We start from the raw sequence: 55,680 nt of genomic DNA, 5'->3' as shown, positions 1-55,680 counted from the left end.
CCCGAGTGGGTCGAGACGGCGCTGCGCAGCGAGCACGCGATCGCGCACGCGGTGGTCTTCGGCGACGGCGAACCCGCATTGAGCGCCGTGCTGTGGCCGGTGCTTCCGGGCGCGACCGACGATGCACTTCAGGCCGCCGTCGAAACCGCCAACGCCACCTTGCCCGACTACGCGCGCATCGCACGCTGGACGCGCGGCCAGGCGGACTTCAGCGTCGCCTCGGGTCTGGCGACAGCCAACGGGCGACCGCAGCGCGCAGCCATCCTCGCCCTGCATGCCGACGCACTGGGCACCACGGCACCTTCCCTTTCCTGACAACCGAGACTCCCATGAGCTTCTACAAAAGACTGGTCGCCGAGACCACCGACGCCCGCATGCGCTTGCTGGCCACGCCGATCATCCAGGGCTGCCTGCGCGGCGAGGTTTCGCTGTCGAGCTACCAGGCCTTCCTGCGCGAGGCCTATCACCACGTGCGTCACACGGTGCCCCTGCTGCATGCGTGCCAGGCCGCGTTGCCGAAGTCCAACCTCTGGCTGCGCGAACCGCTGGACGAGTACATCGAAGAAGAACAGGGCCACGACGAATGGATCCTGAACGACATCCGTGCCACGGGAGGCGACGAGGAAGCCGTGCGCAACGGGCCGCCCGGCCATGCGACCGAAGTGATGGTCGCGTATGCCTACGACACCATCGCGCGGCGCAATCCGCTGGGCTTCTTCGGCATGGTGCATGTGCTCGAAGGCACCAGCGTGTCGCTGGCCCTGCTCGCGGCAGACCAGATCCAGAAGCCCCTGCAGTTGCCCGACGCGGCTTTCAGCTACCTGCGCTCGCACGGCACGCTCGACCAGGAACACACCGCCCACTTCGAACTGCTGATGGACCAGGTCGACGATGCACAGGACCAGGCCGACATTGTCCACGCGGCGCGCGCCTTCTACTGGCTCTACAGCGACGTGTTCCGGGGCCTGCCCTTGCCGCAGACCGCAGTGACGCAAAGCGCGGTGGCGGCATGAAGGCGGCCGGCGCGCGCGTCCTGCTCACCGGTGCCAGCGGCGGCATCGGGCAGGCTGCTGCCGAAGCGCTGGTGGGCGCGAGTGCCTCGGTGATGCTGGTCGGCCGCTCACCGGCGCGGCTGGCCGCGCAGGCCCGTGCGTTGCTGCGCGAATGCAAGGACCCGATGAAGCCCCAGGTGGAGTGGTATGCAGCGGACCTCACGCGAACAGCCAGCATCACCGGGCTGGCCGAAGTGGCCGCCGGTTGGGGCGCCAACGTCGTGGTGCACAACGCCGGGTTGCCCGGCTTCGGGAGGCTCGAAGCGCTCAGCGCCACCGAAATGGCACAGGTGCTGCACCTGAATCTTTTCGTGCCGATGCTCCTCACGCAGACGCTGCTGCCGCATTTGCGCGCGCTGCCCGAAGCCCGCATCCTCTTCGTCGGCTCGGTGCTCGGGCGCCTCGGCCTGCCTGGCTACAGCGTGTACAGCGCGAGCAAATTCGGCTTGCGCGGCTTCGCGGAGTCGTTGCGCCGCGAACTCGGTGACACGCGCATCGGCGTGCAATACCTCGGGCCGCGCAGCACGCGCACTGCGTTCAACAGCGAGGCCGTCAGCCACTACAACGCTGCAACCGCGACCGCCATGGACGATCCGCAGTCGGTGGCGCGTGCGTTGGTGGACCTGCTGGAGAGCGGCGCTGTCGAGCGGTTTCTCGGCTTCCCCGAAAAGCTCGCCGTGCGACTCAACGGACTGGTCCCGGCATGGCTCGACGGCGCGTTCACCAAACACCGGGCCAGCCTGCCGGCCCTTTCGCAACCCGCCACCCTGTCGCTCGACTGCCCGCCAGAAGGCCCGACCGATGCCGACACCCATTCGCTGATGCACAGCTCCCCCTGAACCAAGGAAAAAAATGAAAGACAAGCACACCTCCGCCCCCATGCGACGACGCGTCATCACCGCGCTGGCCGCCGCCGCCAGCCTTGCGACACTCGCCTTCGTGGCCCTGCCCGTGCAGGCGGCTCCGGTGGACGACGCCGTGGTCGAACTCCAGCACGACTGGGAAGTCATCCGCTACCAGAGCCCGCCGGCCGAGCGCGAAAAACGCTTCGAGGCGCTCGCCGCCAAGGCACACAAGATCAGCGAGAACCATGCGGGCCGTGCAGAGCCGCTGGTCTGGGAAGGCATCGTCGTGAGCTCGTGGGCCGGCGAGAAGGGCGGGCTGGGCGCGCTCGGCCTCGTCAAGCAGGCCAAGTCGCTCTACGAATCGGCCATTGCCATCGACGGCAACGCGCTCGACGGCTCGGCCTACAACAGCCTGGGCGTCCTCTACTACAAAGTGCCCGGGTGGCCCGTGGGTTTCGGCGACAAGGCCAAGGCGAAAGACCTCCTGCAGAAAGCGCTGGCGCTCAATCCCAAGGGCATCGATCCGAACTTCTTCTACGGCGAGTACCTGGTCGAGACCAAGCAGCCGGAACAGGCGGTGCCCTACCTCGAGCGGGCGATCGGTGCGCCGGCACGGCCCGGCCGCCTGGTGGCCGACACCGGACGCCGCGAAGAAGCCCGCGCCCTGCTCGAAAAGACCAGGGCAAAGTAGCAGGCCGCAGCGCGGCGCGGCGCGGGGCTCAGCGGTGCGCTGCGTCGAAGCGCAGCTGCACACTGACACCCTGTCCGCCTCTGGCCGTGCCGAACACGACTTCCAGGCCGTGCATTTCGGCAATGCGTCGCACGATCGACACGCCGAGGCCGCTGCCGCCCTCCTCCTGGCCGTCCGGCCGGTAAAAACGTTCGCCAAGCCGACGCAACTGCGCGTCGCTGAGCGGCGGGCCGTCGTTGGCGACCTCGACCGTGTCCTGCGTGAAACGCAGGACAACGCCGGTGCCGACCGGCGCATAACGGATGGCGTTGTCCAGCAGGTTGCGCAGCAGGACAGTCAGCAGGTTCTCGTCGCCCATCAGCGGGAAGGGGTACTGGCCAACCGGCGGCCATTCGCACGACAATTCGATGCCGCGACGTTCGGCCAGCAACAGACAGTCGCTCATCGCCTGCTCGACGACGGGCGTCCAGGCCACTTCGACGAGCGCGGGCAGCGCGCCGGACTCCACGCGCGACAGCGCCAGCATCTGCGTCACGAGCCGCCCCATTCGATCGAGGCCCGCATCGAGCTTGCGTTCAGCCTGCGTGCGCTCGTCCGGACTGCCCGAGCGGCGCACCACGTCCCACTGGGCGCGCAGCACGGCCAGCGGTGTGCGCAGTTCATGGGCCGCATCGGCGGTGAACCGGCGCTCCCGCACGAGCAACGCGTCGATGCGCGCGAAAAGGCCGTTCATCGCGCCGATCATCGGTTTGAGCTCGGCGGGCGTGGGGCCTTCGGGAATGGGTTGGAGGTCGTCTGCCTGGCGATTCGCCAGCTCGGTGGTGAGATCGGCAATCGGTGCCAGCGCGCGCCGCACCGCCCACGCCATCAACGCGAGCAAGAAGGGCAACACCAGCAACCAGGGCGCAACCTGGCTGGTCATCAGCCCGAAGATCAGCTCGTCGCGCTCGTAGGTGCCCTGCCCTGCCGCCACCTGCCAGCGACCGTCCAGCGATTGCAGGTAGTACACGCGCCAGGGGCGACCCGCGACATCCTCGTTGAAGAAGCCGCTGCGGTTCGGCAAGTTGGGCAGCTGCACGCCTTCACGGTCCGCCAGCATGAGTTGCCCGTGCTGGTCCCACACCGCCACCGCGAGGTCGCGCACGTCGGATTCGCCCGCGTCCGGCGCACCTTCCTGCGGCGCAGGCGGCAACGGACCTTCCGCCCGGCCAATGTCGGGACCCAGCGTGGACTGCAGCTGCCGCGCGAGCCGGATCAGTTCGGTGTCGAAAAGCTCGTTGATCTGGTGCCGCGCCTGGTCGATCGAAAAGTACAGCGCGACGCCCCACACCAGGGGAGCACACACCAGCAGATACAGCAGCAGGCGGCGTTGCAGGCTCATGGGCCGGCCTCGCCGGAACCGATGGCATAACCGACGCCGCGCACCGTGCGCACGATGTTCGGATCGATCTTGCGACGCAGATGGTGGATGTGCACCTCCAGCGCATTGCTTTCCGGCTCGACCCCGCTCCAGTCGTACAGTTTTTCCAGCAGGTGCGCCTTCGACAGCACCCGCTGCGACTGGCCCAGCAAGGCTTCGAGCACCGCCAGTTCGCGGCCCGTGAGGTCGACCTTTGCGCCCTTCCACAACACGACCTTGGTGGCCGGGTCATAGTGGAGCTGGCCGTGCTGCCATGCCGCCTGCGCCTGCCCGGCGGCACGCCGCACCAACGCGCGCAGGCGGGCTGCCAGTTCATCGATGGTGAGCGGCTTGACGAGGTAGTCGTCGGCACCGGCGTCGAGCCCGGCGATGCGCTCTTCGACGCCGTCACGCGCGGTGAGGATCAACAGCGGCACCTTGAGACCCCGTTCGCGCCAGCGCCGGAGCCACACCATGCCGTCGCCACGCGGCAGGCCCAGGTCCAGCACCACGGCGTCGAACGCCGCGCCGGCCAACGCCGCATCGGCCTTGGCACCGTCGCCGAACCAGTCGACCGCGTGCCCCAGCTGCCGCAAGCCGACGGCGAGCGCCTCGCCCAGCAGGACGTCATCTTCAACCACCAGCAAACGCATGTCAGTTCACTCCCGGCCACGTGGATCGGTGCCGCAGGTCATTATCAGGACCGGTTCTCACGCCGGAAAAGAACGAGTCGGTCGCCCGGGCGTCCTTCATTTCGGCCCGGCCCCCGGCGAAGGCGCAAGCCCCAGTGCCGAAAGCACGGGCTGCACAACGGCCGCCCGAAAGTCGAAGCCGCTCTCGTCGAACGCGTCGTAGGTGGTCCAGACGACGGCCGCCAGCGCCACCGCCGCGCCGATGGCGGCGAGCACCGCGGGCAGACAGGCCGGCTCGGGGTCGCGCGCGGGCGCGCGCGCTTTCAGCGCAGTGCGGTCGGCGTCGGTTTGCATCGTCATCTCCTCGATCGTGTGGGCCGCAAGAGCGCCGCCTGCCGGGCGATGATGGTTCGCCGACCTTTTCTTTTCGTTAAGGCCGTCGCGCGCACGGGCCGGCGCACCAATGCGGTGACGAATGCTGTTCTCCGGACGAACCGGCTCGATCGCAGTGCGGAAAACCGAAAATCGGGGCCGAAGGCGGCCTATCGGTCGGCACGGACATTGCTTGAACCTGTGAACTGTCCCCGGCGCCGTTGCCGCGGGTTTCACAGTGCCTCCGCTAATGAGGGCGGGATTCGAGCGAATCGACAGCGAACACGCTGGCGTTTCGCCTGCTCCAACCGGTAAGCGCGCAGGACATGACATGAAAATCGCAGTGATCGGCCACGGCATGGTGGGCCACAAGTTTCTGGAGCAACTCCATGCGCTCGGAATCACAGACGCCGAAGTCACGGTGCTGTGCGAGGAACCCCGCCCGGCCTACGACCGGGTTCACCTCTCCGAATTCTTTGCCGGCAAAACCGCCGAAGATCTTTCGCTGGTCGAACCGGGCTTCTTCGAGCGCAGCGGCTTCACGCTGCGCCTGGCGGCACGCGCCGTGGCCATCGAACGCCGCGACAACACGGTCACCACCGCCGATGGAGAGGTGGTGCACTACGACAAGCTGGTGCTGGCCACGGGTTCTTCGCCTTTCGTGCCGCCGGTGCCCGGGCGCGACCGCGCGAACTGCTTCGTCTACCGCACCATCGAAGACCTGGAGGCGATGAAGGAATGCGGCGCGCGCTCGAAGACCGGCGTCGTCGTGGGCGGTGGCCTGCTGGGCCTCGAATGCGCCAAGGCGTTGCGCGACATGGGCCTCGAGACGCACGTCGTCGAATTCGCACCCCGCCTGATGGCCGTGCAGGTCGACGAAGGCGGTGGGCGCGCGCTGCGCAACAGCATCGAGGCGCTCGGCCTGCAGGTGCACACGGGCCGCAACACGGTCGGGATCGTCGATGGTGCGACGGGCCGGCACCGCATGGTCTTCGCTGACGGCACGCACCTGGAGACCGACATGATCGTGTTCTCCGCGGGCATCCGGCCGCGCGACGAGCTGGCGCGTCAGAGCCTGCTGGCCCTCGGCGCGCGCGGCGGCATCGCGGTCGACACGCATTGCCGCACCAGCGACCGCAACGTCTACGCGATCGGCGAATGCGCCGCCTGGAACGACCAGACCTTCGGCCTCGTCGCGCCGGGCTACGACATGGCGCGCGTTGCCGCAAAGCACATCGCCGGCGAGGAAGACGCCGCCTTCACCGGCGCCGACATGAGCACCAAGCTCAAGCTGATGGGCGTCGATGTCGCGAGCATCGGCGACGCGCACGGCAGGACGCCGAGGTCGCGTGCGTACCAGTACGTCAACGAGCACAAGCAGATCTACAAGAAGATCGTGGTGAGCGAAGACGGCAAGCAACTGCTCGGCGCCGTGTTGGTGGGCGACGCAGCCGAATACGGCACCTTGCTGCAGCTGGCGCTCAACGGCATCGCGCTGCCGGCCGACCCGGAGTTTCTGATCCTGCCGTCGAGCGACGGCAAGGCCAGGCCGGGCCTCGGCGTCGAGGCGTTGCCCGACACCGCACAGATCTGCTCCTGCAACAACGTGAGCAAAGGCGCCATCTGCGCTGCGGTCGGCGAAGGCGCCTGCACCATCGCCGACATGAAGGCCTGCAACAAGGCCGGCGCCTCGTGCGGTGGCTGCGTGCCGCTGGTCACGCAGGTCATGAAGATGGAGATGGCCCAGCGCGGCATGGCCGTCAACAACCATCTGTGCGAACACTTCCCCTACTCGCGCCAAGAGCTCTACCACCTGGTGCGCGTCGGCCAGATCAAGACCTTCGCCGACCTGCTCGCCCAACACGGCAAGGGCCTGGGCTGCGACATCTGCAAGCCGACCGCGGCCAGCGTGCTCGCGTCGTGCTGGAACGACTTCGTGCTCCAGAAAGACCTGGCGAGCCTGCAGGACAGCAACGACTACTTCCTCGGCAATATCCAGAAGGACGGCAGCTACTCGGTGGTGCCGCGCATGCCGGGCGGCGAGGTCACGGCCGATGGCCTGATCGCCGTGGGCCAGGTCGCGAAGAAGTACGGCCTGTACACCAAGATCACCGGCGGCCAGCGCGTGGATCTGTTCGGCGCCCGCGTGGAGCAGTTGCCGCCGATCTGGGAAGAGCTCATCGCGGCCGGTTTCGAGTCCGGCCATGCGTACGGCAAATCATTGCGCACGGTGAAGAGCTGCGTCGGCTCGACCTGGTGCCGCTACGGCGTGGACGACAGCATGGGCATGGCGATCGAACTGGAGCACCGCTACAAGGGCTTGCGCACGCCGCACAAGATCAAGTTCGGCGTGTCGGGTTGCACCCGCGAATGCGCCGAGGCGCAGAGCAAGGACGTCGGCATCATCGCCACCGAGAAGGGCTGGAACCTGTACGTGTGCGGCAACGGCGGCATGAAGCCGCGCCATGCCGAACTGATCGCGTCCGATCTCTCCAAGGCCGAGCTGGTGAAGCTGGTCGACCGCTTCCTCATGTTCTACGTGCACACGGCCGACCGGTTGCAGCGCACCAGCACCTGGCGCGACAACCTCGAGGGCGGACTCGACTACCTGAAGGGCGTGCTCATCGACGACACGCTCGGCCTGGGCGCCGAGCTCGAAGCGCAGATGCAGCACGTGGTCGACACCTACCAGTGCGAGTGGAAAACAGCGGTGAACGACCCCGCCACGCGCCAGCGCTTTCGCTCCTTCGTCAACAGCGAGAAGAAAGACGAGCACATCGTGTTCGTCGAAGAACGCGGACAGATCCGGCCCGCCCGCAACGAAGAACGCGCGGAAGCCGGCGTCGCCACGGCCTGAACCCAGGAACACCCATGACCACCGAAACCCTTCGCTGGACCGCCGTGTGCGCGGCCACCGACATCCTCCCCGACACCGGCGTGTGCGCGCTCGTGGAGGGCGTGCATGTCGCGATCTTCCGCATCGGCGCTGCGGGGCCGTTCTTCGCGATCGACAACGTCGACCCGAAGTCGCAGGCCAGCGTGCTGTCGCGCGGCCTTGTGGGCAGCCTGGGCGACCGCATCGTCGTCGCGTCGCCGCTCTACAAGAACCACTTCGACCTGCGCAACGGCGAGTGCCTCGAAGCGCCGGAGCACTCGGTGCGCGCCCATGCGGTGCGCGTCGAAGACGGTCGCGTACAGATCTCGCTGGCCTGAGGGTCGCCCTTCTTTTTTTCATCGTTTTCAAGGAATCCCCATGGCCTACCTAGCCCCTGCCGAGTTCGTCACCAAGATGGTCGACGCCGGCGAATCCAAGCTCCTCATGTCCACCCGCGACACGCTGATCCGCTCCTACATGGCGGGCGCAATCCTCGCGCTGGCAGCCGCCTTCGCTGTCACCATCACCGTCAATACGGGCAACGCACTGGTCGGCGCGATGCTGTTCCCGGTCGGTTTCATCATGCTGTACCTGATGGGTTTCGACCTGCTCACCGGCGTGTTCACGCTGGCGCCGCTGGCCGTGCTCGACAAGCGCCCCGGCGCCACCTGGAAAGGCGTGCTGCGCAATTGGGGCCTGGTGTTCGTCGGCAACTTCGCCGGTGCACTGACGGTGGCGTTGTTCATGGCGATCATCTTCACCTTCGGTTTCAGCGAGGCGCCCAACGCCATCGGCGAGCGGCTCGGCCACATCGGCGAAGGCCGCACGCTGGGCTATCAATCGCACGGGGCGGCCGGCATGCTGACGCTGTTCGTTCGCGGGGTGATGTGCAACTGGATGGTGTCGACCGGCGTGGTCGCGGCCATGATGTCGACCACCGTGTCGGGCAAGGCGATCGGCATGTGGATGCCGATCACGATCTTTTTCTACATGGGCTTCGAGCATTCGGTCGTGAACATGTTCCTGTTCCCCACCGGCCTGATGCTCGGCGGCAAGTTCACGCTGATGGACTACCTCGTCTGGAACGAGATCCCGACGGTGCTGGGCAACCTGGTCGGCGGCCTGACCTTCGTCGGTCTGACGCTCTACGCGACGCACTACAAGACGGCGGCCAAGCGCGTCGTGAGCTGAACGCATCGCCGCGCCCTCGATGCGCAAGACGCTCGGCCAGCACTCGCTGGCCGGAGCCGGTCGGGTCAACCAGGATTTCCACGGCGCGATGCTGCCGGAGGGACCGCTGCGCACCGCCAAGGGCATCGCGGTGGCGATCGCCGACGGTATCGGCTCCAGCCGCGTCAGCCAGGTCGCCAGCGCCGCGGCGGTGCGCGGCTTTCTCGACGACTACTACGCCACCTCCGATGCATGGTCGGTGCGGCGTTCGGCGCAGCGCGTGCTCGCCGCCACCAACTCCTGGCTGCACGCGCAGACGATGCGCAGCGACGCGCGTTTCGACAAGGACGCCGGCTATGTCTGCACCTTCAGCGCGCTCATCTTCAAGGGGCGCGACGTGCACATGCTGCACGTCGGCGATTCGCGCATCTACCGGCTGCATCCGCACGCCCTCGAGCAGCTCACCGAAGACCATCGTGTGCATCTGTCCTCGGTCGAGTCGTACCTCGGGCGTGCACTCGGTGTCGGCGCGCATGTGGAGATCGACTACCGCGACTGGACGGCGGAAGTCGGCGAGGTGTACCTGCTCGCCACCGACGGGGCGCATGCGCATCTCGGTGCCGAAGCGGTGCACGACGCGCTCGCGCGCTGCGGTGACGACTTCGACGAAGCGGCGCGGCTGCTTGCGACGGCAGCGCGGGCCCGCGGCGGTGACGACGACGCCACCCTCCAGCTGCTGCGCATCGATGAGCTCCCTGCAGCGGACGCGGCGCAGCTTCAATTGCAACGGCAGGCGCTGGCGTTGTCGCCGCCGCTGGCGCCGCGGGCGCGCTTCGAGGGCTTCACGCTCGTGCGCGAACTGCAGGTCAGTTCGCGCAGCCATGTGCACCTGGCTGTGGACGATGTCACCGGCGAGCAGGTGGTGCTCAAGCTGCCGTCGATCGACATGCGCGAGGACGCCGACTACCTCGACCGCTTCGTGCTCGAGGAATGGGTGGCGCGGCGCGTCGACAGCCCGCATGTACTCAAGGCGAGCGCGATCGACCGCACGCGCGGTCACCTGTTCGTCGCCATGGAGTACGTCGACGGCCAGACGTTGGCGCAGTGGATGGTCGACCACCCCGCGCCGAGCCTGGACAGCGTGCGCGCCATCGTCGCGCAACTGGCGTCGGGCCTGCAGGCGCTGCACGGCCGCGAGATGCTGCACCAGGACCTGCGACCGGAGAACGTGATGATCGACGGCACCGGCACCGTCAAGATCATTGACCTTGCTTCGGCCCATGTGGCGGGCCTGGCCGACAGCGCCGGCTCGCGCGACGCCCACGCCATCGCAGGCACCCTGCAGTACACGGCGCCCGAGTACTTCACGGGGCACGGCGGCAGCGCACGGTCCGATCTCTTCTCGCTGGCGGTCATCACTTACCAGATGCTCACGGGCCAGCTGCCCTATGGCCTGCATGCCTCGCGCGTGCGTGCGCCCGCCGACGCGAGCCGGTTGCACTATGTGCCGGTCCGCCATTTCCGCCCGGCGCTGCCCATCTGGGTCGATGCGGTGTTGCAGAAGGCGCTGCACCCCAATCCTGCGAAGCGGCAGCAAGCCGTGTCCGAGTTCGCGCACGACCTCAAAGCACCGGGGCAAGAGTTCCTGCGAGCGCGCATGCCGCCGCTGATCGAGCGCCACCCGGTGCGCTTCTGGCAAGGGACCACGGCGTTGGCGGGCGCCGGCGTGGTCGTCCTGCTCGGCCTGCGCGTTTTCGGCCATTGAAGCTGTCGGCCCTGGCTGACAGGGTGACTCCGGAGCGCATGCAACGATGTGTATCGCTTACATCACATCTGGAGAAGACTCTCATGCACAAGATCCTCATCGCCCTCGCCGCATCCCTCACCGTCCTCGGCGCCAGCGCGCAGATCGGCAAGGCCGCGTCGGAAGCCACCGATGCCGCGCAGCACAAGATCGACGAAAAGCAGGCCGACAGCAAGGCGAAGAAGAGCGGCCCGGTCGGCAAGGCCGTGAACAACGTCAAGTCGGGCTACCACAAGAACCGCGCCAAGAGCTCGGCCAGCAAGGCAAAGCAGTCGCTGAAGAACGCGGGCTGATTTCAGGCCGACAGCGCCTGCAGCGCTTCGGGCGGCAGCACGAGTTGCGACGCCGCCAGGTTTTCGCGAAGGTGACTCACCGACGAAGTCCCGGGAATCAACAGGACGTTCGGTGACCGCTGGAGCAACCACGCCAAAGCCACCTGCATCGGCGTGGCGCCCAGCGACTCGGCCACCTTTGTCAGTGCGGCCGACTGCAGCGGCGTGAAGCCGCCCATCGGAAAGAACGGCACGTACGCGATGCCGTCGCGTGCCAGCGCATCGACGAGCCCATCGTCGCTTCGGTTGGCCAGGTTGTACTGGTTCTGCACGCACACGACCTCGCACATGCTGCGCCCTTGCGCGACCTGCGCTCGCGTCACGTTGCTGAGTCCGATGTGCCGAACCAGCCCTTGTGCCTGCAGCTCGGCCAGCGCGGCGAGCGGTGCCTCGATGCTGCCCTCGGCCGGGCCGTGCACGTCGAACATGATCCGCAGGTTGACGACCTCCAACACGTCGAGCCCGAGGCTGCGCAAGTTGTCGTGCACCGCTGCTGCGAGCGCCTCGGCCGTGAGCGCCGGCAGCCACCCGCCCTTGTCGTCGCGCGAGGCGCCGACCTTGGTGACGATGAGGAGGTCGTCCTTGTACGGATGCAGCGCCTCGCGGATCAATCGATTGGTGACGTGCGGGCCGTAGAAGTCGCTCGTGTCGATGTGGTTCACGCCGCTGGCGACGGCTTCTCGCAAGACGGCGAGCGCATCTTCACGGTCTTTGGGTGGGCCGAACACGCCGGGCCCAGCGAGTTGCATGGCGCCGTAGCCGAGCCGTCTCACGGTGCGGCCCCCCAGTGTGAAGGTGCCTGCGTCGTCGATGGAATTCATAATGTTTCCTTTGCGTTGAAAGCCAGTCTAGGTTTGCAGCGCGCATGCGATAAGCCGGCACACTCGGCACACGCTGTGCGGGAATCCAAGCAATGAAAGCAAATCTGGGTGATCTCAACGCCTTCGTCGCCGTGGTGCGGGCAAAGGGTTTCAGGGGCGGTGCGCGCATGAGCGGCACCAGTGCCTCGGCCATCAGCGAGGCGGTGCGCCGGCTGGAAACCCAGCTGGGCGTCCGGCTGCTGAACCGCACCACCCGAAGCGTCGTGCCGACCGAGGCAGGCCAGCGCTTGCTCGAGCGGCTCGCCCCGGCGTTGACTGAAGTCGAAGCGGCGCTGGACGTGGTCAACGGTTTTCGCGACCGGCCTGCCGGCACGTTGAGGCTGAACGTTCCGATCAGCGCGTCGCGGCTCGTGCTGCCGGCCATCGTGCCGAGCTTCCTGGCGGCGTACCCCGACATCGTGCTGGAGATCGTGGCCGAAGACAGCTTCATCGACGTGATCGCAGCCGGTTGCGATGCCGGCATCCGCTACGACGAGCGGCTCGAGCAGGACATGATCGCGGTGCCCATCGGTCCGCGCGTGCAGCGCTTCGCGACCGCTGCAGCGCCGGCATACCTGGCGGCGCGCGGTCGCCCCGACCATCCCCGCGACCTGCTGAAACACACGTGCATCCGCGGGCGCTTCAGCAGCGGCGTCATGCCGACCTGGGAGTTCGAACGCAAGGGCGAAAAGGTGCGGGTCAATCCGACCGGCAACCTGATCGTGCGCGCGGGCGAGGCGGTCGAGCTCGGCGTCGAGGCCGCGATCGCTGGCGCCGGCGTCATCTTTCTCTTCGAGGACTGGCTGCGGCCATACCTGGAAAGCGGCGCGCTCGTCCCACTGCTGGAACCTTGGTGGGTGACTTTCTCCGGACCGTTTCTCTACTACCCGGGCCGGCGCCTGGTGCCGGCGCCGCTGCGCGCGTTCGTGGATTTCATCAGGACTTCCGGCGACGCCTGACTGCCGCCAGGCCCGGCGCCCAGTGCGCAGCGTCGGCAAACCACTCGACGAGGAAATCGATGAACGTGCGCAGCGCCGCGCTCATCTGCCGGCGCGATGCATAGATGCCGTGAACACCCAGCGATTGCGGCGCGTAGTCGGGCAGGAGCGGCACCAGCCTGCCCTCTGCGATGAGCGATGCCACCGAATACAGCGGCTGCATCGCCACGCCGACGCCTTCGAGTGCGGCGGCAAGCAGCACATGCGTTTCGTTCGCGCTCAGGTTGCCGCCGACCGGCACGACGATGCGCTCGCCCGCGTGGTCGAACGCCCAGAGACTCTTGCCGAAATAGGAGTACGTGAGGCAGTTGTGCAGCGCGAGGTCTTCGGCGCGCTGCGGCCGGCCATGCGCCGCGACCCACGCGGGCGACGCGCACACGACCGACGCGCATTGCGCGAATGGCCGTGCGATGAGGTTGGGGTCGATGTCGTTGGTGATGCGAATCGCGAGGTCGATGCGGTCTTCGACCAGGTTCACTGCGCGCGCATCGATGTGCAGGTCGATCGCCACTTGCGGCCAGCGACGCAGGTATTCGGCCACCGCGCCGGCCAGCACATCCTGCGCGAGCGACTGCGAACACGCGATGCGCAACAAGCCGCGCGGCAGGTCTTCGCCCGGCGCTGACGTTGCGGCCATGTCGCCGGCCACCTCGAGCATGCGTTGGCAGCGCGCCAACGCTTCTTCGCCCGCGGGCGTGAGGCTCACGCGGCGCGTCGTGCGGTGCAGCAGGCGGGCGCCGGCCCAGCTTTCCATTTCGGCCAGGTAGCGCGTGACCATCGGCCGCGACATCGCCAGCGCATCGGCCGCGCCGGTCAGGCTGCCGCGCGCGGCGATGGTCACGAACACTTCGGCGGCGGTGAGGCGGTCCATGGCGGCGATTCGAATTGCATCGATCGGTGAAACAAAGAAGCGCATTTTCAGCGCTTTTTCTATCGCTTCGAGAAACTTAGCATCGTGGCTTCAACGCTCGCTCCACGCACCGCTCAGGGACTCATTCATGCTTCGCTCCACTTTTCTACGCACCGCCCTCGCTTCCGCCACGTTGGCGCTGGTGGGTGCGGCGCATGCCGCGCAACCGCTCCAACTCATGGTGCACAGCGCGGACACCAAGTCGATGTTTCCGGTCGCTTCGGAATTGATCACCGGCGCCACCGAGGCCGTGCTCATCGACGCGCAGTTCCAGCGCAACGATGCCGAGGCGCTGGTGCAGAAGATCAAGGCCAGCGGCAAGAAGCTGACCACGGTCTACATCAGCCACAGCGACCCCGACTACTACTTCGGTCTCGACGTGGTGCACGCTGCGTTTCCGGACGCGAGGATCGTCGCCACTGCGCCCACCGTCGCGGCCATCCAGGCTTCGAAGGACGGCAAGCTCGCGCACTGGGGGCCGATCCTGAAAGACAACGCACCGAAGACCTTGGTGGTGCCTGAGGTGCTTGCAGGCGACACGATCACGCTTGAAGGTCGGCAGATCCGCATCGTCGGCCTCGACGTCCCGACACCGGCGCGCAGCTTCGCCTGGATTCCGTCGCTCAAGACGGTGGTCGGTGGCATTCCGGTGAGCAACAACATCCATGTGTGGATCGCCGACACGCAAAGCGCCGCCTCGCGCAAGGACTGGCTCCAAACCCTCGACCGCATCGACGCGCTGCGACCGCGCGCCGTGGTGCCGGGCCATGCGCTGCCGGCCGCCAACGGCAAGGTGTCGTACACGACGGGCGTGGCGTTCACCCGCGGCTACCTGAAGGCCTTCGAGACCGAGGCGGCCAAGGCAAAGGACTCGGTCACGCTCATCGCGGCCATGAAGAAGCGCTACCCGACGCTTTCCGACGCGTCATCGCTCGACCTCAGCGCCAAGGTGATCAAGGGCGACATGAAATGGCCGCAATGACCACCCTCCACTACCTCTTCGATCCGCTCTGCGGCTGGTGCTACGCGGCCGCGCCGCTGGTCGCTGCTGCGCGCGACGTGCCGGGCCTCACGATCGCGCTGCACGGCGGCGGAATGATGACCGGCCCGAACCGTCGCACGATCACGCCGCAGTGGCGCGAGCACGTGATGCCGCACGACCGCCGCATCGCGCAGCTCAGCGGCCAGCCTTTTGGCAGCGGCTATTTCGACGGCCTCCTGAACGACACCACCGCCGTGACGGACTCGGCCCCGCCGACCACCGCGATCCTCGCGGCGGAGCAAGTCGGCGGACGCGGACTCGACCTGCTGCATCGGCTGCAGCGCGCGCACTACGTCGACGGCCTGCGCATCGCAGACACCGACCTGCTGCTGGCGCTCGCAGCCGACATCGGCCCCGACGCGGCGGCATTCGAAGCGGCTTTCACGGACCTTTTGGGCGCACGCACCGACGCGCATTTCGCCGAGAGCCGCGCGCTGCTCGTGGAGGTCGGCGGCCAGGGCTTTCCGACCTTCGCGCTTGCCGATGCGGAAGGCTCGCGCACCCGCATCGACGCGAGCCGCTTCCTCGGCCAGCCTGATGCATGGATTGCGCATCTCACCCAATCGATTTCCAACCTCGCCGCGTCAAGGAGCACCCCATGAGCCACATCGCCGCGCGCGACGGCCTCACGGTGAAAGCCGGAGACGCCAGCGACGCAACCGCCATCGCGCCGCTCCTGCGCGGGCACGATGCCGTCGTCAGCGCCACGCGCTTCGACGGCGGCAGCACCGCCGAAACGGTGGTCGCATCGGCCAAACAGGCCGACGGGCCGCGTGTTCCTGGACACGTTGCGCAAAGAGAAGGCGCTCGACTGGACCTTCATCTCGCCGTCGGCCCTGTCCGAGCCCGGCGAGCGGACCGGCCAATTTCGCATCGGCGGCGACCAGCTGCTGGCGGATGCCGCCGGCGCGAGCCGCATCACGATGGAAAATTTCGCGGTCGCGCTGGTCGACGAGGTCGAATCGCCAAAGCACTCGCGCGCGCGCTTCACCGTCGGCCACTGAGCACCGACAGGATCAAGGCGCGAGCAGCCCGACCTGCTTCACGAAGTCGTCAAGTGCCGAGCGCCACAGAGGCGCGCCGCGGTGAATCAGCTGGTGACCGTCGGAGCCCTCGACCGGCTCGGTCATCAGCAACGCGGCCGGGCTGCCGCCGGCCTTGAACGCTGCGAACCAATGGACCGGCGCTTCGCGGCCCCAGTACAGGTCGTTCTTCGCGTAGAGCCACAGCGTCGGCATCTTCGTGGCCTTGCCGAAGAGGCGATAAAGCTCGGTCAGGCGTTCGGGCTTGCAGCTTCGGCCCGGCGCTTCGTTCGGATTGCCACCGGCACCGCCCGCGAAATTGACGGCGCCGACCACGCCCGGTGTGTTGAAGGTGGCAAGCGCGAGGGTGGTGAGCCCACCGACCGACTGGCCTTCGAGCAGCACGCGGTCGCGCCGCACCCACGGTTGCTGGCGCGCCCACGACAGGGCCGCCACCTGCGTGGCACGCGCGTTGTCCGCCGTGCGCTCGTAGCTGGGCACCGCATGGCACTGGTCGCCGTGCCAGTTGCTGACGGAGTCTTCGCGGTCGTCGCCCCCGGTCTCACCATAGCCCGGCCGGATCGGCGCCAGCACGGCCACGCCCTTGCGGAGCCAGTAGTTCGCATGGCCGACCCTGATCGGGAACTTCATGTCGAGGCGCTCCTGCCGCGTGGCCGCGCGACCGTGCGCGAACAGCACCAGCGGAAACGGACCATCGCCCGGCGGCTTGTAGAGATGCGCCACGACTTCGGTGGGCTGGCTGTCGACCGCGAGCGTCAGGCGGATCGTCTCCGGCTGCTGCAGATCGGCCGCCGGCCCCTGCGCCGTTGCAGCGCACGTCGTCAGGAGAAAAGCCAACGCGGCGCAGCAACGGAAAGGGGTCATGACGGTTCGTGAGTTCGTCCTAGCGCGCCACTCCGAGCAAACGTTCCAGCACCTCGGGTTGTGTGCGCAAGGTGGCAGCCTCGGCAGCGTGCACGACAGTGCCGTGGTCGAGCACCACCGCCGTGTCGGAAATCGCGAGGATCGCCTGAGGGTGTTGCTCCACGATGATCGCGGCCAGCCCCTCGCCCTGCGTGATGCGGCGGATCGCGCGCAGCAACTCTTCCACGATGATCGGCGCCAGGCCTTCGAGCGGTTCGTCGAGCAGCAGCAGCCGCGGATTGACGACCAGCGCACGACCGACCGCCAACATCTGTTGTTCGCCGCCCGAGAGCTGCGTGCCCAGGTTGCCCTTGCGCTCGGCCAGTCGCGGGAACATCTCGTACACGCGCTGTGGATTCCACTGGCCGGCTCGCGCCACGGCCGTCAGGTTCTCATGCACGGTGAGCGACTTGAAGATGTTGCGCTCCTGCGGCACCCAACCGATGCCGGCGGCGGCGCGCTGGTGCGGCGGCAGTTGGTGCAGCGGCTGTCCGCCCAGCGTGATGCTGCCGGCGTGTTGCCGCGTCGCGCCGGCCAGCGTGTTGATGAGCGTCGTCTTGCCGGTGCCGTTGCGCCCGAGCAGCGCGAGCGTCTCGCCCTGGCCGAGCGCGAGCGAGATGCCGGTGAGCACCACCGCCTCACCGTAGCCGGCGCTCAGGTTCTCGATGCGCAACAGTTCACTCATGCGCCGCTCCATGGCCCAAATAGACCTCTTTCACCTTGGGATCGTTGGCGATCGCATCGGGATCGCCCTCGGTCAGCACCGCGCCGTTGACCAGCACCGTCATGCGATCGGCGAAGCTGAAGACCAGGTCCATGTCGTGCTCGATGAGCAGCACCGACACATCGGCCGGCAGCGCGGCAACGGTCTGCAGCAACTCCTCGCGCTCGCCCGCCGGCACGCCGGCCACCGGCTCGTCGAGCAGCAGCACACGCGGCTCGCAGGCCAGCGCGATCGCGATCTCGAGCAGGCGACGCTTGCCGTACGCGAGGTGCTTCACGGGCTGACGGGCCACGTCGGCCAGGCGAAACTGTTCGAGCAGTTGCGCAGCGCGCTCGGCCACGACCTTCGCGGCACCGAGCGGTTGCCACCACCGCGACGCGATGCCGTGGTGTTGCGACACCACGAGCGCCAGCGTTTCCAGCGGCGTCATCGAATCGAACAGCTGGTTGATCTGGAAGGTGCGCACCAGACCGCGCGCCACCCGCTTGTGCGGCGCCAGCGTGGTGATGTCTTCGCCGAGCAATGCGATGCGGCCCTCGGTCGGCGTGAGCACGCCCGTGAGCAGATTGATCAGCGTGGTTTTGCCAGCGCCGTTCGGGCCGATGAGCGCATGGCGCGCGCCGCGCTTCAGGTCGAGCGTCACGTTGCTGGTGGCAGTGATGCCGCCGAAGCGCATCACGAGGCCTTTGGCAGAAAGAACGGTGTCGGTCATGCCCGCTTTCCGATCCAGGTCCAGGGCTTGAGCAGCCTGTCGCGACCGACCAGCACGAGCAGCACCAGGATGAGGCCGATCCAGAACATCCAGTACTGAGGCGTCACCGCCGAGAGCCAGTTCTGCAGCAGCTTGAACACGATCGCGCCGGTGATGCCGCCGTAGAGCCAGCCCACGCCACCGATCACCAGCATGAGCAGCACGTCGGCCGAGCGGTCGAACGCCAGCACATCGAGCGAGGCGAAGCCGGTGGTCTGCGCGAGCAGCGCCCCGGCCGCGCCAGCGATGCCGGCCGCGATGGTGTAGATCACGACGAGCCGCGACGCAACCGGAACGCCGATCGCCATCGCACGAAGGCGGTTGTCGCGGATCGCCTTGAGCGTCGCGCCGAACGGCGACTGCACCAACCGGCGCATGAAGAGGAAAAGCACCAGCATCACGGCCAGCGAATACCAGGCCGCCGTGCGGCCGTAAAGGTCGAAGTCGAACACGCCGAGCACCGGGCCGAGCACCACGCCCTGGAGCCCGTCGGCGCCGCCGGTGAGCCAGTCGAGCTTGTTCGCGAGTTCGAGCAGGAGCAATGCCGTACCCAGCGTGACCATCAGTCGCGTGAGGTCGCTGCCGCGCAGGATCGTCACGCTCGCCACCGCACCCAGCGCCGCCGACAACACGATCGCGAAGAAGAGCCCGACCGTCGGGTCGGGCATCACCAGCTTGGCGAACAATGCCGCCGCGTAGGCGCCGAAACCGAAGAACGCCGCATGCCCGAGCGACACGATGCCCGTGTAGCCGAGGATCAGGTCGAGCGACATCGCGAACAGCGCGACGATCGCGATCTCGTTCACCAGCAGCGCGTGCGAAGGCACGAGCGCGGGCAACGCGAGGGCGACGATCCAGATCGCGAATTCCCACGGGCGCCAGCGCGCCTTGTTCAGCAGCGCCGACTGCGCTGCGTCGGCATCCATCACTTGGCGCCCTTTCGCGTGAACAACCCTTGCGGCCGCCACATCAGGATGAGGATCATCAGCAGGTACACCGTGAAGGCGCCCATCTTCGGGATGAAGTACTTGCCGGCGACGTCGGCGATGCCGAGCAGGAGCGCCGCCGCCAGCGGACCGGTGATCGACGAAGTGCCGCCGACCGAGACGACGATGAGGAAATAGATCATGTACTTGAGCGGAAAGGTCGGATCGAGCCCGAGGATCTCCGCACCGAGCGCACCGCCGAGTCCCGCGAGCCCGGAGCCCACCGCGAAGGTCGCGAGGAACACCACGTTCACGTTGATGCCCATGCCCGCCGCCACGCGGGGGTCGTCCACCGCCGCGCGCAGCCGGCTGCCGAAGCGCGTCTTGCTGAGGATCAGCTGCAACACGACGGTGAGCACCGCGCACACGCCGATGATGAAGAGCCGGTAATGCCCCATGCCCAGCATGAGCGCGCCGTCGCCGATCTCGGTGCGGCCGCGCAGCCATTCGGGCAGTTGCACGTTCTGCTGCGACGAACCCACGAAGTAGTCGATGGCGGCGACCGCCATGAAGGCGAGGCCGATGGAAAAGAGCACCTGGTCAAGATGCGACTTGCCGTACATCGGCCGGTAGAGCGTGCGTTCGAGCAGCGCACCCGCCCCCCCGACGACGAGGAAGGCCAGCGGCAGACACCAGAGGAACGGCACGCCGAACTTCTGCATGGCGAACACCGTGAGGTAGCCACCCGCCATGGCGAAAGCGCCGTGCGCGAGGTTGATGAAGTTCATCAACCCCAGCGTGATCGCCAACCCCACGGCCAGCACGAACAGCAGCATCCCGTAGGCGATGCCGTCGAAAAGAATCGTCAGCACGCGATCACTTGGCTTTGCCGGGGTCCTTGACGGCCTTGATCACGTCGAACTCGACGTTGTACAGCTGGCCGTCCTTCTTCTCGACCTTGCGCAGGTACACGTCCTGCACGATGTCGCGTGTTTGCGCATCGATCAGCACCTGGCCGCGCGGGCTCTCGAAGACCTGGCCTTTCATCGCGGCCAGCAGCGCATCGCCGCCGCCCTGGCCCTTGCTGGTCTTGAGCGCTTCGTAGATCACTCGCATGCCGTCGTAGCCGCCGATCGCCATGAAGTTCGGGCGCATCTTCGGATTGGCCTTCTGGAAGGCCTCGACGAACTTCTTGTTCATCGCCGACGGGTGTGCGGCCGAGTAGTGGTGCGAAGTGACCACGCCGAGCGCGCCGTCGCCCATGTCGTTGAGCTGGTCGTCATCGGTCACATCGCCGGTCGCGATGAACCTGATGCCGGCCTTGTCCATGCCGCGCTCCAGAAACTGCTTCATGACCGCGGCACCCGCGCCCGAGGGCACGAAGACGAACAGCGCGTCGGGCTTGGCATCGCGCACCTTCTGCAGAAAAGGTGCGAAATCGGGGTTGCGCAGGGGCACGCGCAGCTTGTCAATGACCTTGCCACCGTTCAGCTGGAAGCGCTCGCTGAAGAACTTCTCGGCGTCGTTGCCCGGCCCGTAGTCGGCCACCAGCGTCACCACGGTCTTGATGCCGTTCTTCGGCGCCCAGTCGCCCATCGGCACCGACACCTGCGGCAGCGTGAAGCCCGAACGCACGATGTACGGCGAGGCTTCGGTGATGCTCGACGTGGCGGCGGCCATCACGACCTGCGGCGTTTTCGATTGCGTGGCGATCGGTGCCACGGCCAGCGCGAGCGGCGTGAGGCCGAAGCCGGCAAGCACGTTGACCTTATCGTTGACGATCAGTTCCTGCGCCAGGCGCTTGGTGACGTCGGGCAGGCCGGTGTCGTCCTTGACGATCAGCTCGACCTTCTTGCCGGCCACCGTGTCGCCGTTCTGCGCCATGTAGAGCTTCGCCGCCGCTTCGATCTGGCGCCCCGTCGAGGCCGACTGGCCCGTCATCGGCAGGATCAGGCCGATCTTGAAGGTGTTGCTCTGGGCGTGGGCGGCCGGCAGGGCCAGCGCGAGCGCGACGAGGCTCGCGGCTTTGCCGAAGTGGCGACGATGCATGGTTTTTCCTTGAGAAATGGAGCGCGGGCGCGCGACTGAAACGATTGTCCGCAAAGGTCGCGCATCGGCGCTCATGGTAAACACCCAATCTGTTCGCTATGCGAACTATTGTTCAAAATAATTCAGTCAGGCCGGTACGCCGAGTCGATTGAGATCGAGCCGACCACGCGCGACACGCAGGTGCAGATGCGCTGGTTGCCGGCCTTCTCGTGCTCGCTCAGGAACACGTCGCGGTGATCGATCTCGCCGTCGAGCGCCAGCACGTCGACCGCGCACAGGCCGCACTCGCCGCGCTTGCAGTCGTGCAGCGTCTGCACGCCGACCGCGTGCAACGCATCCATCAGGCTGCTGTCGGCCGGCACCACGATGTCGATGCGCTGCCGCGGCACTTCGACGCGAAACGGTTGCGGTGCGAAGCGTCCGCTGCTGCCGAAGGTTTCGTAGCGCAGGTCGGCCACCGGCCGGCCCGATGCCGCCCATTGCCGGCGCACCGCGTCGAGCATCGGCACCGGGCCGCAGACGTACATCTGGCCGCGCGGCGGCAGGGCGGCGATCTCGGCGGCGATGTCGATGTGTCGCCCCTCCGACGCCACGAATTCAGCGAACGCAGCGCCGAGCAGTTCGCGCAGCAAGGGCCGGTACGCGACCTCGGCGGCTTCGTGTGCGCCGTACACCATGCGCAGCGGCGCACGCCCGGTGCGGGCCTGCAGATGCTGCGCCATGTGCAGCATCGGCGTGATGCCGATGCCGCCTGCCACCAGCAGGTAGGCCGGCGCGTTCAGGTCGAGCCCGAAGTGGTTGCGCGGCCCGTTCACCTGCAGCCGGTCGCCGACCGCGAGCTGCCACATCGCACGTGAGCCGCCCTGCCCCGCATCGAGCCGCTTGACCGCGACGCGAAAGCACTCGCCGTCGGGCTGGCCGACGAGCGAATAGGAGCGCTTGATCGGCCGGCCGTCGCGCAGCAGTTCGACCTCGATGTGGCTGCCGGGCGACCAGTCGGCCGAGATGTCGTGGGCGTCCTGCGGACGCAGCGTGAACTCGCGCACCGTGGGGGTGATGTCGCGCAGCGACTCGACGCGCGCGGCGCGCCAATGCGTGGAATTCTTCATGTTGGAGGCCGTCGTCAGCTGCGGCGGCGGATCAGTTGAACACCAGGGAGCGGATGGCCCTGCGCGCCATGCAGTGCCTCGCGCAGATTGCGTTGCGCCAGGCGGCTGTGCTCGCGCATCAGCGCCTCGGCGCGCGAGCCTTCGCGGCTCTCGATCGCATCGAGCACCTGCCGGTGCTGGTCTTGCGCGATCAGCAGCATGTCGCGCGCGGCCGGCGAGTTGGCCTGCACCACGACGAAGCCCGACGGCGACGCGAAGGGCAGGTTGGTGATGCGCTCCAGCTGCTGCGCGATCACCGGGCTGCCCGACAGTTCCGACAGCAGCGCGTGGAAGCGCGCGTTGAAATCGACGTAGCGCGAAAAGGCCGTGTCGTCGAGCGCCGGCTCGCGCAGCAGCGCGTCGATGCGCTGCAGGCAGGCGCGGGCTTCGCGCAGCACCACCGGCGGCGCCCCGCGTTCGGCGGCCAGCCGCGCCGCCAGCCCTTCGAGGGTGCCACGCAGCTCGATCGAATCCGACACGTCGCGTTCGGAAAACGTGCGCACCGCATAGCCGCCGTTCGGCAGGCTCTCGAGCAAGCCTTCCTGCTCGAGCCGCATGAGGGCCGAACGCACCGGCGTGCGCGACACGCCGAGCAACTCGGACATCGCGACCTCGGCGATGCGCGTGCCACCCGGCAGCTCGCCGGCCAGCACCATTTCGCGCAGCCGCAGTTGCGCTTTCACCGCCTGCGAGGTGCCAGCGTCGACCGCGTCGTGGACGGCGAAGCTCGCGACCGTACTCACCGCGCGGTCTCCGTCGTTTCGGCGGGCCGGATCGGGATGGTCGGCCGGCGCGGTTGCTCGCGCTCGACCATGCGGTCGATCAGGCGCCGCGCCCACATTGCGCCGGCGTCGATGTTGAGGTTGTAGAAGGCGTAGTCGGGCCGTTCGTCGATGGCGCGCTGCTGCGCTTCGAGCACATGTTCGTCTTCGCGGAAGATGGTCGCCACGCCCTCGCGCAGTTCGTGCGTGAGCCGCTGCTCGCCGATGCAGTAGTTTCGCGCAAAGGCCCAGAAATAGAGGCAGGTCTTGTCGGTCTCGGGCGTGATCGTGTTGAGCACGAAGCCGTTGACGCCGCGGCTGCGGTCGCCCTTGTCGCCGTCGGCCTTCGGCACGGCACCGCTGCCCGCCTCGGCCACGCCGACGTCGATGTTCACGGTGCACGGTCCCTCGAAACGGATGATCTGCCAACGGTCGACCTTGCCGCGGTAGCCGTGGCCGTGGCGGATCTGCGCGGCCCAGAACGGCGGCGCGTCGATGTTCTCCATCCAGCGCGTGACGGTGGCCGAGCGGTCGCCGTGGGTCGCGACGAAAGGCGCCTCGGCCACCTCGCGATTGCCGATCGACGAGCCGTGCACGAAGGCTTCGTGCGTGAGGTCCATCAGGTTGTCGACCACCAGCCGGTAGTCGCACGCCACCCGGATCATCTTGCCGTCGCCGGCCCAGGCCGGATCGTCGTTCCAGTGCATGTCGGGCACCAGCGCCGGGTCGGCCTTGGCCGGATCACCCGGCCAGATCCAGACGAAGCGGTGCTTCTCCACGACCGGATAACTGCGCACGCAGGCCGACGGGTTCAGCGTCTCCTGGCTCGGCATGAAGGTGCAACGGCCCTGCGCGTTGTAGACCAGGCCGTGATAGCCGCAGACCACCTCGTCGCCCTCGAGCCGCCCCATGGACAGCGGCATCAGGCGATGCCAGCACGCGTCTTCCAGCGCAGCGACCTGGCCGTTCGTCTGCCGGTAGAGCACCAGCTTCTGGTTGCACACGGTGCGGGGCAACAGGGCGTGCTTCACTTCGACGTCGTAGGCCGCCGCGTACCAGGCGTTCAGGGGAAAGCTGGGAGAGGTATTCATGGATACGGAATGTATACATTGATGCACCGAAATCCAGGGAAAACCGCCAATAGCAGGGTAAACACTGATTCGCATGTATCCAGCGTCACGAGTTCGCAAGCCGCTACGATCGTGCGCTTCCTTCTCTCAATTCGCTACGGAGACCCCATGTCACAGCACGCCCACCTGCCGGCCCATTTCGATCACGTCGGCAGTTTCCTGCGCCCCAAATACCTGCTCGATGCACGCGAGCAGCTGGCCAAACGCGAGATCACACCGGAGCAGCTTCGCGCCGTCGAAGACAAGGCCATCACCGAGATCGTCAAGTTCCAGCAGGACGTCGGCTTGAAGAGCATCACCGACGGCGAGTTCCGCCGCACCTACTTCCACATCGACTTTCTGGCGCAGCTCGGTGGCGTGAAGACCGACATTCCGGTGCTGATCCGCAAGCCCGACGGCACCGAAGAGCTGGCACCGCCGGTGATGCGTGTGATCGACAAGGTGACGCACACCACGAACATCCAGCTCGCCGATTTCGAATACCTGAAAAGCCAGGTCGCAGCCGGCAACACGCCCAAGGTGACGATCCCGTCGCCCACCATGCTGCACTTTCGCGGCGGCCGGGCAGGCATCAGCAAGGCGGCCTACCCGGAGCTCGATCCGGTGTTCTACGACGACGTGGCCAAGGCCTACGGCGACGAGCTGCGCTCGCTCGCTGCGGCCGGCTGTACCTACGTGCAGATGGACGACACCAACCTCGCCTACCTGTGCGACGAGCACATGCGCGAAGCCGCCCGCCAGCGCGGCGACGACCCGAACGAACTGCCGCATCGCTACGCCACCTTCATCAACAAGGTGGTCGCGCAGAAGCCGCCCGGCATGCTGCTCGCGATGCACCTGTGCCGCGGCAACTTCAAGAGCACGCACGCCGCGGCCGGCAACTACGAGCCCGTCGCCGAAGCGCTGCTGCAGGAGATGGACCTCGACGCTTACTTCATGGAGTACGACGACGCGCGTTCCGGCGACTTCAAGCCACTGCGCTACCTGCCCAAGGGCAAGACCGTGGTGCTCGGCCTGGTGACCACCAAGTTCGGCCAGATGGAAGACAAGGACGAGCTCAAGCGCCGCATCGACGACGCCGCCAAGTACGCCCCGATGGAGCAGCTCGCGCTGTCGCCGCAATGCGGCTTCTCCAGCACCGTGCACGGCAACAACATCGCCGTCGAAGCGCAGCGCGCCAAGCTGCGCCTCGTGATCGAAACCGCGCAGGAGGTGTGGGGCAGCGCCTGAGCGTGTGGGACCATCGGCGCCATGCCGCATCTGTTTGCCAACTGGCTGCCGTCACCGTCCCAGCACTTCCTGGTCGTCACCTTCGCGCTGCTGGTCTATGTGCTGAGCACGCGCGTGCGGCGCGAACAGCGCGCGCCCGCCACCGCCATCGCCTGGGTGATGGGCCTCGCGCTGATTCCTTACCTCACGCTGCCGATGTACCTGCTCTTCGGCCAGCGCAAGTTGCGGCCCGACGGCTTGCCGCGTCCGCCGCGGTCGGTGCCGCTCGGCCACTGGGCGGCCGACCTCATCGAGAGCCTCGGCCTCGCCGCGCCCAGCCGCTGCACCGTGCGCATGCACGCCGACGGCGAGGCCGCGCGCGACGCGCTGCTGCAAGTCATCGCCGGTGCACAACAGCGCCTCGACATCTGCACCTTCATCATCGGCAACGACGCCTTCGGGCAGGACGTGCTGGCGCGCCTCGCGCAGCGCGCCCACGAAGGCATCCAGGTGCGCGTGCTACTCGACGGCTTCGGCGCGCTCTCGTTGCCACGCAAGCATTTCGATGCGCTGCGCGCCGCGGGTGGCGAGGTCGTGGTGTTCCGTCCCTTCTTCAGCCTGCGGCGGATCGGCCCCCGCAATCTGCGCAATCACCGCAAGCTCACGATCGCCGACGACCGCTGGCTGTGGAGCGGCGGTCGCAACCTGGCCGGTGAATATTTCAATGGCAACGCCGAGCATCCGGTCCCTTGGAAAGACCTGTCCTTCGACCTCCAGGGCGGCGTCGCGGCCGCGGCAGCGCGTCAGTTCGAGCTCGACTGGGCGTCGGTGCGGCGCAGCAAGCCGCGCCTAATGGCGCTCGCCGATGCGCGGCCAACGGACGCCGACGCCGGCGCGCTGGCGCAGTTCCTGCCGAGCGGGCCCGACCAGACCGAAGACACCGCGCATGCGCTGCTGATCGACGCCTGCTTTCGCGCCGAGCACCGCATCCTGGCGATCACGCCGTACTTCGTGCCCGACGACGGCTTGCGTAACGCGCTGCGGCTTGCGGCGCGCCGCGGCGTCCAGGTGACCATCGCGATCCCCGCGCGCTCCAACCATCGGCTGACCGACTTCGTGCGCACGCGCGCGATGCGCGACCTCGCGCGGGCAGGCGTCACCTTCCGCATGCTGCCCTTCATGGCGCATGCCAAGGCCGTGGTGATGGATGAAGACCTTGCAATGTGCGGCTCCATCAACCTTGACTTGCGCAGCCTGCTGCTCAACCACGAGGCCGCCGTCGTGTTCTACGGCAGCCACGACATCGACTGGCTCGCGCAGTGGATCGAGACCACCGCGTCGGCTGGCGACACCTACCGTGCGCGGCGCCCGGGCATCCTGCGCGACGTGGCCGAGGGCCTGCTGCTCACCATCGCGTTCCAGCTGTAGCGCGCCCGTTCAGCCGGCGCGCTTCGGCTTCTTGTTGTGGTAGCTCGCGTTGCCGAGACCAGTGCCGATGGTCAACACCGCCCAGCGCTTCACGTCCTGCATGAAAGGCAGTTCGCTCAAGCCCTGCACCACGCCGTCGTTGTGCATCAGCGCTTCGGTCGGTTCGTCGTTGATGAACGGGATGCGTTCGCACAGCGAGGTGGGCAGGTGGAAAGTGTCGCGCTCCCAGTTGCCCGGCAGGTTTTGCGCGCCGCGCGCGATCGAACCATCGGCGCGAATGACGCCCGGGCACCCGATGCCGATGAAGGGCGCCAGCCGGATGCCTTTCCTCTCGCTGTACTTGACCATCTCGTTCAGCATGTCGACGAGGCCGTCGATCAGTTCGTGCTGCTTGGGGTTGTCATCGGCGTGCCGCCACTTGATGCGCTTGACGACCTTGGCGTGCGACAGATCTGCCGCCTTCTTGTGCCGCGGCTTCACGATGCCGCAGCGCACGTTGGTGCCGCCGATGTCGAGTGCGAGGATCGCATCGTAGTCAGTCACCATGCGCGGCGGCGCGAGGTGCACCCAGCCGATCAGCCCGCCGTCGTCGACCTGGTGCCGCAACCGCGCGAGGCCGATCGGCACCGCGTCGGCATCCAGCATCACGGCCGCTTGCAGGATCGCACGTTCACCCACATCGCTTTCCGGAAAACCACCCCCGATCACGATGCGCTCCACGCCCTTCCACGCCTTCTGGCGCGAAAAGCGCTTGATGACGTCGCCGAGTTCGCCCGCGAATTCCTCGATGGCGCCGTGCACCGCATCGGTCAACTCGGTCGCGCGCTTCTGCTGAAGCGCCTCGTCGATCTCGCGCTTGGTGAGGTCGGCCGAATGGATGTGGCCGAGCGGGTCGGCGTTTTCGCGATTGAGGCGCCGGCTCTTCGTGCGGTTGCTGCGACGCTTGCGCCATGCATCGAGCAGTTTGCGAAACGCCGTCTGGCTTGCGCGGTCGCCGACGAATCCGTCTTCGTCCCGCACTTCGAGGTTGTAGCTTTCGACGATGACCGAGGGCAAGTCGGTCGCACCGTGCAAGCCCAGGGTCGCGGTCACGGGAGGCGTCGGCGTTTTTTTCTTCATATGCGCCGCACTGTGCGGCAAGGCACGCGGCCTGTCATCGGCAGCGCGCACGAACACCTGTAGGAAAGCGGCGCGCCGATACACTGCGCCGATGCTGCGTCACACCTTTCGCCTATGGCTTGCCGCCCTGGCCTGCTTCTTCACGATGAGCAGCAACGTGCAAGCGCAGTCTGATAGCCAGCCACTGCGCATCGGCTCCAAGCGCTTCACCGAGTCGTACATCCTGGCCGAAGTGCTGGCGCAAAGCGCGGCGCCGCATCTGGCGGCGCCGCCGGTGGTGAGGCAAGGCCTTGGCAACACGGCCATCGTCTATGAAGCATTGCGCTCGGGCGGCGTCGACCTGTACGCCGAATACACGGGCACCATCGCGCTGGAGATCCTCAAGAGCGACAAGCCCATGACCCGCGAAGCGATGAGTGCCGCGCTGGCGCCGGTGGGTCTGGGCATCGGCATGCCCTTCGGTTTCAACGACGGCTATGCGTTGGCGATGCAGGCCGCAGAGGCGGACCGGCTTGGCATTCGCACACTGAGCGACCTCGCGCGCCATCCGGCATTGAAGCTGGGCCTCTCCAACGAATTCCTCGGCCGCGCCGACGGCTGGAAAGGGCTGGCCTCGCAGTACGGCCTGCCGCAATCGCCGACCGGCCTCGACCACGGCCTGGCCTACGACGCGCTCGGCGCCCGGCAGGTCGACGTGATCGACATCTACACGACCGACGCGAAAATCGAGAGCCTGGGCCTGCGGGTGCTGGATGACGACCGCAGATTCTTTCCGCGCTACGACGCGGTCGTGCTCTATCGGCTCGACGTGCCGGCACGTTACCCGGCAGCGTGGAAAGCGATTGAATCACTGGCCGGCCGCATCGACGAGCGCGCGATGATCGCGATGAACGCACGCGCCGAACTGCAGGGCGCGGGCTTCGACACCATCGCACGCGACTTCCTCGGCGGCGGCAAGGCCGACACCGCAGCGCGTGGCTTCACGGCGAAATTATTCGGCCCCGACCTGTGGCGCCTCACGCGCCAGCATCTGCTGCTCGTGGGCATCTCGGTCGGACTGGCCTTGCTGATCGCAGTGCCGCTCGCCATCGTCGTGTTCCCATTTGGGCGGTTGCGCGCCGTGGTGCTCGGGCTGACGGGCCTCTTGCAGACCGTGCCTTCGCTCGCGTTGCTGGCCGTGCTGATCTCGGTGATCGGCGCGATCGGCACCGTGCCGGCGCTCATCGCGCTCACGCTTTATTCGCTGCTGCCGATCATGCGCAACACCGTGACCGGATTGACCGAAGTGCCGCAGGGCGTGCGCCAGGCCGGCACCGCGCTCGGCATGACGCGCGGGCAAAGCCTTCGGCTGGTGTTGTTGCCGCTCGCGTTGCCGACGGTGCTGGCCGGTGTGCGCACCGCGGCGACGATCGCGATCGGCACCGCGACCATCGCGGCCTTCATCGGCGCCGGGGGTTATGGCGAGCGCATCGTGACCGGGCTCGCGCTCAACGACCGTGCGTTGCTGCTGGCCGGCGCCCTGCCGGCCGCGGCGCTGGCGCTGGTCAGCGAGGCGCTGTTCGAAACACTCGACTGGCTGCTGCGCCGATCACGCGGCTGACACTCTCGCCCGCATGGCCTCCCGCTTTTTCAGGCCAGCGTGTAGGCCGTCTTCACCGTGGTGAAGAACTCCTGCGCGTACTTGCCCTGCTCGCGCGGGCCATAGCTCGAGCCCTTGCGGCCGCCGAAGGGCACGTGGTAATCGACCCCTGCCGTCGGCAGGTTCACCATCACCATCCCGGCCTGACTGTGGCGCTTGAAGTGCGTCGCGTGCTTGAGGCTGGTGGTCGCGATGCCGGCCGAGAGGCCGAACTCGGTGTCGTTGGCAGTGAAGAGCGCTTCTTCATAGTCTTTCACCCGGATGACGCTCGCCACCGGGCCGAAGATTTCTTCCTTGTTGATGCGCATCGACGCGACCGATTCGCTAAAAAGTGCAGGCGACATGTAGAAGCCGTCGGTCGCGAGCTTGAGGCGCTCGCCGCCCGCCGCCAGCGTGGCGCCCTCGCCCTTGCCGATCGCGATGTATTCCAGGTCCTGGTCGAGCTGGCTCTGGCTGGACACCGGGCCGATGTCGGTGCCGGCGGTGAGTGCATCGCCCACCTTGATCTTCGCCATGCGTTCCTTCAGCGCGTCGATGAACTTCGGGTAGATGCCTTCGGTGACGATCAGGCGGCTCGACGCGGTGCAGCGCTGGCCGGTCGAATAGAAGGCGCTCTGCACGCTGAGCTCGACGGCTTGCGCCAAGTCGGCGTCGTCCAGCACGACCTGCGGGTTCTTGCCGCCCATCTCCAGTTGCACCTTCTTCTGGCTCTTGACGCACTGCACGGCGATGTTGCGGCCCACGCCGACCGAGCCGGTGAAGCTGATCGCATGGATGCCGGGGTGATTGACCAGCGCATTGCCGATGACGCTGCCGCGGCCCATCACCAGGTTGAACACGCCCGCCGGGATGCCCGAGCGGCTGATGATCTCTGCCAGCGCCCAGGCGCTGCCCGGCACGAGGTCGGCAGGCTTCAACACGACGCAGTTGCCGAAGGCCAGGGCGGGCGCGATCTTCCAGGCGGGAATCGCGATCGGGAAGTTCCACGGCGTGATCAGGCCGACGACGCCGACCGGCTCGCGCGTGATCTCCACGCCGATGTTCGGTCGCACCGAGGGCAGGATCTCGCCCGCGAGGCGCAGGCACTCACCCGCGAAGAACTTGAAGATCTGGCCGGCGCGGGCCGCTTCGCCCATGCCCTCGGGTTTGGTCTTGCCTTCTTCACGCGCGAGCAAGGTTCCGAGTTCTTCGCGGCGCGCGAGGATTTCGGTGCCGATCTTGTCGAGCGCATCGGAGCGGGCCTGGATGCTGCCCGTGGCCCACGCCGGAAAGGCGGCGGTGGCCGCAGCGACGGCCGCTTCGACGTGCGACGCGTCGCCTTGCGTGTATTGGGCGATGGTGTCGCCCAGGTTCGAAGGGTTCAGGTTCGGGCTGTAGCTCGCGCCCTTCTTCCATTCGCCGCCGATGAGGTTGTCGTGTTGTTGCATTCGATTTCTTTGGAGGTGGGGACGGCTTCAGGCGATGGCCAATCGGACGGCTTGGCGCGCGATCATTTTCCAGTCGCTGGCCGTCAGTTGCCACACCTGCAGCACCTTGAGCTTGACGTGACCGGGCTTGCCCGCGTCGTTGGTGTCGGCTTCGAGCGTGTGACGCACGAGCGCGACGCCGTTGTTCAGCACCACGGTCTGGTCGGTGATGGCAATGTCGACGAAGTCATAGCGCCCGCTCAGGAGGTGCGTGACCACGTCCGTCTTGGTCTCGACCTTGCCGTCCGAGTGCCCGTAGCTCACCACGTCGGCGATGAGAAGGTCGAGCGTGGCGTCCGGAGCGATCATCGCGAGACGCAGCCGCTCGGCAGCGGCCACCACCGCTTCGATCGTGCTCATTGCGGGCCCAACTTGTCGATCAGCGCCTTGAGCATTTCCATCTCGTTGGGCTTCAGGTCGGTCAGCGGTGCGCGCACCGGGCCACCGTCGTGGCCGACGATCCGGGCGCCGGCCTTGATGATGCTGACGCCGTAGCCTTCGACACGATTGCGGATCTCCAGGTAGGGCATGAAGAACTCCTTCAGCAATTTGTGCTGCGTCGGCACATCGTCGGCCGCCACGGCCTTGTAGAAGTCCATCGCGGTCTTCGGGATGAAGTTGAACACCGCCGAGGAATAGACCGGCGTGCCCAGCGCCTTGTAGGCCGCTGCATAGACCTCGGCGGTCGGCAGGCCGCCCAGATAGGCGAAGCGGTCGCCCATTTTCATGAAGATGGAGGACATGGTTTCGATGTTGCCCACGCCGTCCTTGAAGCCGACGAGATTCGGGCAGCGCTCGGCCAGGATCGTCAGCGAATTCGGCGTCAGCTTGGTGCGATCGCGGTTGTAGACGATGACCCCGAACTTCACGCTGTTGCAGACGGCCGCCACGTGTTCGATCAGGCCCTCCTGGCCGGCTTCGGTCAGGTAATGCGGCAACAACAGGATGCCGTGGGCGCCCAGGCGTTCGGCTTCCTGCGCGTGGGCGATGGCGGTGCGGGTCGGGCCGCCTGCGCCGGCAATGATCGGCACCTTGCCGCGGCAGGTGTCCACCGCCGTCTTGATGACGCGGCTGTATTCCTCGCCAGCCAGCGAGAAGTATTCACCCGTGCCGCCGGCGGCGAACAGCGCGCTCGCGCCGTAAGGCGCCAGCCACTCCAGACGCTCGATGTACGTGCTCGGGCGGAACTCGCCCTGCGCATCGAAATCGGTGATCGGGAACGACAGCAGGCCGGAGCCCATGATGGTTTTGAGTTCTTGCGGATTCATCGGATAGCACTAGTCGAGTTTGATGTTGGCGGCAGTCACGACCTTGGCCCAGCGGTCGCGTTCCTTGATGAAAAACTGGTTCTGTTCCGCGGATGCCATGGTCACCACTTCGGCGCCCTGCCCGGCGAGGCGCGAGCGGATGTCGGCCGAGCGGATGATCGTGACGAGCTCCTTGTTGAGGCGCTGCACGATCGCATCCGGCGTGCCGCGCGACACGAGGATGCCCTGCCAGGTGCCGGACTCGTAGCCCGGAATGCCCTGCTCAGCGATGGTCGGCACGTTGCCGATGAGCGGCATGCGCGTGCCCTTCGACACGCCCAGCACCTTGAGCTTGCCGCTCTGCACGTGCGGCAGCGTGGCCAGCATGCCGTTCATGAGGATCTGCGTCTGGCCGCCCACGGTGTCCTGCACCGCCTGCACGCCGCCCTTGTAGGGCACGTACTGCCACTTGGCACCGCTCGCACGTTCGAGCGCCACGCCCGCCAGATGCGGCGCGCTGCCGGTGGCCGTCACCGCGAAGTTGAGGTCGCTGGTTTTCGACAGCGCGACCAGTTCCTGCAGGCTGTTCGCCTTGACGGACGGATGCACCACCAACAAGTGCGGCGAGTAGGCCAGCATCGTGACGCCGGCCAAGTCCTTCGACGGATCGAACGACAGCCTGGTGTAGACCGAAGGACTGATCGCCAGCGCACCCACGTCGCACAACAGCAGCGTGTAGCCATCGGGTGCGGACTTGGCCACGAAGTCGGCGCCCAGATTGCCGTTGGCGCCGGGCTTGTTGTCGATGATGACCGTCTGCTTCAGCGCTTCGGACAGCGGCTGGCTGATCGAGCGCGCGATGATGTCGGAGGAGCCGCCGGGCGGGTACGGCACCACGATGCGCAGCGGTTTGGAGGGCCAGGCATCCGCGGCGCGGGCGACACCCGCAGCCATCAGACCCCCGCCGATGGCGCCGAGCACCACGTCACGTCGTTTCAAAGTCATTTTTGTCTCCTGCGGTTGATGAACGATCGATAGTTATCAGTCATCGTACAACTACGATTGGCGGGCGTCCAGCAAATCCGCACGCCACGTCAGCCTTCAGCGCCCTTCGATTCGCGTGCCGCTTCCTGCGCCAGTCGCAGGCGCTCACGGCTGTTGGTCAGATGGATGCGCATGGCCGCGCGAGCCGATTCGGCATCGCGTCGCGCGATGGCCGCGTAGATCTCTTCGTGCTCGCGATTGACGCGGCTCAGGTAGTCGCCGCGCGGCGCCGAATTGCGCAAACCGGTGATGCGGGTGCGCGGAATGATCGTGGTGCCGAGGTGGCTCATGATGTCGGCGAAATACGCGTTGCCGGTCGACTGCGCGATCTGCAGGTGAAAGCGGAAGTCGGGCGCCACGGTATCGCCTGCCACTTCGACGTTGTGCTCGAAATCGTCCAGCGCCTTGCGCATGGCGAGCAGGTTTTCATCGCTGCGTCGCACCGCCGCCAGCCCGGCGGATTCTGTCTCCAGGCTGATGCGCAGTTCCAGCACGGCCAGCACGTCGACCGAAGCCGCAAGCTCCGACGGATCAAGGCGGAACATCCCCGCCGAACGCGGTTCCAGCACGAAGGTGCCGATGCCGTGGTGCGTTTCGACGAGGCCCGACGCCTGGAGCTTGGACAGCGCCTCGCGCACCACCGTCCGGCTCACCCCGTAGGCCAGCATGATCGCGGACTCGGTCGGCAATTTATCGCCCGGCCGCAGCACCTGATCGCGGATTTTCTGGCCGAGATCGTCCACCAGGCCGTGCGCCAGCCCCCGCGCACGCGGGCGGGGCCGCCCGACGAACGCCGGCGCAGACTGAAGCAGACCGGGCGCACTCGGAGTTGTCTCGGATGCACCGGTAACCAAGGGATTTCCCGGAATCGTTTGGGCCATCAGGTCATGATAATCCGCGAACGCGTTGTACGACAACTGATAACTGCCCTTCCCCGAATGCTTTGATGTCTACCCAAAAAATCGATCGCCTTTTGTTGACCGGCGCGGCCGGCGGCCTTGGCAAGGTGCTGCGCGACACGCTGCGGCCTTATGCCGCCGTGCTGCGGCTGTCCGACATCGCGGGCATGGCGCCCGCCAGCGGCGCGCAAGAAGAAGTGGTGCCGTGCGACCTGGCCGACAAGCAGGCGGTCAATGCCTTGGTCGCGGGTTGCGACGCCATCGTCCACCTCGGTGGTGTCTCGGTCGAGCGGCCTTTCGAGGAAGTGCTCGAAGCCAACATCAAGGGCGTGTTCCACATCTACGAGGCGGCGCGACGCCACGGCGTGAAGCGCGCGGTGTTCGCCAGTTCGAACCACGTCATCGGCTTTCACAAGCAGACCGAGACACTGGACGCCTCGGCGCCCAAGCGCCCCGACGGTTACTACGGCCTCTCCAAGTCCTTCGGCGAAGACGTGGCCCAGTTCTACTTCGATCGCTACGGCATCGAGACCGTGAGCATCCGCATCGGCTCGTCGTTTCCGGAGCCGCTCAATCGCCGGATGATGAGCACCTGGCTCAGCTACCGCGACCTCACGACGCTGCTCGAAAAAGCGCTGTTCACGCCCGCCGTCGGCCACACCATCGTCTACGGCATGTCCGCCAACAAGGACGTGTGGTGGGACAACAGCGGGGCCGCGAAGCTGGGCTTTGTGGCGCAGGACAGCTCGGAAGTGTTCCGCGCCAAGGTCGAGGCGCAGCCACCGGTCGCGCCCACCGATCCGAATGCGATCTACCAGGGCGGCGGCTTCACCGCGCAGGGCCCCTTCGGCGACTGATGCGATGAGCCAAGCCGAACTGGTCGTCGATGCGCGCAACGCCACGGGTGAAAGCCCTGTGTGGCGGAGCGAGGAGCAGGCGTTGTATTGGGTTGATATTCCGGCCCGCACGCTGCACCGCTGGTCGGCTGAAGACCCCACGCACTGGATCGCCGACGGAATGCTCGCATGCATCGCACCGCGTGCGGACCTGCCCGGCGCCTGGATCGCCGGCATGGAAAGCGGCGTGTTCTCGCTGCAACCGAACACCAACGGCACGCTGTCGGCCGAGCGGCTCGCCGAGGTCGATCACGCCCTGCCGGGCATGCGCTTCAACGACGGCCGGTGCGATCGGCAAGGCCGCTTCTGGGCCGGCACGATGCTGATGGACATGGCCGCAGGCGCGCACGTGGCGGGCCTGTACCGCTACGAGCAAGGCGGCACCTCGCTGCATCGGCAACTCGACGACCTGATCGTGCCGAACGGCCTGGCCTTCAGCCCCGACGGCCGGACGATGTACCTGTCGGATTCGCATCCGTCGGTGCAGCTCGTCTGGGCCTTCGACTACGACACCGACAGCGGCACGCCGTCGAGGCGGCGCGTCTTCGCCGACATGACCCCGCTGCCGGGCCGGCCCGACGGCGCCGCCATCGATGTCGACGGCTGCTACTGGATCTGCGGCAACGACGCGGGCCTCGTGCACCGCTTCACGCCTGACGGCAAGCTCGACCGATCGCTCGCCGTGCCGGTGAAGAAGCCCGCCATGTGCGCGTTCGGCGGACCGACGCTCGACACGCTGTTCGTCACCTCGATCCGCCCCGCCGGCATCGACCTGTCGGACCAGCCACTGGCCGGCGGCCTCTTCGCACTGCGGCCGGGCATCCAGGGCATCGCCGAGCCGGCGTTCGGCGCCCCCGCGGCCTGAACAACCAATCACCACCCACCGAGGAAGACACCATGAAGCTCCGCAAATCACTCGTCGCGATCGCTGCGTGCGCCGCCACATTCGCCGCCCAGGCCACCGAGTTCCGCTCGGCCGACATCCACCCCGACGACTACCCGACCGTCACCGCCGTCAAGTTCATGAGCGAACGACTCAAGGCGCTGAGCGGCGGCAAGCACACCATCAAGGTGTTCAACAACAGTTCGCTCGGCAACGAGAAAGACACGATCGAGCAAACCAAGATCGGTGCGTTGTCGATGGTGCGCGTGAACATCGCGCCGATGAACAACATCTGCGCCGAGACGCAGGTGCCGACCATGCCCTTCCTGTTCCGCTCGGTCGACCACCTGCACAAGGTGCTCGACGGCCCGATCGGCGAGGAGATCCTGAAGAGCTGCGAGAAGCAGGGCTTCGTCGGCCTCGCCTACTACGACAGCGGCGCCCGCTCGATGTTCACCGCCAAGAAGCCGGTGCGCAGCTTCGCCGACATGAAGGGGTTGAAGGTCCGCGTGCAGCAGTCCGACCTGTGGGTGTCGATGCTCGAAGCGATGGGCGCGAACGCGACCCCGATGCCGATGGGCGAGGTCTACACCGGACTCAAGACCGGCCTGATCGACGCGGCCGAAAACAACTACCCGACCTACGAGAGCGCGCGCGCTTTCGAGGTGGCCAAGTACTACACCAAGACCGAGCATTCGATGGCGCCCGAGATGCTGCTGTTCTCCAAGCGCACCTGGGACAAGCTCTCGCCCGAAGAGCAGGGCTGGATCCGCCAGGCCGCCAAGGAATCGGTGCCCTACATGCGCAAGCAATGGGAAGCGCGCGAAGTGAAGTCGCTCGCGACCGTCAAGGCCGGCGGCGCGGAAATCATCGACATCGACAAGGCCCCGTTTCAAACCGCGATGAAGCCGGTATACGACAAGTTCATCGTCGACGCACGCCTGAAAGATCTGGTCAAGCGCGTGCAAGACACGAAGTAACCAGGCGGTCTCCATGTACACCCGCCTCTGCCGCACGCTCGCGCGTGCCTGCATGTGGCTGGGCATCGTCGGCCTCGTCGCAGTGATCTGCGCCGTGAGCTGGCAGGTGTTCGGCCGCTACGTGCTCAACAACACGCCCACCTGGGCCGAGAGCCTGGCGTTGCTGCTGGTCATCTACGTGACCATGTTCGGCGTCGCGGTGGGCGTGCGCGACGCAGGCCACATCGGGCTCGAGTCCTTCCTGGTGCTGGCGCCCGACTGGCTGCGCCTGAAGATGGAATACCTCATCCATTTCCTGGTGCTGCTGTTCGGCGCCGCCATGGCCTGGAACTGCGCGTCCCTCGCCGAGTCGGTGTGGGACTACCGCCTGCCGACGCTCTGGATTTCCGAAGGGTGGAAGTACGTGCCGGCCGCCATCTCGGGGGTGCTGATCGTCATGTTCTCCATCGAACACATCATTGCGCTGGCCCGGGGCCGCGAAGTAGAACCCGCCTGGGCATGACATGACGATTCCACTGCTGATCCTCTGTATCTCGTTCACTGTCTTCCTGCTGCTCGGCGTGCCGGTGGCGTTCTCGATCGGCCTGTCGGCCCTGGCCACACTGCTCTACGAAGGCCTGCCGCTGGCGGTCGGCTTCCAGCAGATGACCTCGGGCATGGGCATCTTCTCCTTCTTGGCGATCCCGTTCTTCATCTTCGCGGGCGAGCTCATGCTGTACGGCGGCATCGCCGACCGCATCGTCGACTTCGCGCGCAGCCTGGTCGGCCACGTGCGCGGCGGCCTCGGCATGTCGAACGTGGTGGCGTGCACGCTGTTCGGTGGCGTGTCGGGCTCGCCGGTGGCCGACGTGTCGGCGATGGGCGCGGTGATGATCCCGATGATGAAGAAGGAGGGTTATCACGCCGACTACGCGGTCAACGTGACGACCCATGCGGCACTGGTGGGCGCGCTCATGCCGACCAGCCACAACCTCATCATCTATTCGCTCGCTGCCGGCGGCAAGGTGTCGATCGCGGCGCTGATTCTCGCGGCGCTGTTGCCCGCCGCGGTCCTCACGATCAGCAACCTGGCAGCGGCCTACCTCGTGGCGGTGAAGCGCGGCTACCCGGCCGGCACCTTCCCCGGATGGGCCATCGTGTGGCGCTGCTTTGCGGCCGCCATGCCGGGCCTGTTCATCGTCGTGCTGATCCTCGGCGGCATTTTGTCGGGCGTGTTCACCGCGACCGAATCGGCGGCGGTGGCGGTGCTTTATGCGCTGGTGCTGACGATCGTGGTGTACCGCACGCTGAAGTGGGAACACTTCATCAAGGCGGCATCGAAGGCGGTGCGCACCACCGGCGTGATCCTGCTGCTCATCGGTATTTCAAGCACCTTCGGCTACCTCATCAGCCTCTACGGCGTGGCCGAGCTCACCGGCCAGATGCTCTCGCAGATCACCAGCACGCCGTGGATGATTTTCCTGCTCATCAACGTCATCCTCTTCGTGCTCGGCACCTTCCTGGACATGGCCGCGACCATCCTGCTGTGCACGCCGATCTTCCTGCCGATCGCGCAGCAGTACGGCATGAGCTCGGTTCAGTTCGGCATCGTGATGCTCATCAATTGCGCGCTGGGTCTCAACACGCCGCCAGTGGGCACAACGCAGTTCGTCGGCTGTGCGATCGGCGGTGTGTCGGTCGGCACGGTCATGAAGACGATCTGGCCTTTCTACGGCGCGCTCATCTTCGCGCTCGGCGTGGTGACTTTCGTGCCCGCCTTCTCGACCTGGCTCCCGAGCCTCTTCATGGTGGTGAAGTGAGCCGCGGTCAGTACATGCCCTGAGCGCAGATTCGCGCCCGAGCCCCAACATCGATATCGGAGACAAAAAATATGAAGCACAGCATGACCCGCCCCCTCTCGGCCCTCTCGGCCCTCTCGGCCCTCTCGGCCGTCTCGGCCGTCTCGGCCGTGGCCGTTCTTGCATTCGGCCTCGCGCTGCCCGCCGCAGCGCAGACCGACTACCCGAACAAGACCATCGAGCTGCTGGTGCCCTACCAGCCCGGCGGCGGCACCGACGGACTCGCGCGCGCCTTCGCCGAGGCGAGCCGCAAGCACATCAAGGAAAGCATCGTGGTCGTCAACCGGCCCGGCGCGGGCGGCGCGATCGGCTGGCAGGAAGTCATCAATTCCAAGCCCGATGGCTACAAGCTGGCCGTGCTCACCGTCGAGCTGCTGACCTTGCCGCACCTGGGCCTGGCCAAGTTCAACTACGACGACTTCCAGCCGATCGCGCAGCTCAACGCCGATCCGGCCGCCATCACGGTCAAGGCGGAGGCGCCCTGGAACACGATCGAGGAATTCCTCGCCGCCGCAAAGAAAGACCCCGGCAGCGTGCGCGTCGGCAACTCGGGCAACGGCTCGATCTGGCACCTCGCCGCGGCCGCGCTGGAAGACAAGACCGGTGCGAAGTTCAACCACATTCCGTTCCAGGGCGCCGCACCCGCAGTGCTGTCGCTCATGGGCGGTCACATCGAAGCGGTGGCGGTCAGCCCGGCCGAAGTCACGACCTTCGTGCAGGGCGGCAAGCTCAAGGTGTTGATGGTGATGGCCGACAAGCGCGTCAAGGGTTTCGAGAAAGTACCGACCGCCAAGGAGCGCGGCATCGACCTGTCGATCGGCACCTGGCGCGGCCTCGGCGCGCCGAAGAACACGCCACCCGAAGTGATGGCCCGACTCCGCGAGATCACCGCGAAGACCGCCGCCGAGCCGCTGATGCACGAGGTGATGGACAAGCAGAACCTGGGTTACGTCTACACCGACGGCGCCGTCTTCAAGGACACGCTGGCCAAGGACAACACCTACTTCAAGAACCTCATCACCAAACTCAACCTCAAGCCCTGAGCAGGAGACACGACATGCAACGCCGCACACTCATTCGAACCGCCATGGCCGGGCTCGCTGCAGGCAGCCTGCCCGCCTTCGCACAAGGTGGCTGGCCGACCGGCAAGGCGATCACCTACCTGGTGCCGTTTCCCGCCGGCGGCACCACCGATGTGCTCGGGCGAATCATTTCGCAGCAGCTCGGCACGGTGCTCGGCACCTCGGTCATCATCGACAACCGGGGCGGCGCGGGTGGCAGTGTCGGCTCGGAAATCGCCTCGCGGGCCACGCCCGATGGCTACACGATGCTCGGCGGCACGATCAGCTCGCACGCCATCAACGTGAGCCTCTATCCGAAGATCGGCTATGACCCCATCAAGTCGTTCGCGCCGGTCACGCTGATCGGCACCAACCCTGTCGTGCTGGTGGTGAACCAGGCGAGCCCCTACAAGACGCTGAAAGACGTGCTCGATGCGAGCAAGGCGAAAGCGGCTGCCGGCGGGCTCTCGTCGGCTTCGGCCGGCACCGGCACCTCGCAGCACCTGGCGCTCGAACTGCTGGCCTACAAGTCGGGCGTGAAGTTCACCCACGTGCCCTACAAGGGCAGCGGCCCGGCCATCCAGGACGTGATCGGCGGCCAGGTCGAGATGATGTTCGACACCACCGTCGTTGCCGGCCCGCACATCCAGAGCGGCAAGCTGCGCGCCATCGCGGTGACCTCGCCCAAGCGCATCGCCTCGCTGCCGGACGTGCCGACGGTGGCCGAATCCGGCTTGCCGGGCCTGAGCGATTTTTCGGTCGTATCGTGGCAGGCGATCTTCGTGCCGACCGGCACGCCGGCGCCGGTGATCGACCGGATGCACAAGGAGATTCGCACCATCCTCGCCAAACCCGACATGCAGGAAAAGCTCAAGGGCTTCGGCATGGAACCGGCCGACATGACGACGGCGCAGATCGCGGCCTTCCAGAAGGTGGAGGTCGAGAAATGGGCGGCCGTCATCAAGGCCGCGAACATCAAGGCCGAGTAACCGGCGGCGCGGGAACGAAGCGCTTTATAGAATGCGAGCCCCGCCTCGCATTAGCAGAACAACAACGTGTCCGATCGCTCCGCCGTCCTCCCGCAATACCTGTTTCCCAAACAGGCGCTGACGAATTTCGCCGGGTGGGTCGCCGGCAAGGAACGCGGCCGTGTCACGACGTGGATCATCCAGCGCTTCGTCGCGAAGTACGAGGTGAACATGGGCGAGGCGCTTGAGAGCGACATCGGCCACTACAAGAGCTTCAATGCCTTCTTCACGCGGGCGCTCAAGCCCGGCGCGCGACCCATCGCCGAGGCCGACCTGGTCTCGCCGGTCGACGGCGCGATCAGCCAGTTCGGCGCGATCGAGGGCGACCAGATCTTCCAGGCCAAGGGCCACAACTACACGACGACCGCGCTGGTCGGCGGCGACGCAGTGCTGGCGGCGCAGTTCGCGCACGGCAGCTTCGCCACGCTGTACCTGAGCCCGAAGGACTACCACCGCATCCACATGCCGTGCGACGGTCGGCTCATGCGAATGATCTACGTGCCGGGCGACCTCTTCTCGGTCAACCCGACCACGGCACGCGGCGTTCCGGGCCTGTTTGCGCGCAACGAGCGCACCGTGTGCGTGTTCGACACGGCGCGCGGCCCGTTCGTGCTGGTGCTGGTCGGCGCCACCATCGTCGGCAGCATGGAAACGGTGTGGCACGGCGTGGTGAACCCGCCGCGCACCGGTCAGTTGCGCGAGTGGCGCTACGACGAACAGAACATCACCCTGCAAAAGGGTGAGGAAATGGGCCGATTTCTGCTCGGTTCGACCGTCGTGATGCTGTTCCCCAAGCCGCCGGTGACCTTCAATCCGGCGTGGTCTCCGACGCGCCCGATCCGCCTCGGCGAAACGATGGCGAACTTCGCAAAGATTTGAGGCTTCCACGCCACAACCCGCATGCAGCGGGCGGCGGTCGCTATAAAACTTGTAGCACGAAGGGTGTTTGCGATATAGTCGTTGGCCCGATAGAGCGGTCCGGAAAAGATGTCGGAACCGTTCACGAATGCGCCCGAGGAGAAGATGTCGATGAGTTCCAAGGAAAACGCAGCCGTCAGCCAGTTGCTGGCACTGCTCGAAGCCCGCTACGCGTTGCGCGTGCTCTGGGCTTTGCGCGACGGCCATGCGCAAACCTTTCGGCTGCTGCAGGACAGCGTCGGCGGCATCACCCCCAACACGCTCAACACCCGCATCAAGGAACTTCGCGAAGCCGGCATCGTGAACCACGGCAGCGATGGCTACAGCCTCACGCTGAGTGGCCAGGACCTGCTCAAGCGCCTGTCCGACCTGCAGGCCTTCGCCGGCAAGTGGCAGGTGAGCCAGGTCAAGAAGGTCGCGCCCGTCGGCAAGTAAAACGGCGACGCGCGCGGGCTCGGTAAACTCTCCGGCTCTCATCACCCTCTCGACCTGCAAGGAGCCTCTCATGCCCACCACCCCCTCCGGCCTGCAATACGATGACGTCAAAGTCGGCGACGGCGCCGAAGCCACGGCCGGCCAGCACGTGCATGTGCACTACACCGGCTGGCTCTTCAACGATGGCGTCCAGGGCGCCAAGTTCGATTCCAGCCGTGACCGCAACGATCCGTTCGCCTTCTCGCTTGGCGCAGGCCAGGTCATCAAGGGCTGGGATGAAGGCGTCGCCGGCATGAAGATCGGCGGCCAGCGCACGCTGGTGATCCCGGCCGCGCTCGGCTACGGTGCCCGCGGCGCCGGTGGCGTGATCCCGCCGAACGCCACGCTCAAGTTCGACGTCGAGCTGCTCGACGCGCACTGATCGCGCCGCGCTCCCAAAAGCGTCCTTCGGGACGCATTTTTTTGCTTGAAATGGACCAAAACGGCCCCAATTCGAGCGGAATCCAACGATCTTTCGGCTCTCACCGCTTTTACCCATGTCCGCTGAAACCCCGCACAACGATCCGAACCAACTCACCGGCGCCCCGAGCCCGGAGGAGCTGGAAGCTGCCCAGGCTGCCAACGAAGCCGAGTCACACGACGCACACGCGCAGCTGGCCGCGCTGCAGGCAAAGAACGCCGAGTTGGCCGACCAGTACCTGCGCGCCCAGGCCGATGTGCAGAATGCGCGCCGCCGCGCCGAAGAAGAAATCACCAAGGCGCGCAAGTTCGCCGTCGAAGCTTTCGCCGAAAGCCTGCTGCCGGTGACCGACAGCCTCGAGGCCGGGCTCGCCATCGCCGACGCCACGCCCGAGCAAATCCGCGAAGGCGCCGAAGCCACGCTGCGCCAGTTGAAGAGCGCGCTCGAGCGCAACAAGGTCGTCGAGATCGCACCCGCTGCCGGCACCAAATTCGATCCGCACCAGCACCAGGCCATCTCGGTCGTGCCCGCGCCCGGCCAGGAAGCCAACACCGTGGTGTCGGTGCTGCAAAAGGGCTACACGATCAACGAGCGCGTGTTGCGCCCCGCGCTCGTGACGGTCAGCGCGCCGAGCTGAGCGCGAGTGCGCGAATCCATACAGACGAATTCACAGGAAATCCCCGCCTTCTCCCTTGAACCCGGCGCGGTTATCCACAACTTCATCACAACTTAATTTTCAGACTTCAGGAGCAACACCATGGGCAGAATCATCGGCATCGACCTCGGCACCACCAATTCGTGCGTGTCGATCATGGAAGGCAACACCACGCGTGTGATCGAGAACTCGGAAGGTGCCCGCACCACGCCGTCGATCGTGGCCTACCAGGAAGACGGCGAAGTGCTGGTCGGCGCCTCGGCCAAGCGCCAGGCCGTGACCAACCCGAAGAACACGCTCTACGCGGTGAAGCGCCTGATCGGTCGCAAGTTCGAAGAAAAGGAAGTGCAAAAGGACATCGACCTGATGCCTTACACGATCAGCAAGGCCGACAACGGCGACGCCTGGGTCGAAGTGCGCGGCAAGAAGATCGCGCCGCAACAGGTCAGCGCCGAGATCCTGCGCAAGATGAAGAAGACCGCCGAAGACTATCTCGGCGAAGCCGTGACCGAAGCCGTCATCACCGTGCCCGCCTACTTCAACGACGCGCAGCGCCAGGCCACCAAGGACGCCGGCCGCATCGCGGGCCTGGACGTCAAGCGCATCATCAACGAGCCCACCGCAGCCGCCCTGGCCTTCGGCCTCGACAAGCAGGACAAGCGCGACCGCAAGATCGCCGTGTACGACCTGGGCGGCGGCACCTTCGACGTGTCGATCATCGAGATCGCCGACGTCGACGGCGAAAAGCAGTTCGAAGTGCTGTCGACCAATGGCGACACCTTCCTCGGCGGCGAAGACTTCGACCAGCGCGTGATCGACTACATCATCGGGGAGTTCAAGAAAGAGCAAGGCGTCGACCTGTCCAAGGACGTGCTCGCCCTGCAGCGCCTCAAAGAAGCCGCCGAGAAGGCCAAGATCGAGCTCTCGAACAGCCCGCAGACCGACATCAACCTGCCCTACATCACCGCCGATGCGTCGGGCCCCAAGCACCTGAACATCAAGCTCAGCCGTGCCAAGTTCGAGTCGCTGGTCGACGAACTCATCGAGCGCACCATCGCGCCTTGCCGCATCGCCATCAAGGATGCGGGCGTGTCGGTCAACGACATCAACGACGTGATCCTGGTCGGCGGGATGACCCGCATGCCCAAGGTGCAGGAGAAGGTCAAGGAGTTCTTCGGCAAGGAACCGCGCAAGGACGTGAACCCCGACGAAGCCGTGGCCGTGGGCGCCGCCATCCAGGGCCAGGTGCTCTCGGGTGACCGCAAGGACGTGCTGCTGCTCGACGTGACCCCGCTGTCGCTGGGCATCGAGACCATGGGCGGCGTGATGACCAAGATGATCGTGAAGAACACGACCATCCCGACGAAGTTCGCGCAGACCTTCTCCACCGCCGAAGACAACCAGCCGGCCGTGACCATCAAGGTGTTCCAGGGCGAACGCGAGATCGCCTCGGGCAACAAGGCGCTGGGCGAGTTCAACCTCGAAGGCATCCCGCCGTCGTCGCGCGGCACGCCGCAGATCGAGGTGAGCTTCGACATCGACGCCAACGGCATCCTGCACGTGGGCGCCAAGGACAAGGGCACCGGCAAGGAAAACAAGATCACCATCAAGGCGAACTCGGGCCTGTCGGAAGAAGAGATCCAGAAGATGGTCAAGGACGCCGAGCTCAACGCGGCCGACGACAAAAAGAAAGTCGAAGTCGTGCAGGCCCGCAACCAGGGCGAAGCCATGGTGCACAGCGTGCAGAAGTCGCTGGCCGAGCATGGCGACAAGCTCGAAGCCGGCGAGAAGGAAACGATCGAAGCCTCCATCAAGGACCTCGAAGAAGCCCTGAAGGGCGAAGACAAGGCCGCGATCGAGGAGAAGACCAACACGCTGATGAGCGCGAGCCAGAAGCTGGGCGAGAAGATGTACGCCGATGCGCAGGCCGCTGGCGCTGCCGCCAGTGCCGCAGGTGGCGCGGGCGCCGGCCCCGACGCTGGCGCGCAGAGCGCACCGCACGACGACAACGTCGTCGACGCCGAAGTCAAGGAAGTCAAGAAGGGCTGAGTCCCCTGCCCTGACGCAAGGCTGGATCACCTCAAGGGTGGTCCAGCCTTTTCCGCTTGTTGAAGAGACCGCCCGACCCGACCGACCATGGCCACCAAACGCGACTATTACGAAACCCTCGGCGTCCCGAAAAACGCGAGCGAGGAAGAGATCAAGAAGGCTTATCGCAAGCTTGCGATGAAGCATCACCCCGACCGGAATCACGGCGACACCACGACCGACGCCGAGGCGAAGTTCAAGGAGGTGAAAGAAGCCTACGAAATGCTGTCGGACGGCCAGAAGCGCGCGGCGTACGACCAGTACGGGCACGCCGGCGTCGACCCGAACATGCGCGGTGGCCCGGGCGCGGAAGGCATGGGCGGCTTTGCCGAAGCCTTCGGCGACATTTTCGGCGATGTGTTCGGTGGCGGCGGACGCGGGCGCGCGGCCGGCGGACGCCAGGTGTTTCGCGGCAGCGACCTGAGCTACGCCATGGAAGTCACGCTCGAAGAAGCGGCCGAGGGCAAGGATGCCCAGATCCGCATCCCGAGCTGGGACGCCTGCGCGACCTGCGACGGCTCCGGCGCCAAGCCCGGCACCAAGCCGATCACCTGCACGACCTGCCACGGGGCCGGCGCGGTGCAGATGCGCCAGGGCTTCTTCAGCGTGCAGCAGACCTGCCCGCAATGTCACGGCACCGGCAAGATCATTCCGGAGCCCTGCACGACATGCCACGGCCAGGGAAAGATCAAGAACAACAAGACGCTCGAAGTGAAGATCCCGGCCGGCATCGACGACGGCATGCGCATCCGCAGCACCGGCAATGGCGAGCCGGGCACCAATGGCGGGCCGCCTGGCGATCTGTATATCGAGATTCGCCTCAAGAAGCACGAGATCTTCGAGCGCGAAGGCGACGACCTGCATTGCGTCGTGCCGGTGAGCATGACGACCGCGGCGCTCGGCGGCGAGATCAACGTGCCGACGCTCAAGGGCGCGGCCGCGATCGACATCCCCGAAGGCACGCAAAGCGGCAAGCAGTTCCGCCTGCGCGGCAAGGGCATCAAGGGCGTGCGCGGCAGCTACCCGGGCGACCTGTACTGCCATGTGCGCGTCGAGACGCCGGTCAAGCTCACCGAGCACCAACGCAAGCTGGTCAAGGAACTGGACGAGTCGCTCAAGAAGGGCGGCAACAAGCACAGCCCGACCGACAAGGGCTGGTTCGACAAGGCCAAGGAATTTTTCAGCTGAATTGCGTAACGCGCCTCTGCATAAAAAAGCGGTCCGAGGGCCGCTTTTTTTGATTTCTCAATTTGCAGAATGCCCGACAACCGATCGTCACCTTGTCGCGTTGGTAAAAAGAGGACGCATTGCACGCATGGGCGGAACTTTGAATCGAAGCCCTTGTTCTTATCGGGCAGCCCAAATACTCTGGGCGCGTTCTTTGCTAGTTGATTGATCTGGAAATTGGTGAGCCGATAGGGAGCTTTTTCCGGCGCAGGCCTTCATCGCGGAGACCCCGTTCGCGAGCGCAGGCGCCCCGTTGATTCGATGGAGGTGATCGCATGGACGTGATGAGCAACTTCGCCGCTCGCTACGAGCGGACCCGTGAGGAAGTCCTGTCGCTGCAGGACTATCTCGACCTCTGCAAGCGCGAGCCGATCGCGTTTGCCACCGCCGCCGAGCGCATGCTCAAAGCGATCGGCGAGCCGCAGATGGTCGACACCCGCAACGACTCGCGGTTGTCGCGCATCTTCGCCAACAAGGTCATCAAGATCTACCCGGCGTTCAAGGAGTTCTACGGCATGGAGGAAGCCATCGAGCAGGTGGTGTCTTACTTCCGGCATGCCGCCCAGGGACTCGAAGAAAAGAAACAGATCCTCTACCTGCTCGGTCCGGTCGGCGGCGGCAAGAGTTCGATCGCCGAGCGCCTGAAGCAACTCATGGAGCACGTGCCTTTCTATTCGATCCAGGGTTCACCCGTGAACGAAACGCCGCTCGGCCTCTTCGACGCGGCGGAGGATGGCGAGATCCTCGAAAAGGAATACGGCATCCCACGTCGCTACCTGAACCGCATCCTCTCGCCCTGGGCGGTGAAGCGGCTCGAAGAGTACGGGGGCGACATCCGCAAGTTCAAAGTGGTCAAGCGCTATCCGTCCGTGCTGCGGCAGATCGCGGTGGCCAAGACCGAACCCGGTGACGAGAACAACCAGGACATCTCCTCGCTGGTCGGCAAGGTCGACATCCGCAAGCTCGAGACGTATGCGCAGGACGACCCCGACGCGTATGCCTACTCCGGCGGGCTGTGCCTGGCGAACCAGGGCTTGCTGGAGTTCGTGGAAATGTTCAAGGCGCCGATCAAGGTACTGCATCCACTTCTTACCGCCACGCAGGAAGGCAACTTCAAGGGCACCGAAGGCTTCGGCGCGATTCCGTTCGACGGCATCGTGCTGGCGCACAGCAACGAGAGCGAGTGGAAGGCGTTTCGCAACAACAAGAACAATGAGGCCTTCCTCGACCGCATCTACATCGTCAAAGTGCCCTACTGCCTGCGGCCGTCGGAGGAAATCAAGATCTACGAGAAGCTGGTGCGCAACTCGTCGCTGGCGCAGGCGCCCTGCGCACCGGGCACGCTGCGGATGATGGCCCAGTTCTCGGTGCTCACGCGGCTGAAGGACCCCGAAAACTCCAGCGTCTTCAGCAAGATGCAGATCTACGACGGCGACAACCTGAAGGACACCGATCCCAAGGCCAAGTCGCTGCAGGAATACCGCGACTACGCGGGCGTGGACGAGGGCATGAGCGGCGTGTCGACGCGCTTCGCCTTCAAGATCATCTCCAAGGTGTTCAACTTCGACAGCACCGAAGTCGCGGCCAATCCGGTGCATCTCATGTATGTGCTGGAGCAGCAGATCGAGCGCGAGCAGTTTCCTGCCGAAACCGAGCAGAAGTACATCAGCTACATCAAGGAACTGCTGGCGCCGCGCTATGCCGAGTTCATCGGCAAGGAGATCCAGACTGCTTACCTGGAGAGCTACAGCGAATACGGCCAGAACATCTTCGATCGCTACGTGACCTACGCCGACTACTGGATCCAGGACCAGGAATACCGCGACGTCGACACGGGCGAGGTGTTCGACCGCGCCTCGCTCAATGGTGAGCTCGAAAAGATCGAGCGACCCGCAGGCATCGGCAACCCGAAGGATTTCCGCAACGAGATCGTCAACTTCGTGCTGCGGGCGCGCGCCGGCAACGCAGGCAACAACCCGTCGTGGACGAGCTACGAGAAGCTGCGCACCGTGATCGAGAAGAAGATGTTCTCCAACACCGAAGAGCTGCTGCCCGTGATCAGCTTCAACACGAAGAGCAGCGCCGACGAGCAGAAGAAGCACGAGGACTTCGTGAGCCGCATGGTGCAAAAAGGCTACACCGCCAAGCAGGTCCGCCTGCTGTGCGAGTGGTATCTGCGCGTTCGCAAGAGTTCATAGAGGAGCAGAGACGCCGTGGCCCTCCTGCAGCAGATCATCGATCGAAGGTTGTCGGGCAAGAACAAGTCCATCGGCAACCGCGAGCGCTTTCTTCGTCGGTACAAGGGACAGATCCAGGAGGCGGTGCGCAAGGCGGTGAGCGGCCGCAACATCCGCAACCTCGAACAAGGCGAAGACGTGACGCTGCCGCGGCGCGACGTGTCCGAGCCCGTGTTCGGCCATGCGCGCGGCGGCGACCGCGAGTACGTGCATCCGGGCAACCAGGAATACCTCAAGGGCGACCGCATCGCGCGGCCGCCCGGTGGGGCCGGCGGCGGCTCGGGCAGTGGAGAAGCCGGCGATGGCGGCGAAGGCGAGGACGACTTCGTGTTCCGTCTCACCCGCGAAGAGTTCATGCATGCCTTCTTCGACGACCTGGCGCTTCCTCATCTGGTGCGCACGCAGATCGCCGAGATCCCGGAGTGGAAAAGCCACCGTGCCGGCTTCACGAGCGACGGCACGCCAAACAACCTGCATGTGGTGCGCTCGATGCGCGGCGCGCTGGCGCGGCGCATCGCGCTCGGCGGCGAGCCGCGCAAGGAACTGCGCCGGCTCGAAGACCACTTGCTGCACCTGAAGCAGCACACGCCGCACACGCAGGCGCTGCAAAAAGACATCGAAGAGACCGAAGCGCAGATCGCCGAGGTCCGCAGCACTGCGCGGCATGTGCCCTACATCGACCCGATCGACTTGCGCTACCGCAACCGGGTGAAGACGCCGGTGCCGAGCGCCAAGGCCGTGATGGTCTGTCTGATGGACGTCTCGGGCTCGATGGACGAGGCGCGCAAGGACATGTCCAAGCGCTTCTTCATGCTGCTCTACCTCTTCCTCACCAGGCACTACGAGAAGATCGACCTCGTCTTCCTGCGCCACCACACGCAGGCCCAGGAAGTGACCGAAGAGGAGTTCTTCCGGGCCACCGAGACCGGCGGCACGGTGGTGTCCAGCGCCTTGGTGCTGATGGAAGAAGTGATCCGCGCGCGCTACCCGAGCGACGAGTGGAACATCTACGGCGCGCAGGCCAGCGACGGCGACAACTGGCACCAGGACAGCGGCCGCTGCCGCCAGTTGCTCGAAGAAAAGATCCTGCCCGCGGTGCGCTACTACGCCTACGTGCAGGTCGCCGATGCCGAGCAGAACCTCTGGCAGGAATACGCAGCGCTCGAGGCCGTGACGCGCAATTTCGCGATGCGCAAGGTGGCTGACGCACAGGACATCTACCCCGTTTTTCGCGACCTGTTCAAGAAAGAAGGCGTTTCGCCATGACGCTGCCAAGCCCATCGGACTGGACCTTCGAGCTCATCGAGACCTATCACGCCGAGATCGCGGCGACGGCCAAAAGCTTCGGGCTCGACGTGTACCCCAACCAGCTCGAAGTGATCAGCGCCGAGCAGATGATGGACGCGTATTCGAGCGTCGGCATGCCGATGCTCTATCGCCACTGGTCGTACGGCAAACAGTTCATCAGCACCGAGAAGAACTACCGCCGCGGCCACATGGGGCTGGCCTACGAGATCGTCATCAACTCCGACCCGTGCATCGCCTACCTCATGGAAGAAAACACCATGGCGATGCAGGCGCTGGTCATCGCGCATGCGGCTTACGGGCACAACAGTTTCTTCAAGGGCAACTACCTGTTCCGGATGTGGACCGACGCGTCGTCGATCATCGATTACCTTGTCTACGCGCGGCACTACATCGCCGAGTGCGAAGAGCGGCATGGCGTGGACGTCGTGGAAGAAATGCTCGACTCCTGCCACGCGCTGATGAACTACGGCGTGGACCGCTACCGACGCCCGCAGAAGCGCTCGCTAGCGCAGGAAAGCGCGCAGCGTGCCGAGCGCGAGCAGCATTTGCAGCAGCAGGTGAACGACCTCTGGCGCACCCTGCCCCGGCGCGACGGCCAGGCCGCCGAGGCGAGCGCCACGCGGCGCTTTCCGGAGGAGCCCCAGGAGAACCTGCTCTACTTCATCGAGAAGAACGCGGCGCTGCTCGAACCGTGGCAGCGCGAAGTGGTGCGCATCGTGCGCAAGGTCGCGCAGTACTTTTATCCGCAACGCCAGACGCAGGTCATGAACGAAGGCTGGGCCACCTTCTGGCACTACACGCTGCTCAACACCATGTACGACCGCGGCCGGCTGGCCGATGGTTTCATGATGGAGTGGCTGAGTTCGCACACCGGCGTGATCTACCAGCCGCCGGTGGGCCACCGCGCCTACAGCGGCATCAACCCGTATGCGCTGGGTTTTTCGATGTTCACCGACCTGCGCCGCATCTGCGAGAAACCGACCGAAGAAGACCGCCGCTGGTTCCCCGACATCGCCGGCAACGACTGGATCAAGACGCTCGACTACGCCATGCGCAACTTCAAGGACGAGAGCTTTGTCGGCCAGTTCCTGAGTCCGAAGGTGATGCGCGATTTCCGCCTCTTCGCCATCCGCGACCACGAGAAGGAATCGGAGCTGGAGGTCGCCGCCATCCACGACGACAGCGGCTACCGCGCCTTGCGCGAATCGCTGTCACGCCAGTACGACATCAGCTGCCGCGAACCCGACATCCAGGTCTGGAACGTGAACACGCGCGGCGACCGCGCGCTCACGCTGCGGCACACCCAGCGCAACAACCTGCCCTTGCACGATGGCGCCGAAGAGGTGCTCAAGCACGTCGCCCGCCTCTGGGGATTCGATGTGCAACTCGAGAGCGTCGACAGTCAGGGGCGGGTGAGCAAGCGCTGGAAGGCAGCGGCTACGCGGCAGAGCTAGAGGCGCCGCCCGCGCCGAAGTCGCTCAGGCGCCGGTGTCGGTCGGGTTGCGTTTTTCTTCCATCAGCTGTTGCTGCCGGTGCACCGCCTCGCACTGCGCACTTGGCGATCGAGCGGTTCTCGGTGCCGCACGCCGGACAGGTGATGCCCATCAGTGCGCCGCGTGGTGCGCTTTCGCGGCGTCCAACACAACGCCGCCTCGCTGCGCAGCCGCGAGGTCTCGCTCGGCGGACAGGATCAGTGCCGCCTGATGCGCGGAGCGGCCTGCGGTCTTGACATTCCCGAGCAGGATGCGCCACTCCTCGGCGAGCGCTGCCGGGGAATCGTTATGTGTCGACCGCAGCAGCGTCTGGCTCACGTCGACCAGCGACGCCGCGGCTCAGGGCCTCTTCGATGGCAATCGATGCGCGCTCCAGGAGCGCACGGACGGAAAGTTGGGTCATCGCATCATTCCGGACGCTTCCGGGGTTCAATCGGCGACGGTGCCAGTGCCTCTCCAAAACGCCTGTGCATTTTGGCACACGCGGAAATGAGAGCTTCTAAATGTGGTTTACGAGCAGTGCAAGGGGCGCTACGCCGTGGGCGCGCTCAAGCGCACCAGCGCCTCGATCGCCAGCGGATAACCTTTCACGCCCAGCCCCACGATGATCCCGCGCGCCGCGGGCGAGATGAAGGAGTGGTGGCGAAACGTCTCCCGCGCATGCACGTTCGAGATGTGCAGTTCGATCAGCGTCACGCTGGCGCCCTTGATGGCGTCGTGCAGCGCGATCGAGGTGTGCGTGTAGGCGCCCGGGTTCATGACCACGCCGAGCATGGTGCCGGCGGCGATCTCGCGACCGGCCTCGTGGATCCAGTCGATCAGCTGGCCCTCGTGGTTCGACTGACGGCACTCGATGGCGACGCCGAGTGCATCGCCCGTCTCCTTGCACATGCGCTCGACGTCGGCCAGCGTTTCGTGGCCGTACTGCGCCGGTTCGCGGGTGCCGAGCAGGTTCAGATTGGGGCCGTTCAAGACTAGGATTTTCTTCATGGTGTCACCTGGATGTGGTCGCATCTTAAGGGCGCTGCGAGTGCGTCTTCCATGTGGTTCACATACTACCGGGGGGTATAGAATCCGGCGCATGCCCCACTCCCCGGTCGAGAAGAAGAAAGCGCTTGTGCGCGTGCGCCGCATCCGTGGCCAAGCCGAGGCGCTGGAGCGCGCGCTCGACGCGGGCGCAGAGTGCGGCGCCGTCCTGCAGCAGCTGGCCGCGATCCGTGGCGCCGTGAACGGGCTCATGTCGGAGGTGCTCGAATCGCACATCCGCGAGGAGTTCGGCACGGCCGCTGCGCCCGATGCGCGGCACGCGCAACGCGTCCAGGACATGACCGCCCTGGTGCGCACCTACCTCAGATGAACCGGCGCCATCCGTCGCCTCTTTTCCATTCCACCTTTCCAGGAGACTCCATGAAATCCCGCGCCGCCGTTGCCTTCGAAGCCGGACAACCCCTGCAGATCGTCGAGATCGACGTCGAGCCGCCCCGAAAGGGCGAAGTGCTGGTGAAGATCACGCACACCGGCGTGTGCCACACCGATGCGTTCACGCTCAGCGGTGACGACCCCGAGGGCCTGTTCCCGGCCGTGTTCGGCCACGAAGGCGCCGGCATCGTCGTGGAAGTGGGCGAAGGCGTCACGAGCGTGAAGCCCGGCGACCACGTGATTCCGCTCTACACCGCCGAATGCGGCGAATGCCTGTTCTGCAAGTCGGGCAAGACCAACCTCTGCGTGGCCGTGCGCGCCACCCAAGGCAAGGGCGTGATGCCCGACGGCACCACGCGTTTCAGCTACAACGGCCAGCCGATCTACCACTACATGGGCTGCTCGACCTTCAGCGAATACACCGTGGTGGCCGAGGTGTCGCTCGCGAAGATCAACCCCGACGCCAACCCCGAGCAGGTCTGCCTGCTGGGCTGCGGCGTGACCACCGGCCTCGGCGCGGTGAAGAACACCGCCAAGGTGCAGCCCGGCGATTCGGTGGCCGTGTTCGGCCTTGGCGGCATCGGCCTCGCCGTGATCCAGGGCGCCAAGCTGGCCAAGGCCGGCCGCATCTTCGCGATCGACACCAACCCCTCCAAGTTCGAACTCGCCAAGACGTTCGGCGCGACCGACTGCATCAACCCCAAGGACCACGACAAGCCGATCCAGCAAGTGATCGTGGAGATGACCACCTGGGGCGTGGACCACACCTTCGAATGCATCGGCAATGTGAACGTGATGCGCGCTGCGCTCGAATGCGCGCACCGCGGCTGGGGCCAGTCGGTCGTCATCGGCGTGGCCGGCGCGGGTCAGGAAATCTCCACCCGCCCGTTCCAGCTCGTGACCGGACGCAAATGGCTGGGCTCGGCTTTCGGTGGCGTCAAAGGGCGCACGCAGTTGCCGGGCATGGTCGAAGACGCGATGAAGGGCGACATCCAGCTCGCCCCGTTCGTGACCCACACCATGCCGCTCACCGGCATCAACGAAGCGTTCGACCTGATGCACGCGGGCCAATCGATCCGCTCCGTCGTTCATTACTGAAGCGCCGGTCGCCAGTCCCAATGACCGATTCCATCAAGACACTTTCAGCGCACCGCAGCTTCGGCGGCGTGCAGCACTTTCATGAACACGCCTCGCGCGAGATCGGCCTGCCGATGCGCTTTGCGGCATACCTGCCGCCGCAGGCCGAGCACGGCAAGGTGCCGGCGTTGCTCTACCTCGCCGGGCTCACCTGCAACGAAGAAACCTTCATGGTCAAGGCGGGGGCGCAGCGGCTCGCGGCCGAACTCGGCATCGCGCTCATCGCGCCCGACACCAGCCCGCGCGGCGCCCACATCGATGGCGAAAGTACGAGTTGGGACTTCGGCGTCGGCGCCGGCTTTTACCTCGACGCCACCGCGGCGCCGTGGGCCCCGAATTGGCGCATGGAGAGCTATCTCGTCGACGAGCTGCTGCCGCTGTTGGCGAAGACGCTGCCGATCGACGGCGACCGCATCGGCGTCTTCGGGCACTCGATGGGCGGCCACGGGGCGCTCACGCTGGCCTTGCGGCATCCCGGGCTTTTCAAGTCGCTCTCGGCCTTCGCGCCGATCTGCGCGCCGACGCAGTGCCCGTGGGGCCACAAGGCGTTCACCGGCTACCTCGGCGCCGACACCACACGCTGGATCGAGCACGACGCCACGGTGCTCATGCAGCACCAGCCCGTCGCGCCCTACCCGGCGGGCATTCTGATCGACCAGGGCCTGGCCGACAAATTTCTCGCCGAACAACTGCATCCTCACCTGCTCGAAGACGCCTGCCGCGCGATCGGCCAGCCGCTCACGCTGCGCCGGCACGAAGGCTACGACCACGGCTACTACTTCGTCCAGAGCTTCATGGCCGACCACCTCGCGCACCACGCGCAGATCCTGAACGGCGCGATCGGGCGTCCCGCTGCCCGCCAGCCCTGAAAAGAAAGCCGCTCCTTGAACACCCCCGCACTGCCGCCCATCCCCGAAAAAGAAGACATCGCCCTGCTCGATGCCTTCGAGGGTCTCGACCTGCCCGACATCGTGATGGTGACGACCGCCGAGGAGGCCGAGCGTGCCGCGGTGGCGATGCTGGCCGCCGGCATCGTCGGCTTCGACACCGAATCGAAGCCGACCTTCGCGAAGAACGAGGTCAACACCGGCCCGCACGTGGTGCAGTTTTCGACGCTGGACACCGCCTGGCTGTTCCAGTTGCATCGCA

Annotated in this window: 57 protein-coding genes and 1 pseudogene (2 of these 58 only partly in view); 36 read left to right on the top strand and 22 right to left on the bottom strand. The window is 66.1% G+C overall.

Annotated features, from left to right (window positions below; translation table 11 throughout):
• The 4 genes in view from AX767_RS16555 to AX767_RS16540 are tightly spaced (at most 40 nt apart) and all read left to right on the top strand, a layout consistent with a single transcriptional unit that may run on beyond the window.
• Positions 1-315, top strand: the end of a protein-coding gene (locus AX767_RS16555; RefSeq protein WP_068632325.1) for an AMP-binding protein. Its footprint begins 1,146 nt before the window's first position; the window shows 315 of its 1,461 coding nt (coding positions 1,147-1,461); the start codon falls outside the window, past its left edge; it ends in the stop codon at positions 313-315.
• A gap of 14 nt (positions 316-329) precedes the next feature.
• A complete protein-coding gene (locus tag AX767_RS16550) occupies positions 330-1,013 on the top strand; it encodes a TenA family transcriptional regulator (RefSeq protein WP_068632324.1) in 684 nt (227 codons plus the stop codon).
• Entirely contained in the window at positions 1,010-1,891 is an 882-nt protein-coding gene (locus tag AX767_RS16545) for an SDR family oxidoreductase (protein ID WP_082755046.1), read from the top strand. Before AX767_RS16550 ends, AX767_RS16545 begins: the two co-directional genes overlap by 4 nt.
• 40 nt (positions 1,892-1,931) lie before the next feature.
• Complete coding sequence (locus tag AX767_RS16540) at positions 1,932-2,588, top strand: hypothetical protein (protein ID WP_082755159.1); 657 nt, start codon at positions 1,932-1,934, stop codon at positions 2,586-2,588.
• A gap of 28 nt (positions 2,589-2,616) precedes the next feature.
• On the opposite strand, the gene AX767_RS16535 is transcribed toward AX767_RS16540, so the two are convergent.
• The 3 genes from AX767_RS16535 to AX767_RS16525 all read right to left on the bottom strand — a co-directional run bounded on the left by AX767_RS16535 (position 2,617) and on the right by AX767_RS16525 (position 4,979).
• Positions 2,617-3,969, bottom strand: coding sequence for an ATP-binding protein (locus AX767_RS16535; protein WP_068632323.1), 1,353 nt, complete (start codon positions 3,967-3,969; stop codon positions 2,617-2,619).
• Positions 3,966-4,640: a response regulator gene (locus tag AX767_RS16530; RefSeq protein WP_068632322.1), complete on the bottom strand. Its 675-nt coding sequence runs from the start codon at positions 4,638-4,640 to the stop codon at positions 3,966-3,968. The genes AX767_RS16535 and AX767_RS16530 overlap by 4 nt, the downstream gene beginning before the upstream one ends.
• Before the next feature lie 96 nt (positions 4,641-4,736).
• Entirely contained in the window at positions 4,737-4,979 is a 243-nt protein-coding gene (locus AX767_RS16525) for a hypothetical protein (protein ID WP_068632321.1), read from the bottom strand.
• 343 nt (positions 4,980-5,322) lie between these two features.
• On the opposite strand from AX767_RS16525, the gene nirB reads away from it, so the two are divergent.
• The 5 genes from nirB (at position 5,323) to AX767_RS16500 (ending at position 11,133) form a co-directional block, all read left to right on the top strand.
• On the top strand, positions 5,323-7,848 hold the full coding sequence (gene nirB / locus AX767_RS16520; protein WP_068632320.1) for a nitrite reductase large subunit NirB: 2,526 nt from the start codon (positions 5,323-5,325) through the stop codon (positions 7,846-7,848).
• Positions 7,849-7,862: 14 nt separating this feature from the next.
• Positions 7,863-8,204, top strand: coding sequence for a nitrite reductase small subunit NirD (nirD, locus tag AX767_RS16515; protein WP_068632319.1), 342 nt, complete (start codon positions 7,863-7,865; stop codon positions 8,202-8,204).
• A gap of 40 nt (positions 8,205-8,244) precedes the next feature.
• Positions 8,245-9,057, top strand: coding sequence for a formate/nitrite transporter family protein (locus AX767_RS16510; RefSeq protein WP_068632318.1), 813 nt, complete (start codon positions 8,245-8,247; stop codon positions 9,055-9,057).
• Between the two features lie 19 nt (positions 9,058-9,076).
• On the top strand, positions 9,077-10,801 hold the full coding sequence (locus AX767_RS16505) for a bifunctional protein-serine/threonine kinase/phosphatase (protein WP_068632317.1): 1,725 nt from the start codon (positions 9,077-9,079) through the stop codon (positions 10,799-10,801).
• 83 nt (positions 10,802-10,884) lie between these two features.
• Complete coding sequence (locus AX767_RS16500) at positions 10,885-11,133, top strand: hypothetical protein (protein ID WP_068632316.1); 249 nt, start codon at positions 10,885-10,887, stop codon at positions 11,131-11,133.
• A gap of 2 nt (positions 11,134-11,135) precedes the next feature.
• On the opposite strand, the gene AX767_RS16495 is transcribed toward AX767_RS16500, so the two are convergent.
• Positions 11,136-11,993, bottom strand: coding sequence for an aldo/keto reductase family oxidoreductase (locus AX767_RS16495; protein ID WP_068632315.1), 858 nt, complete (start codon positions 11,991-11,993; stop codon positions 11,136-11,138).
• 92 nt (positions 11,994-12,085) lie between these two features.
• Between AX767_RS16495 and AX767_RS16490 the strand changes: the two genes are divergently transcribed.
• Complete coding sequence (locus AX767_RS16490; RefSeq protein ID WP_068632314.1) at positions 12,086-12,991, top strand: LysR family transcriptional regulator; 906 nt, start codon at positions 12,086-12,088, stop codon at positions 12,989-12,991.
• Here AX767_RS16490 and AX767_RS16485 read toward each other — a convergent pair.
• Positions 12,969-13,901: a LysR family transcriptional regulator gene (locus tag AX767_RS16485; protein ID WP_068633790.1), complete on the bottom strand. Its 933-nt coding sequence runs from the start codon at positions 13,899-13,901 to the stop codon at positions 12,969-12,971. The genes AX767_RS16490 and AX767_RS16485 overlap by 23 nt on opposite strands.
• Before the next feature lie 127 nt (positions 13,902-14,028).
• On the opposite strand from AX767_RS16485, the gene AX767_RS16480 reads away from it, so the two are divergent.
• The 3 genes and pseudogenes from AX767_RS16480 to AX767_RS16470 all read left to right on the top strand — a co-directional run.
• Positions 14,029-14,922 (top strand): MBL fold metallo-hydrolase, encoded by an 894-nt coding sequence (locus tag AX767_RS16480; protein WP_068632313.1) that lies wholly within the window; start codon positions 14,029-14,031, stop codon positions 14,920-14,922.
• Positions 14,919-15,584 (top strand): DsbA family protein, encoded by a 666-nt coding sequence (locus tag AX767_RS16475; RefSeq protein WP_082755045.1) that lies wholly within the window; start codon positions 14,919-14,921, stop codon positions 15,582-15,584. Before AX767_RS16480 ends, AX767_RS16475 begins: the two co-directional genes overlap by 4 nt.
• 165 nt (positions 15,585-15,749) lie before the next feature.
• A pseudogene (locus AX767_RS16470) lies at positions 15,750-15,986 on the top strand (NAD(P)-dependent oxidoreductase); the annotation flags it as partial.
• 12 nt (positions 15,987-15,998) lie between these two features.
• Here the strand turns inward: AX767_RS16470 and AX767_RS16465 are convergent.
• The 9 genes from AX767_RS16465 to AX767_RS16425 form a co-directional block, all read right to left on the bottom strand.
• Positions 15,999-16,889 carry an alpha/beta hydrolase family protein gene (locus AX767_RS16465; protein ID WP_068632310.1) on the bottom strand — a complete coding sequence of 297 codons (891 nt, stop codon included), beginning with the start codon at positions 16,887-16,889 and terminating at the stop codon, positions 15,999-16,001.
• A 19-nt stretch (positions 16,890-16,908) separates the two neighbouring features.
• Entirely contained in the window at positions 16,909-17,613 is a 705-nt protein-coding gene (locus AX767_RS16460) for an ABC transporter ATP-binding protein (protein WP_068632309.1), read from the bottom strand.
• Entirely contained in the window at positions 17,606-18,364 is a 759-nt protein-coding gene (locus tag AX767_RS16455; protein WP_068632308.1) for an ABC transporter ATP-binding protein, read from the bottom strand. Before AX767_RS16455 ends, AX767_RS16460 begins: the two co-directional genes overlap by 8 nt.
• Entirely contained in the window at positions 18,361-19,329 is a 969-nt protein-coding gene (locus tag AX767_RS16450; RefSeq protein ID WP_068632307.1) for a branched-chain amino acid ABC transporter permease, read from the bottom strand. The genes AX767_RS16455 and AX767_RS16450 overlap by 4 nt, the downstream gene beginning before the upstream one ends.
• Positions 19,329-20,201, bottom strand: coding sequence for a branched-chain amino acid ABC transporter permease (locus tag AX767_RS16445; RefSeq protein WP_068632306.1), 873 nt, complete (start codon positions 20,199-20,201; stop codon positions 19,329-19,331). Before AX767_RS16445 ends, AX767_RS16450 begins: the two co-directional genes overlap by 1 nt.
• A gap of 4 nt (positions 20,202-20,205) precedes the next feature.
• Entirely contained in the window at positions 20,206-21,378 is a 1,173-nt protein-coding gene (locus AX767_RS16440; protein ID WP_068632305.1) for an ABC transporter substrate-binding protein, read from the bottom strand.
• Between the two features lie 122 nt (positions 21,379-21,500).
• On the bottom strand, positions 21,501-22,487 hold the full coding sequence (locus AX767_RS16435; protein WP_068632304.1) for a PDR/VanB family oxidoreductase: 987 nt from the start codon (positions 22,485-22,487) through the stop codon (positions 21,501-21,503).
• 14 nt (positions 22,488-22,501) lie between these two features.
• Entirely contained in the window at positions 22,502-23,269 is a 768-nt protein-coding gene (locus AX767_RS16430; protein WP_068632303.1) for a GntR family transcriptional regulator, read from the bottom strand.
• Positions 23,266-24,378 (bottom strand): aromatic ring-hydroxylating dioxygenase subunit alpha, encoded by a 1,113-nt coding sequence (locus AX767_RS16425; RefSeq protein WP_068632302.1) that lies wholly within the window; start codon positions 24,376-24,378, stop codon positions 23,266-23,268. Before AX767_RS16425 ends, AX767_RS16430 begins: the two co-directional genes overlap by 4 nt.
• 147 nt (positions 24,379-24,525) lie before the next feature.
• Between AX767_RS16425 and AX767_RS16420 the strand changes: the two genes are divergently transcribed.
• Complete coding sequence (locus tag AX767_RS16420; protein ID WP_068632301.1) at positions 24,526-25,647, top strand: 5-methyltetrahydropteroyltriglutamate--homocysteine S-methyltransferase; 1,122 nt, start codon at positions 24,526-24,528, stop codon at positions 25,645-25,647.
• 21 nt (positions 25,648-25,668) lie between these two features.
• A complete protein-coding gene (locus AX767_RS16415; RefSeq protein ID WP_068632300.1) occupies positions 25,669-27,054 on the top strand; it encodes a phospholipase D-like domain-containing protein in 1,386 nt (461 codons plus the stop codon).
• Positions 27,055-27,063: 9 nt separating this feature from the next.
• On the opposite strand, the gene AX767_RS16410 is transcribed toward AX767_RS16415, so the two are convergent.
• Positions 27,064-28,146, bottom strand: coding sequence for an ROK family protein (locus AX767_RS16410; protein ID WP_237288481.1), 1,083 nt, complete (start codon positions 28,144-28,146; stop codon positions 27,064-27,066).
• Between the two features lie 172 nt (positions 28,147-28,318).
• Here AX767_RS16410 and AX767_RS16405 point away from each other — a divergent pair, with 172 nt between their 5' ends.
• On the top strand, positions 28,319-29,773 hold the full coding sequence (locus AX767_RS16405) for a glycine betaine ABC transporter substrate-binding protein (RefSeq protein ID WP_068632299.1): 1,455 nt from the start codon (positions 28,319-28,321) through the stop codon (positions 29,771-29,773).
• Positions 29,774-29,802: 29 nt separating this feature from the next.
• Here the strand turns inward: AX767_RS16405 and AX767_RS16400 are convergent, their stop codons facing one another.
• The 5 genes from AX767_RS16400 to AX767_RS16380 form a co-directional block, all read right to left on the bottom strand.
• Positions 29,803-31,239, bottom strand: a complete 1,437-nt coding sequence (locus tag AX767_RS16400; RefSeq protein ID WP_068632298.1) for an aldehyde dehydrogenase family protein — start codon at positions 31,237-31,239, stop codon at positions 29,803-29,805.
• A 27-nt stretch (positions 31,240-31,266) separates the two neighbouring features.
• On the bottom strand, positions 31,267-31,638 hold the full coding sequence (locus AX767_RS16395; RefSeq protein ID WP_082755043.1) for a nuclear transport factor 2 family protein: 372 nt from the start codon (positions 31,636-31,638) through the stop codon (positions 31,267-31,269).
• Positions 31,635-32,546, bottom strand: a complete 912-nt coding sequence (gene kdgD, locus AX767_RS16390) for a 5-dehydro-4-deoxyglucarate dehydratase (protein WP_068632297.1) — start codon at positions 32,544-32,546, stop codon at positions 31,635-31,637. Before kdgD ends, AX767_RS16395 begins: the two co-directional genes overlap by 4 nt.
• A 9-nt stretch (positions 32,547-32,555) precedes the next feature.
• Positions 32,556-33,530, bottom strand: a complete 975-nt coding sequence (locus AX767_RS16385) for a Bug family tripartite tricarboxylate transporter substrate binding protein (RefSeq protein WP_068632296.1) — start codon at positions 33,528-33,530, stop codon at positions 32,556-32,558.
• Positions 33,531-33,619: 89 nt separating this feature from the next.
• Positions 33,620-34,450 (bottom strand): FadR/GntR family transcriptional regulator, encoded by an 831-nt coding sequence (locus AX767_RS16380; RefSeq protein WP_068633787.1) that lies wholly within the window; start codon positions 34,448-34,450, stop codon positions 33,620-33,622.
• Positions 34,451-34,515: 65 nt separating this feature from the next.
• Between AX767_RS16380 and AX767_RS16375 the strand changes: the two genes are divergently transcribed.
• From AX767_RS16375 to AX767_RS16300, 16 genes are all read left to right on the top strand, one after another.
• Positions 34,516-35,325 (top strand): NAD-dependent epimerase/dehydratase family protein, encoded by an 810-nt coding sequence (locus tag AX767_RS16375; RefSeq protein ID WP_068632295.1) that lies wholly within the window; start codon positions 34,516-34,518, stop codon positions 35,323-35,325.
• Positions 35,326-35,329: 4 nt separating this feature from the next.
• Complete coding sequence (locus tag AX767_RS16370) at positions 35,330-36,229, top strand: glucurono-1,5-lactonase (RefSeq protein ID WP_068632294.1); 900 nt, start codon at positions 35,330-35,332, stop codon at positions 36,227-36,229.
• 32 nt (positions 36,230-36,261) lie between these two features.
• A complete protein-coding gene (locus AX767_RS16365; protein WP_068632293.1) occupies positions 36,262-37,227 on the top strand; it encodes a TRAP transporter substrate-binding protein in 966 nt (321 codons plus the stop codon).
• Positions 37,228-37,240: 13 nt separating this feature from the next.
• Positions 37,241-37,729, top strand: a complete 489-nt coding sequence (locus AX767_RS16360; RefSeq protein WP_068632292.1) for a TRAP transporter small permease — start codon at positions 37,241-37,243, stop codon at positions 37,727-37,729.
• A 1-nt stretch (position 37,730) separates the two neighbouring features.
• On the top strand, positions 37,731-39,026 hold the full coding sequence (locus tag AX767_RS16355; RefSeq protein ID WP_068632291.1) for a TRAP transporter large permease: 1,296 nt from the start codon (positions 37,731-37,733) through the stop codon (positions 39,024-39,026).
• Between the two features lie 83 nt (positions 39,027-39,109).
• Entirely contained in the window at positions 39,110-40,108 is a 999-nt protein-coding gene (locus AX767_RS16350) for a Bug family tripartite tricarboxylate transporter substrate binding protein (protein WP_068633785.1), read from the top strand.
• Positions 40,109-40,122: 14 nt separating this feature from the next.
• On the top strand, positions 40,123-41,115 hold the full coding sequence (locus tag AX767_RS16345; RefSeq protein ID WP_068632290.1) for a Bug family tripartite tricarboxylate transporter substrate binding protein: 993 nt from the start codon (positions 40,123-40,125) through the stop codon (positions 41,113-41,115).
• Between the two features lie 66 nt (positions 41,116-41,181).
• Positions 41,182-42,033, top strand: a complete 852-nt coding sequence (asd, locus tag AX767_RS16340; protein WP_068632289.1) for an archaetidylserine decarboxylase — start codon at positions 41,182-41,184, stop codon at positions 42,031-42,033.
• A gap of 150 nt (positions 42,034-42,183) precedes the next feature.
• Positions 42,184-42,507 carry a winged helix-turn-helix transcriptional regulator gene (locus tag AX767_RS16335; RefSeq protein WP_068633783.1) on the top strand — a complete coding sequence of 108 codons (324 nt, stop codon included), beginning with the start codon at positions 42,184-42,186 and terminating at the stop codon, positions 42,505-42,507.
• A gap of 70 nt (positions 42,508-42,577) precedes the next feature.
• Entirely contained in the window at positions 42,578-42,928 is a 351-nt protein-coding gene (locus AX767_RS16330) for an FKBP-type peptidyl-prolyl cis-trans isomerase (protein WP_068632288.1), read from the top strand.
• Between the two features lie 115 nt (positions 42,929-43,043).
• Positions 43,044-43,604, top strand: a complete 561-nt coding sequence (gene grpE, locus AX767_RS16325; protein WP_068632287.1) for a nucleotide exchange factor GrpE — start codon at positions 43,044-43,046, stop codon at positions 43,602-43,604.
• Between the two features lie 120 nt (positions 43,605-43,724).
• Complete coding sequence (dnaK, locus tag AX767_RS16320) at positions 43,725-45,671, top strand: molecular chaperone DnaK (protein ID WP_068632286.1); 1,947 nt, start codon at positions 43,725-43,727, stop codon at positions 45,669-45,671.
• A gap of 87 nt (positions 45,672-45,758) precedes the next feature.
• A complete protein-coding gene (gene dnaJ / locus AX767_RS16315; RefSeq protein ID WP_068632285.1) occupies positions 45,759-46,898 on the top strand; it encodes a molecular chaperone DnaJ in 1,140 nt (379 codons plus the stop codon).
• 314 nt (positions 46,899-47,212) lie between these two features.
• A complete protein-coding gene (locus AX767_RS16310; RefSeq protein WP_068632284.1) occupies positions 47,213-49,135 on the top strand; it encodes a PrkA family serine protein kinase in 1,923 nt (640 codons plus the stop codon).
• Positions 49,136-49,150: 15 nt separating this feature from the next.
• A complete protein-coding gene (locus tag AX767_RS16305) occupies positions 49,151-50,440 on the top strand; it encodes a YeaH/YhbH family protein (RefSeq protein ID WP_068632283.1) in 1,290 nt (429 codons plus the stop codon).
• Positions 50,437-51,936, top strand: a complete 1,500-nt coding sequence (locus AX767_RS16300) for a SpoVR family protein (protein ID WP_068632282.1) — start codon at positions 50,437-50,439, stop codon at positions 51,934-51,936. Before AX767_RS16305 ends, AX767_RS16300 begins: the two co-directional genes overlap by 4 nt.
• Positions 51,937-52,086: 150 nt before the next feature.
• Here AX767_RS16300 and AX767_RS16295 read toward each other — a convergent pair whose 3' ends face one another.
• Both AX767_RS16295 and aroQ read right to left on the bottom strand, forming a co-directional pair.
• A complete protein-coding gene (locus tag AX767_RS16295) occupies positions 52,087-52,293 on the bottom strand; it encodes a hypothetical protein (RefSeq protein ID WP_068632281.1) in 207 nt (68 codons plus the stop codon).
• A 213-nt stretch (positions 52,294-52,506) separates the two neighbouring features.
• Entirely contained in the window at positions 52,507-52,965 is a 459-nt protein-coding gene (gene aroQ, locus AX767_RS16290) for a type II 3-dehydroquinate dehydratase (RefSeq protein WP_068632280.1), read from the bottom strand.
• 91 nt (positions 52,966-53,056) lie between these two features.
• On the opposite strand from aroQ, the gene frmR reads away from it, so the two are divergent.
• The 4 genes in view from frmR to AX767_RS16270 are tightly spaced (at most 50 nt apart) and all read left to right on the top strand, a layout consistent with a single transcriptional unit that may run on beyond the window.
• Complete coding sequence (gene frmR / locus AX767_RS16285) at positions 53,057-53,332, top strand: formaldehyde-responsive transcriptional repressor FrmR (RefSeq protein ID WP_068632279.1); 276 nt, start codon at positions 53,057-53,059, stop codon at positions 53,330-53,332.
• A 50-nt stretch (positions 53,333-53,382) separates the two neighbouring features.
• Positions 53,383-54,492 carry an S-(hydroxymethyl)glutathione dehydrogenase/class III alcohol dehydrogenase gene (locus AX767_RS16280; RefSeq protein ID WP_068632278.1) on the top strand — a complete coding sequence of 370 codons (1,110 nt, stop codon included), beginning with the start codon at positions 53,383-53,385 and terminating at the stop codon, positions 54,490-54,492.
• A gap of 20 nt (positions 54,493-54,512) precedes the next feature.
• Positions 54,513-55,400 carry an S-formylglutathione hydrolase gene (gene fghA, locus AX767_RS16275; RefSeq protein WP_068632277.1) on the top strand — a complete coding sequence of 296 codons (888 nt, stop codon included), beginning with the start codon at positions 54,513-54,515 and terminating at the stop codon, positions 55,398-55,400.
• 15 nt (positions 55,401-55,415) lie between these two features.
• Positions 55,416-55,680, top strand: partial view of a 3'-5' exonuclease gene (locus AX767_RS16270; protein WP_068632276.1) — the start only. Its footprint extends 356 nt past the window's final position; the window shows 265 of its 621 coding nt (coding positions 1-265); its start codon is at positions 55,416-55,418; the stop codon falls past the right edge of the window.

This window comes from Variovorax sp. PAMC 28711 (assembly GCF_001577265.1).
GTDB lineage: Bacteria > Pseudomonadota > Gammaproteobacteria > Burkholderiales > Burkholderiaceae_C > Variovorax.
Note: the sequence above shows the minus strand (reverse complement) of the source record. Positions and strands in the feature narration are given on the sequence as shown.

Excerpts from the sequence above, each read along its gene's own strand:
- AX767_RS16550 (WP_068632324.1), top strand. The coding sequence starts at position 330 with ATGAGCTTCTACAAAAGACTGGTCGCCGAGACCACCGACGCCCGCATG.
- AX767_RS16545 (WP_082755046.1), top strand. The coding sequence starts at position 1,010 with ATGAAGGCGGCCGGCGCGCGCGTCCTGCTCACCGGTGCCAGCGGCGGC.
- AX767_RS16540 (WP_082755159.1), top strand. The coding sequence starts at position 1,932 with ATGCGACGACGCGTCATCACCGCGCTGGCCGCCGCCGCCAGCCTTGCG.
- AX767_RS16535 (WP_068632323.1), bottom strand. The coding sequence starts at position 3,969 with ATGAGCCTGCAACGCCGCCTGCTGCTGTATCTGCTGGTGTGTGCTCCC.
- AX767_RS16530 (WP_068632322.1), bottom strand. The coding sequence starts at position 4,640 with ATGCGTTTGCTGGTGGTTGAAGATGACGTCCTGCTGGGCGAGGCGCTC.
- AX767_RS16525 (WP_068632321.1), bottom strand. The coding sequence starts at position 4,979 with ATGACGATGCAAACCGACGCCGACCGCACTGCGCTGAAAGCGCGCGCG.
- nirB (WP_068632320.1), top strand. The coding sequence starts at position 5,323 with ATGAAAATCGCAGTGATCGGCCACGGCATGGTGGGCCACAAGTTTCTG.
- nirD (WP_068632319.1), top strand. The coding sequence starts at position 7,863 with ATGACCACCGAAACCCTTCGCTGGACCGCCGTGTGCGCGGCCACCGAC.
- AX767_RS16510 (WP_068632318.1), top strand. The coding sequence starts at position 8,245 with ATGGCCTACCTAGCCCCTGCCGAGTTCGTCACCAAGATGGTCGACGCC.
- AX767_RS16505 (WP_068632317.1), top strand. The coding sequence starts at position 9,077 with ATGCGCAAGACGCTCGGCCAGCACTCGCTGGCCGGAGCCGGTCGGGTC.
- AX767_RS16500 (WP_068632316.1), top strand. The coding sequence starts at position 10,885 with ATGCACAAGATCCTCATCGCCCTCGCCGCATCCCTCACCGTCCTCGGC.
- AX767_RS16495 (WP_068632315.1), bottom strand. The coding sequence starts at position 11,993 with ATGAATTCCATCGACGACGCAGGCACCTTCACACTGGGGGGCCGCACC.
- AX767_RS16490 (WP_068632314.1), top strand. The coding sequence starts at position 12,086 with ATGAAAGCAAATCTGGGTGATCTCAACGCCTTCGTCGCCGTGGTGCGG.
- AX767_RS16485 (WP_068633790.1), bottom strand. The coding sequence starts at position 13,901 with ATGGACCGCCTCACCGCCGCCGAAGTGTTCGTGACCATCGCCGCGCGC.
- AX767_RS16480 (WP_068632313.1), top strand. The coding sequence starts at position 14,029 with ATGCTTCGCTCCACTTTTCTACGCACCGCCCTCGCTTCCGCCACGTTG.
- AX767_RS16475 (WP_082755045.1), top strand. The coding sequence starts at position 14,919 with ATGACCACCCTCCACTACCTCTTCGATCCGCTCTGCGGCTGGTGCTAC.
- AX767_RS16465 (WP_068632310.1), bottom strand. The coding sequence starts at position 16,889 with ATGACCCCTTTCCGTTGCTGCGCCGCGTTGGCTTTTCTCCTGACGACG.
- AX767_RS16460 (WP_068632309.1), bottom strand. The coding sequence starts at position 17,613 with ATGAGTGAACTGTTGCGCATCGAGAACCTGAGCGCCGGCTACGGTGAG.
- AX767_RS16455 (WP_068632308.1), bottom strand. The coding sequence starts at position 18,364 with ATGACCGACACCGTTCTTTCTGCCAAAGGCCTCGTGATGCGCTTCGGC.
- AX767_RS16450 (WP_068632307.1), bottom strand. The coding sequence starts at position 19,329 with ATGGATGCCGACGCAGCGCAGTCGGCGCTGCTGAACAAGGCGCGCTGG.
- AX767_RS16440 (WP_068632305.1), bottom strand. The coding sequence starts at position 21,378 with ATGCATCGTCGCCACTTCGGCAAAGCCGCGAGCCTCGTCGCGCTCGCG.
- AX767_RS16435 (WP_068632304.1), bottom strand. The coding sequence starts at position 22,487 with ATGAAGAATTCCACGCATTGGCGCGCCGCGCGCGTCGAGTCGCTGCGC.
- AX767_RS16425 (WP_068632302.1), bottom strand. The coding sequence starts at position 24,378 with ATGAATACCTCTCCCAGCTTTCCCCTGAACGCCTGGTACGCGGCGGCC.
- AX767_RS16420 (WP_068632301.1), top strand. The coding sequence starts at position 24,526 with ATGTCACAGCACGCCCACCTGCCGGCCCATTTCGATCACGTCGGCAGT.
- AX767_RS16415 (WP_068632300.1), top strand. The coding sequence starts at position 25,669 with ATGCCGCATCTGTTTGCCAACTGGCTGCCGTCACCGTCCCAGCACTTC.
- AX767_RS16405 (WP_068632299.1), top strand. The coding sequence starts at position 28,319 with ATGAGCAGCAACGTGCAAGCGCAGTCTGATAGCCAGCCACTGCGCATC.
- AX767_RS16400 (WP_068632298.1), bottom strand. The coding sequence starts at position 31,239 with ATGCAACAACACGACAACCTCATCGGCGGCGAATGGAAGAAGGGCGCG.
- AX767_RS16395 (WP_082755043.1), bottom strand. The coding sequence starts at position 31,638 with ATGAGCACGATCGAAGCGGTGGTGGCCGCTGCCGAGCGGCTGCGTCTC.
- kdgD (WP_068632297.1), bottom strand. The coding sequence starts at position 32,546 with ATGAATCCGCAAGAACTCAAAACCATCATGGGCTCCGGCCTGCTGTCG.
- AX767_RS16385 (WP_068632296.1), bottom strand. The coding sequence starts at position 33,530 with ATGACTTTGAAACGACGTGACGTGGTGCTCGGCGCCATCGGCGGGGGT.
- AX767_RS16380 (WP_068633787.1), bottom strand. The coding sequence starts at position 34,450 with ATGGCCCAAACGATTCCGGGAAATCCCTTGGTTACCGGTGCATCCGAG.
- AX767_RS16375 (WP_068632295.1), top strand. The coding sequence starts at position 34,516 with ATGTCTACCCAAAAAATCGATCGCCTTTTGTTGACCGGCGCGGCCGGC.
- AX767_RS16370 (WP_068632294.1), top strand. The coding sequence starts at position 35,330 with ATGAGCCAAGCCGAACTGGTCGTCGATGCGCGCAACGCCACGGGTGAA.
- AX767_RS16365 (WP_068632293.1), top strand. The coding sequence starts at position 36,262 with ATGAAGCTCCGCAAATCACTCGTCGCGATCGCTGCGTGCGCCGCCACA.
- AX767_RS16360 (WP_068632292.1), top strand. The coding sequence starts at position 37,241 with ATGTACACCCGCCTCTGCCGCACGCTCGCGCGTGCCTGCATGTGGCTG.
- AX767_RS16355 (WP_068632291.1), top strand. The coding sequence starts at position 37,731 with ATGACGATTCCACTGCTGATCCTCTGTATCTCGTTCACTGTCTTCCTG.
- AX767_RS16350 (WP_068633785.1), top strand. The coding sequence starts at position 39,110 with ATGACCCGCCCCCTCTCGGCCCTCTCGGCCCTCTCGGCCCTCTCGGCC.
- AX767_RS16345 (WP_068632290.1), top strand. The coding sequence starts at position 40,123 with ATGCAACGCCGCACACTCATTCGAACCGCCATGGCCGGGCTCGCTGCA.
- AX767_RS16335 (WP_068633783.1), top strand. The coding sequence starts at position 42,184 with ATGAGTTCCAAGGAAAACGCAGCCGTCAGCCAGTTGCTGGCACTGCTC.
- AX767_RS16330 (WP_068632288.1), top strand. The coding sequence starts at position 42,578 with ATGCCCACCACCCCCTCCGGCCTGCAATACGATGACGTCAAAGTCGGC.
- grpE (WP_068632287.1), top strand. The coding sequence starts at position 43,044 with ATGTCCGCTGAAACCCCGCACAACGATCCGAACCAACTCACCGGCGCC.
- dnaK (WP_068632286.1), top strand. The coding sequence starts at position 43,725 with ATGGGCAGAATCATCGGCATCGACCTCGGCACCACCAATTCGTGCGTG.
- dnaJ (WP_068632285.1), top strand. The coding sequence starts at position 45,759 with ATGGCCACCAAACGCGACTATTACGAAACCCTCGGCGTCCCGAAAAAC.
- AX767_RS16310 (WP_068632284.1), top strand. The coding sequence starts at position 47,213 with ATGGACGTGATGAGCAACTTCGCCGCTCGCTACGAGCGGACCCGTGAG.
- AX767_RS16300 (WP_068632282.1), top strand. The coding sequence starts at position 50,437 with ATGACGCTGCCAAGCCCATCGGACTGGACCTTCGAGCTCATCGAGACC.
- aroQ (WP_068632280.1), bottom strand. The coding sequence starts at position 52,965 with ATGAAGAAAATCCTAGTCTTGAACGGCCCCAATCTGAACCTGCTCGGC.
- frmR (WP_068632279.1), top strand. The coding sequence starts at position 53,057 with ATGCCCCACTCCCCGGTCGAGAAGAAGAAAGCGCTTGTGCGCGTGCGC.
- AX767_RS16280 (WP_068632278.1), top strand. The coding sequence starts at position 53,383 with ATGAAATCCCGCGCCGCCGTTGCCTTCGAAGCCGGACAACCCCTGCAG.
- fghA (WP_068632277.1), top strand. The coding sequence starts at position 54,513 with ATGACCGATTCCATCAAGACACTTTCAGCGCACCGCAGCTTCGGCGGC.